The organism is Herbidospora sakaeratensis, assembly GCF_001570525.1.
In the GTDB taxonomy this organism is placed as follows: domain Bacteria; phylum Actinomycetota; class Actinomycetes; order Streptosporangiales; family Streptosporangiaceae; genus Herbidospora; species Herbidospora sakaeratensis.
Genome location: NZ_BBXC01000013.1, coordinates 339,554 through 397,224 on the forward strand (window position 1 = coordinate 339,554; position 57,671 = coordinate 397,224).

Sequence of the window (57,671 nt, forward strand, 5' to 3'; positions counted from 1 at the left end):
GCGAGCGCACCGCGCGCACCCACGTGAGCAACCTGCTGGGCAAACTCGGGCTGCGCTCGCGCACCCAGGCGGTGCTGGTGGCGATGCGCGAAGGACTGGTGGCCCCGCCGAGCTGACCTACGTCATTGGACGTAGCCGGGCCCCGTCATTAGGGCGATCCCCGGCCGATGCGGGCTGAGTAACGTCCGTGACATGAGCGAAACGCGGGCGTCACGCTCCATCGTCGCCGTCACCGCCCACTCGGGCGACTTCGTCTGGCGGGCCGGCGGCGCGCTGGCGGCGTCGGCCGCGCGGGGCGACGCGGTGAAGGTGATCTGCCTCAGTTTCGGCGAACGCGGCGAGTCGCAGGGCCTGTGGGCGCAGCCCGGCATGGACGTGGAGACGGTCAAACGGGTGCGCCGCGAGGAGGCCGAGGCCGCCGCGGCGGCCCTGGGCGTCGAGGTCGACTTCTACGACCTGGGCGACTACCCGCTGGTGGTGCCGCACGAGGCGACCGAGCGCATCGTCGCCGACCTGCGGGCGGCCCGGCCGGACGTGCTGCTCACCCACGTCGCCGACGATCCGTACAACCGCGACCACAACGTCGCGCACGAGACGACGCTGACCACCCGGATGATCGCGCAGGCCATGGGCCACGACCCGGCGACCCCGCCCATCGGGGCCGCCCAGGTGCTCATGTTCGAGCCGCACCAGCCGGAGATGTGCGGCTTCCGGCCGAACCTGCTGCTGGACGTCACCCCGGTCTTCGACCGCAAACGCAAGGCGATGGAGGCCATGTCCGCCCAGGCGCACCTCGTCGAGTACTACACCGAACTGGGCAGACGGCGCGGGACCCAGGCCCGCCGCAACGGCGCGCCCACGGACGTCGTGCAGGCCGAGGCCTACCAGCGCGTCTTCCCCGTGGTCGGCGGTGAGCTGGGGTGAACCGGCACGTCATCGTCCGCACGAAGGCGCGCCCCGACGCGGCGGCGGTCAAGGTGCTCGCCGAGGCCGGCGTGGCCACCACGCACGAGGCCATGGGCCGCCGCGGGCTGCTCGACCCCGTGCTGCGCCCGATCTATCCCGGTACGCGGATCGCCGGGCGGGCCGTCACCGTGCTCAGCCACCCGGGCGACAACCTGATGATCCACGCCGCGGTCGAGCAGTGCGGCGAGGGCGACATCCTGGCCGTGGCCACCACCTCGCTCTCCCACGACGGCATGTTCGGCGAGCTGTTCGCCACCGCGCTCCAGGCCAGGGGAGTGCTCGGCCTGGTCATCGACGCGGGCGTGCGGGACGTCGCCGAACTCACCGCGACGGCCTTCCCCGCCTGGTCGCGGGCCATCAGCGCGCAGGGCACCGTCAAGGCCAGCCCCGGCTCGGTCAACGTGCCCGTCGTGCTCGCCGGCGCCTGCGTCCGGCCCGGCGACGTGATCGTGGCCGACGACGACGGCGTGCTGGTCGTGCCCCGCGAGGAGGCGCCCGCCGTCGCCGGGGCCGCCACCGTCCGCATGGCGGGCGAGGAGGGCAGACGCGCCCAGTTCCGCGAGGGCGTGCTCGGCCTGGACCTGTACGGCCTGCGCGCCACCCTCGACCGCCTCGGGGTGCGATACATCGACGCCGAAGGAGACCCGCAGTGAGCAGCCTGGAAGACGTCCTGAACGGCGCCGGCACGAGCGTCGCCGAGCATCTCCGCAACCTGCCGACGGGGCCAAACGCCTACCCGGGCGTGCCGCCCGAGTTCACCAACTGGCGGGAGGAGCAGTGGGCCTGGCAGCACACGTGCGTGTTGTTCAACCAGTCGTTCCACATGGCGGAGCTGCTGGTGGAGGGCCCGGACGCGCTGCGGCTGCTGTCGCACCTGGGGGTGAACAGCTTCGCCCGCTTCCCCGTCGACACCGCCAAGCAGTTCGTGCCGTGCACCCCCGACGGCTACGTCATCGGCGACGTCATCCTGTTCCACCTGGCCGAGGACACCTTCAACCTGGTCGGCCGCATCCCCGCGCTCAACTGGGTGACCTTCCACGCCGAGACCGGCGGCTTCGACGTCACGGTCACCCTCGACGACCGCTCGGCGGCCCGGCCCGACCCGTTCGACCGGGTGCACTACCGCTACCAGATCCAGGGCCCCAACGCCGCCAAGGTGATCGAGAAGGCCACCGGCGCGCCCGCGCCCGAGCTGAAGTTCTTCCACATGACGTCCATGACCATCGCCGGCCGCCGGGTGCGGGCGCTGCGGCACGGCATGGCCGGTCAGCCCGGTTACGAGCTGTGGGGCCCGTGGGCGGAGGGCGAGGCCGTGCACGAGGCGCTGGTCGAGGCCGGTCGCGAGCACGGCATGCGCCTGGTCGGCGGCCGGACCTACAGCTCCAACACCCTCGAATCGGGCTGGATCCCCTCGCCCCTCCCGGCGATCTACACCGGCGAGGCGCTCAGGAGCTACCGCCGGTGGTTGCCCGCCACGAGCTACGAGGCCAACGCCAGCATCGGCGGCAGCTTCGTCTCCGCCGACGTCGAGGACTACTACCTCACCCCGTGGGACCTGGGCTACGGCCACATCGTCAAGTTCGACCACGACTTCGTCGGCCGCGAGGCCCTGGAGAAGCTGGCCTCCCGCGAGCACCGCGTCAAGGTCACCCTGGCTTTGGACACGGCCGCGTTCCTGCGCGCCATGGCCACCCAGCTGGAGCACGGCGACCCGGCCAAGTGGTTCGAGTTCCCCTCGGCGGTGTACGCGATGCACCCGTACGACCAGGTGCTCGTCGACGGCGAACCGGCCGGTCTGTCGACCTGGATCGGCTACTCGTGGAACGAGCGCACCATGCTCACCCTGGCCATGGTCGACCCCGCGCACGCCGCGCCCGGCACCGAGGTCACCCTCGTGTGGGGCGAGCCGGACGGCGGCACCCGCAAGCTCACCGTCGAGCCGCACGCCCAGATCGAGGTGGCCGGCGTGGTCAGCCCGGTGCCCTACTCGGAGGTCGCCCGCAGGGCCTACGCCGACGGCGGCTGGCGGCGGGCGCGATGACCGAGATCCCGGAGACCCCCATCCTCGACCGCGCCCACCAGTTGCGCGGCTACCGGATGAACAAGATGGCCATGGGCCTGGGCAACCCGGAGGGGCGGGCGGCGTTCCGCGCCGACGAACGCGCCTACCTCGACCGCTTCGGCCTCACCGAGGAGGAGATCACGGCCGTCATGTCCCGCGACTGGCGCACCATGATCGCCCTGGGCGGCAACCTGTTCCTCATCCTCAAGATCTCCGCGGTCGACCCGGTGCGCATCACCGAGATCGGCGCCCACCAGGTCGGCATGGACCACGAGTCGTTCCTGCGGGACCGGCTCGGGAAGAAGGTGTAGACGTTGGCCACGATCGTCGGCGGCCTGGGCACCTCGCACGTCCCCTCGATCGGCGCCGCCCTGGACAAGGGCCTGCGCGACGCCCCCGAGTGGAAGCCCTTCTTCGACGGCTACCTGCCGGCCCAGGAGTGGGTGCGGGAGCGGCGTCCCGACGTCGCCGTCGTCGTCTTCAACGACCACTTCAACGCCCTGTTCCTGGACCGGGTGCCGACCTTCGCGGTCGGCTGCGCGGCCGAGTACCATCCGGTCGACGAGGGCTGGGGCCCCCGCGCGATCCCGCCGTTCACCGGCGCGGCCGACTTCTCCTGGCACCTGGTCGACCACCTGGTGGAGAACAGGTTCGACCCGGAGATCATCCAGGAGATCCAGGTCGACCACGGCCTCCAGGTGCCGATGGAGCTGTTCTGGGGCCGCCCGTCCGACGCCTGGCCGGTGCGGGTCGTGCCGATCTTCGTGAACGTGCTCCAGTACCCGATCCCGCTCCCGATCCGCCTGTACGAGCTGGGCCGGGCCCTCGGCCGCGCCATCGAGACCTACGACAGCGAGGAGAGGTTCGTCGTGCTGGGCACCGGCGGCCTGTCCCACCAGCTCCAGGGCAGCCGGGCCGGCTTCCTCAACCCGGCCGCCGACCGGCGCTTCCTGGTCGACATCGCCGAGAACCCGGACGAGCTCGCGAACTGGAGCCGCCAGAAGTACGTGGAGACCTTCGGCGGCGAAGGGGCGGAGGTCATCATGTGGCTCGTCATGCGGGGCGCGCTCGACCCCGAGGTGGTGGTCCGGCACCGGCACTACTTCTCCCCGGCGTCGATGACCGGGGCAGGGATGATCGTGCTGGAGAACGCGTGAGCGCCTTCGTGCTCGTCCACGGGGCCTGGCACGGCGGCTGGGTCTGGCAGCGGGTCGCCCCGCTCCTGCGCGCCGCCGGTCACGAGACGCACACCCCGACCCTGACGGGCGTCAGCGACCGCGCCCACCTGCTGAACCCCTCGGTCGGCCTGGGCACCCACGTCGAGGACGTCGTCGCGCTGATCGAGGCCTACGACCTGCGCGACGTCGTGCTCGTCGGCCACAGCTACGCCGGGCAGGTCGTCACCGGCGTGGCCGACCGCGTCGCCGACCGGCTGGCCCGCCGCGTGCACCTCGACGCGTTCGTCGGCGGCGACGGCGAGGCCGCGATCGACCTGCTGCCCGGCACGATCGCCCACCACTACCGCGAGTCGGTGGCCGGTCCCGGCTTCGGCTGGCTCATCCCGGTCCGCGACCTGAGCGTGCTCGGCGTGACCGAGGAGAACGACGTCGGCTGGCTCACCCCCCGGCTCACCCCGCACCCGTGGCTGACCTACACCGAGCCGCTGCGCCTGACCAGAAAGGGCGACCGGGTGCCGGCGACCTTCATCGAGTGCGTCGGCTGGATGCGCGTCTTCACCCCGCAGGCCGAACGGGCCGCCGCACGGGGCTGGCCGGTGTTCGAACTGCCGACCGGCCACGAGGCCATGGTCACCGCCCCAGCGGAGCTGGCCGAACTCCTCCTCCGCGTCGCCGCCGCCTGAACCGGCGGCGACAGGCCCCCCGCGCCAACCGGCGGCGCGGCGCGGGGGGCCGCCCTTCCCCGGGTTCAGCGGCCGAGGCTCCAGGCGCGGAGCGTGCGGTCGCCGGCCGCGCCCGCGACGACGGGGCGGCCGGCGAGTTCGGCGACGGCCACGCCGGCGGTCGGGCCGCCGGGGCCTGAACCGAGTTCGCCGACGACCGCGCCGCTGTCGAGATTCCAGATCCGTACGGTGATCTCGTCGCCGACCGGGTTGTGGGCGACCACCGCGACGGGCACGTCGCCGCGCCGGCCGACGGCGAGGGCGGCGGCGCCTCGGTCATCGGGGCTGCGGTCGCTGAACGCCCACGTCCCTCGGCTTTTCCCGGTGGCCAGGTCGTGGACGCGAAGCGTGGCGTCCAGGTGGGTGGAGACCAGGATGGGGCCGCCGTCCGACGCGCCGCAGGCGAGCAGCTCGATGCCGCCGACGTCGCCGGTGCGGAACGAGTGCGTCAGTTTGCCCGTCGCGAGGCTCCGCACGCGGATGCGTTCCGTGCCGTCACCCGTGACGAGCACGTCATCCTGGCCGAGCCGGCCGAACGCCAGGCCGCTGACGCCCTGGAAGTGGTCGGTGATCGTGGCGCCGATCTGCCTGCCGGTGGCGACGTCGGTGAGGCGTACGACACTGTGCAGGTCACGCAGGCTGTCGTACTTCTCCGAGACGGCCACCGTCCGGCGCCCGGCCCAGACGGCGATCACGGGATCGCCGGCGCGGTGCGCGGCGAGCCGCGTGCCCGCCAGGCTCCACGACCGCATCCCGCCGTCGGCGTGTCCCGTGGTCACGACCGGCGTGCCGCCACTGACGCCGATCGCCACCGAGGTCACCGCGGGGCCCCGGTCGCCGAGCCGGGTGAGCGTGGTGGTGCCGGCGTCCCAGACCAAGGCGATCCCCGTGGAGGTGCCGCAGACGACGGTGGCCCCGGCGGCGGCGACGGCCGTCGGAACACCGTCTCCCTCGGCCAGCGGAACCGGCTCCGTGACCTCCGCGCCGAAGGGAACCGGAGAGGGAGACGCGGATGGGGATGGGGATGGAGACGGGGCCGGGGAGACCTCGCGGACGGGATCTGCGCCTGAGTCACGGAAGACGGCCAGAGCGGAGATCGCCGCCGCGCCCACGGCGGCCACGCCGCCGATCAGGACCCGGCGGCTCAGCTTCCGGGCCGCCTGCGGCACGGTCTCCGCGTCGTCCACCGGGATGCGCGCGGGTTCGGCGGGCCTGATCAGCCGCCGCATCAGATCGGCCGCGGACGGGCGGGCCGCGGGATCCTTGGCGAAGCACGGCCTGAGGGAGTCGGCCAGGTGGGCGGGCACTCCGGAGAGGTCGGGATCCTCGCTGAGGACGGCGTTCACGATGCCGGGAACGGTCTGCCCCCCGAACGCCTGGCGGCCGGTCGCGGCGAACACCATCGTGCCCGCCCAGCTGAAGACGTCGGACGCCGGTGTCACGCGCTCGCCCCTGAACTGTTCGGGCGACATGTAGGCGGGCGTGCCGATCGGCCCCGACACCATCGTGGTCGAGTCCAGCGCCTTCGCGATGCCGAAGTCGATCACGATGGGGCCCTCCGGACCGACCAGCACGTTGCCGGGCTTGAAATCGCGGTGCACGATCCCGGCTTCGTGGATGGCGGCCAGCGCCGTCAGGGTGGAGATGGCGAGCCGATCGAGCGCGCCTCCCGTGCGTGGACCGGCGTCGCGGACGAGCGCCTGGAGGGTGTCCCCGGCGACGTACTCGCTCACGATGTACGGCTGCTCGTCCTGGAGCCCGACGTCGAGCACCGCCGCCGTGCAGAACGCGGCCACCCGGCGCGCCGCCGCCACCTCGCGCAGGAAACCCCTGGCGGCGTCCTTGTCGTGGCTCAGGTGACGGTGCAGCAGCTTGACGGCGACCTGGTGCCCGGCCTCGTCGATCCCCTGGTAGACCACTCCCTGCCCCCCGGAACCGAGCACCCCGACCAGCCGGTAGGCGCCGATTCGCCGGGGGTCTCCCGAGCGGAGCGGGCGGACGTCCGGCATCCCGCTCCCTTCTCGGAATGACTCGGGCGACCCCCACCCTACGACGAGCGTGAACCACCGCCCACCTGACGTTCGAGCACACCGCGGCCGCCCGTCGCAGCCGCTAGGGTCACGCTGGAACGGAGGAAGGCGGGGACAGTATGGCGCGGGTGGGCGCGGTGGTCCTGGGCGTCGTCTCTCCGGTGCTGGTCGCCGTGGCGATGGTGATCTTCGCGGGGCTTCCCCAGGAATGGCGGCTGCCGGTGACGGTCACACCGCTGACCGCGGCGGGACTGACCTTTCCCGCCATCGGCGCGTTCCTGATCGTCCGGCGGCCCGGGCTCAAGCTCGCGTGGCTGATGATCGTGGGCGGGCTCGGCGGCGCGCTCTACGACTTCGGCCAGGCGACGGCGCTGGCGTCGGCGGCGGGCGGCGACCTGGCGACGGCGGGCCGGCTGAGGTTCCTGGCGCTGCTGGGCTGGACGGCGTCCACACTCGCGCTGGAGATCCTGCTGCCGCTCTACTCGCCCGACGGGAGGCTGCCGTCACGGCGCTGGCGGGCCGTGGTGTGGCTGGGTGTGCTGGCGGTCGCCGTCGAGGACGTCCGCGTGGTCGTCCGGCCCGATCCGCCCCTTGCGGGCCATCACCTTCCCGCCGTCATCCCCAACCCGTTCCAGGTTGCCGCGATGGGGCCCTACGACGGGCTGCTCCTGACGGTGGCGTGGACGGGGATATTCGTGGCGATCCCGCTGGCGGCGCTGTCGCTGCTGCTGCGGTTCCGCCGGGCCGATCCGGAGGGGCGGCGGCAGATCGGCTGGCCGCTGTTCGCCTTCGGCGTCTACATCGTGTTCATGCTCCTGTCCGTGGTCGTGCCGGGGCTGTACTGGGTGTCGGTCGTGTGGGCGACGCTGATCCCCGTCGCGCTGGTGTTCTCGGTGCTGCGCCACCGGTTGTACGGCATCGACACCATCGTCAGCCGGACCTTCGTCGCCGGTGGACTGCTGGCCGTGGTCGGCGCGGTCTATTTCGGCGTGGCCGCGGTGTCGAGCCTGCTGGTGTCGGGCGTCGGCGAGACGGCCGGGCTCGTCGCCGCCCTGTTGACGGGGGCGTTCTACCAGCCGTTGCGGCGGGCGCTGCAACGGGCCGTCGACCGCCTGCTCTACGGGCCCGTCGGCGATCCGGGCGTGCTCGCCGAACGGGTGATCCAGGAGGTGCGCCTCGCCGACCCGGCGCAGGCGCTGGCCTCGGTGATCGGCGTGCTGCGCGAAGGGCTCGCCGTCCAGGGGGTGGCGGCGGAGGTGACCGGCACGGCCGGTGTGGTCGTCGGGCAGGTCGGTGACACGCCGCGCGAGGTGCCCCTGATCTGGCACCGTGAACAGGTGGGTCGGCTGCTGGTGGGGCCGCCCACCCCGCGCCGGTTCCCGGCCGCGCACGACGAACGGGTGCTGGCCACCCTGGTTCCGTACGCGGCCGACGTGGCGCACGCGGTGCGGATGTCGGCCGACCTGCAGCGCTCCCGGGAACGCATCCTGGCCACCCAGGAGGAGGAGCGGCGGCGGCTGCGCCGCGACTTGCACGACGGTTTGGGCCAGACGCTCAGCGGGATGGCCATGACCATCTCCATCGCCCGGCACAGCCTGAAGAACTCGCCGGAGGAGACGGACGCGCTGCTCCGCGACCTGCGTTCCGGCATGGACTCCGTGGCCGGCGACATCCGCCAGCTCGTCCACGGGCTGCGCCCGCCGGTCTTGGACGACCTCGGCCTCCTCGCCGCCGTGACGGCGCTCGCCGGGGAGGGCGGCGCCGAAGGCGCGGCCGTGGAGGTGACGGCCGAGGGAGAGCTGACCGGCCTGCCCGCCGCCGTCGAGGTGGCCGTCTACCGGATCACGCAGGAGGCGCTGACCAACGTCCGACGGCACGCGGGGGCCACGCGCGTGCGGGTCGAACTGCGCCGTGAGCCCGGGACGCTGCGCCTGGTCATCGCCGACGACGGCGCGGGGCTCGCGCCGGACCGGCGTCCGGGCGTCGGCCTGCTGTCCATGCGCGAACGGGCCGCGGAGCTGGGCGGCTTCTGCGGCGTCACCGGCAGGCCGGGGGAGGGCACCACCGTGGTGGTCGAGCTGCCCCTTGCCGCGACCGAGGTCACGTAGCCGGGTCAGGCCGTCGTTTCGCGGACGTCCTTCCCCTGCTCGGCGAACGCCTTGAAGTCCTCCATGTGCTGTCGCGACTGCTTGCGGAAGGCGCCGGGCATCAGCAGCGCCACCAGCTTCATCAGGAAGCCGTCGAACCGGTATTCGTTCTCGCACTCCCAGAGCGTCGTCTCCGGGCCGGCCACGGTCAGCCGGTCGCGCACGGCGCTCCACATGCCCGCGCCGACGATCTCGCGCTCGAAGTGGACGACGCCCGGTTCCGGGATCTCCCGCAGGTCCGCCGGTTCCCGGCGGGTGATGGTCTCGACGCACTCCATCGTCCGCCCGCCCATCTGCAACACGACCCGCGACCTGGTGCCAAGTTGCCCGTGCTCCCCGCTCAGCGGTTCGTGCAGCACCAGACCCCGCAACCACATCGGCAGGTGCGCCGGGTCGGCGAGCGACTGTGCCACTCTCTCCCGGGGCAGGGCGATCTCGATGGAGACGGTGTATCGCATGGGCGCATCACTCTCTGTCGGGCGCGTAGAACGCGGTGGTGGCCGCGACCGCGGCGGCGACGTGTTCCGGTTCGCCACCGGCGGCCAGGTGGGCCCGGCCCCAGGCCGCGGCGCTGCGGCGGCTGAACTCGCGTCCTTCGGGCGACTTCCCGAACTCGTCGTGGCCGGCGATCTCACCGTCGGCCAGGAGCCGGGCCAGGGCCAGCAGGGCCAGGTCCCAGCCGACGCCCCCGGCGCCCGGGCCGTAGGTGGGGAAGGAGGGCTCCCCGATGACCGCCGCGTGGATCAGCTCGAGCTCCGTGTCGCCGTCGGGGCCGGGGACCAGCCGCACTTCGACCTCGCTCGTGCCGGGCCAGGCGTCGGCGTCCGGTCCGTAGAGCCAGGACACCTTGAGCAGGCGCGGCGGCTCGCACCGGAGGATGTCGCCGTGCTCGCCGCTGTCCAGCGCGAACGTTCCGCCGGGCCGGAGGTCCCCGGTGACCGTGTTCAGCCAGCGGCGCAGCCGCTCGGGGTCGGTGATGGCGTCCCAGACGTCGTCGATCCCGGCGTCGTACCGACGCCGCAGCTCCACGGTGTACGCCTCGCCGGCGGGCACGCTGCCGGTGCCCATCGCCCGGTGCACGGCGGCCAGTTCGTCGAGCAGGTCTTTCATGTCACGCCTCTGTCGGTGGTTTTCCACGTGTACGCCTGCCCCGGGCCAGCTCGGTCCCCAGCGCGTCGAGGCGGTGGTCCCAGGACCGGCGGAACCGGTCGAGCCACGCGTCGACCTCGCTCAGCGGCGCGGTCTCGACGGCGTAGAACCGCCGAGTGCCCTCAGCCCGCACCGACGCGAACCCGCTGTCGCGCAGCACCCGAAGATGCTGGGACACCGCCGGCTGGGAGATGGCGAACTCGGCCCTGATGACCTCCGTGATCGCCCCGGAGGTCTGCTCGCCGTCGGCGAGCAGTTCCAGAATGCGCCGGCGCACGGGGTCGCCGAGGATGTCGAACGCGTGCACGACGCAGACCATACCGGCCCGTACTTATATAAGTCAATGCTGATACGTTTGGCTTGCATAATGCAAGTCATGAGCGTAACGTCCCAGACGGTTGGACTTTTGATTCACAAGTCAGGTGGAGGAGGATCGCCATGCCGACGCATCCCCTGGACAACGCGATCCACGCCGCGCTGTCCGGACCACACGCCCACCTCGCGGAACGCCGGGGCAACGCACTGCGCTACCCATCCGACATGTCCCCGTTCATGGCGCTGCCGGACATCCCCGCCGCCGCTGACTGGGCGGACCTCGCCGCCCTGGCGGCCCCCGGGACGAAGGTCACGTTGAGCGGACCCGCCGCCGAACCCCCGGCGGGGTGGCGGGTGGAGGCGCGCGTCCCCCTGCTGCAGTTCGTCGACGACGGCATCGCCGCCGCACCGTACGACGAGGCGGTCCACCTGACCGAGACCGACGTGCCGGACATGCTCGCACTCGCCGAGCTGACCGAACCGGGCCCGTTCCTGAAACGCACCATCGAGATGGGCGCCTACCTGGGCGTCCGCCGGGGCGACCGCCTGGTCGCGATGGCCGGTGAACGCCTGCGCGTCCCGGGGTGGACGGAGATCAGCGCGGTCTGCACCGACCCCGGATGGCGCGGGCGACGGCTGGGCACCCGGCTGCTGCTCGCCGTCGCCGACGGCATCCGGGCACGCGGCGAGACGCCGTTCCTGCACGTGCTGGAGTCCAACGTGAACGCCGTCCGCCTCTACGAGTCCCTGGGCTTCCGGCTCCGCGTCCGCACCGAGAACCGAGTCCTCGCGAGGACCTGAGGAGAACCCCCGTGTCATCCGTGCTCATCACCGGCGCGTCCAGGGGCATCGGCCGCGCCATCGCCCTCGAACTCGCCGGCCGGGGCCACCGCGTCATCGCCACCGCCCGCCGGCCCGAGACCCTGGCCGACCTTCCCGTCGACGAGCGCCTGCGCCTCGACGTCACCGACCAGGACAGCGTCGACGCGGCCGTCGCGGCGGCCGGGGAGATCGACGTGCTGGTGAGCAACGCCGGCGCGACCGTGCGCGCACCCTTGGAGAGCGTGCCGCTCACGGAGGTCGAACGGCTCCTCCGGCTCAACACCCTGGGCGCGCTGCGCGTCACGCAGGCCGTCCTGCCCGCGATGCGGACCCGGGGATCGGGCCGCCTGGTCTTCGTCTCCAGCATCCAGGGGCGCATGGTGCTGCCGATCATCGGCCCGTACGGGGCGAGCAAGTGGGCGCTGGAGGCGATCGCCGAGACCCTGGCCATCGAGGCGGGCCACTTCGGCGTCAAGGTGAGCATCGTCCAGCCGGGCGCGGTCGCCACGGACGGCTCCCAGGGCGGGGCCGCGGCGTTCTTCGCGGAGGACGACCCGTACCTCCCGCTTTACCGCCAGCTCGGCGCGCTGCGCGGTGAGGTGATCACCGCAGGGGAGGTGGCCGCCGTCGTCGCCCACACGATCGAGCGTCCCGACCCGCCGTTGCGGGTGCCCGCGGGCGCCCCCGCCGAACGAGTCCTGAAGGCGCGCAAGGAGGCGCCCGAGAGCGAGCCGTTCCGGCCGGCCGTGCTCGACTGGTAGCCGTGACGTGATCAGAGCTCTCGTGGCGTGAGGAGGCGGCAGCGGCCGGACCGGCAGTCGTCCAGGGCGTGAGCCGCGGCTTCCCGGACTCTCGTCAGGTCGGCGATCCTCCTGTCGATGCGGTCGACCACGTTCTCCAGCCGCCACCGCTCGCTGTCGCAGGTCGCCCCGCCGGTGTCGTGGGCGGTCAGGGCGTCGGCGACCTCGTCGAGGGTGAAGCCGAGTTCCTGGAGCGTCTTGGCCTGCCTGATGCGGTCGACGGCGTCGGGCCCGAAGGCGCGGTATCCCGAGGGCCGGCGGTCGGCCCGGGGGAGCACACCGCGTCGTTCGTAGAACCGGACCGTGTCCACGGTGACGCCCGCCGCACGGGCGACTTCGCCGATCTTCATGGCAGGTGACCTCTTGACTCTGGACTCTGGTCCAGACTTTAGAGTCCGACGGGAGAGCGGACAACCGGCCCAGAAGGAGTTCTCGTGGACGTCCCCCCTGCCGGCACACCCGTGGTGTGCGACATGACCACCGCCCCCGACACCGCGCGGCAGCGGCTGGAGGAGTACCGGCTGCTGTTCGACCGGTCACTCGTCGGCCGTGAACGGATCGGCGCGGCCGTCCGGTTCCGCTTCCGCGCCGAGCCGGGCCTGCGGGAGCGGATCGAGGACCTCGCGGCCCGCGAGAAGGCCTGCTGCGCCTTCTTCGCCTTCGAGGTGACCACCGACGGCGGGCAGATCGTCTGGGACTGCGCGGTCAGCGACGACCCGGCCGCCCGCGCCGTCCTCGACGACCTCTACGACGGCGATCCCGGCAGCCTCCTCCGGCGCCAAGCCGATTGAGCAGGGGGCTACTCAGGCGCGGGACGGGCGGGCGTGCCTACCGTTCGCCACATGCGCACCCTTCTCCGAGTGTTCCTGGTCGCGGTGTTCGGCGCGGGGCTGCTCACGCTGCTCCAGGCGCCGGCCGCCGCCGACCCGTTCGTGACCGTGACCGTCACGATCAAACGCATCACTCTCCTGGCGGGCGACGACTGCGGCGAACCCGACTTCTACAACCGCGTCTGGATCAACGGCGTCTACCACGACAACGAGGACAGCGACTCCCAGGACGAGCTTGAGGGCAACCCCGACATCGCGCCGGACTGGGAGTTCTCCAAGCCCGTCGACGTGGCGACGCTCGCGACCCCCGGCCGCGTCCCGATCAGGATCGAGGTCCACGACGAGGACGGCGGCCTCTGCTTCGGCGGCGAGCACTACGACTCCTCGCCCACCGCCGACCGGTTCTTCGACGGGTACATCGACCTCGCCGGCTGCTCCGTCCACGACCCCAGGCAGACCGCCCAGCCCTATCTCGGCGGCTGCCGCACCCCGATCGTCCAGGCCGGCACCGCCGACGAGCGGGTCAGGCTGACCTTCGAACTGGACGCCAGGGAGCCGGCGAGCGCGCCCGGCCTGAACGTCCGCTGCACCCACACCCCCGTCTGGCCGAAGCCGGGCGAGCCCGTCACGATCGTCGCCACGGCCCTCGACGGGGAGCTCCAGCCGACGATCGTCGCCGACAAGCTGGAGATCTGGGTCAACCTCCAGGCGAACGCCGCGAGCCTCGCCGGAGACCCGCTCCAGTCGAGACACGGCGTCGGCACGCTCACCGAGACCTTCACCCCCAGGGCCGAGATGGCCCCCTTCGCCTACGGCTGCCGCCTGGCCGAGAACGGGGTGACGCTCTTCTCGTCGTGGCACACGGTGGCCGTCGGCGATCCCTTCCCGAACTTCAGCTTCCCCAAGCCCGCCGTGCCGATCAGCTACACCGGCCCCCGGTCCAGCCGCATCGACATCGTCTTCGTGGCCGACAAGGACGAGTACACCGGCCCCGCCGACCCCCGGTTCGTCGCCGACGTGGCGGCCACGATCGAACGGTCGTACTGGGGACTGAAGGAGTATCTGACCCGGCAGGACATGTTCAACTTCTGGTTGCTGCCCGACAACACCGGCTACGCCAGCGACGCCACCGGCGACAAGGACTGCGACCACGAGCTGCCGGTCCTGTGGGACGACGCCTTCGGCTGGGCCGAGGCCGCCGCGATCCTGCACCGCCGCGGCGCCCAGCAGGACTGCGCGCAGCGCTCCGACCGGATCTTCTCCGTGCTCGTCGACCCCGGCAAGCCCCGGATCGCCGCCCACGAGACGGCCCACCAGCCCTTCGGCCTGTCCGACGAATACCCCGAGGGCGGGGCCTTCCCGCAGGACGTCTACCCCAACGTCTACGAGGACTTCGAAGCCTGCGAGGACGACGCCCCGCTGCTTCAGCGGACCGCCGCCGCCTGCCGCAGTTGGGAGAAGGAGCACTGGTACGGCGACCAGGACTGGTGGACGTCCGAACCCAAGCCCGATGACCTGATGTTCGACAACGGCCGGGCCCGCGAGGCCGACATCCGCCGCTTCACATACGTCTTCGAAGGTTGCGAGGCCGCGAAATGCTGAAACGAGCCCACTGGGTCATCGCCGCCGCGGCCGCGCTGATCGTCCTGGTCCCGCTGCGCGCCCAGGGCGAGCCGGACGACCCGTCCACGATCCCGATCCCGCAACTCGACTTCGGCGACCCCGCCAAATCCGTGGTCGCCCGGGTGAGGTTCACCTCCCGGACCGCCGCGACCCTGGAGCGGGTCAAGGTCTCCACGTCGCGGGCGCACACCCACATCGGCGACCCGCCCATACTCCGGCTCGGCCTGACCGACGTGGACGGCCAGGTCGTCGACCGGATCAACACCTGGAGCCCGTTGTGGACGTACCAGGAGGGCGGAGACCACGTCGGCCTGCGGCCGAGCGGCTCGGGCAGCTTCATCGTGCCGTTCTCGCCGGCCCTCTCGACCATGACGGTCACCGACGTCGCGCTGGGCCGGGACGTCCTGACGGTCGACCTCAAGCCGCCGCTCAGGGAGTTCTGCCTGGCCACCCCCGACGACCCCGACTGCCTGGAGGCCGACCTGTCGGTCACCTCGGTGACCCCGGCCGCGCCGCTGTTCGCCGTCATGGGCGAGCCGGTGACGGTGACGGTCGCCTCCGTGGTCGCCAACGCGGGCCCGGACGGGCCGGTCACCGCCGTGGTCCGGCAGGACCTGGCCGTCGGCGCGGGCCTCACCGCCACCGGCGGGACCACCGTGGAGACCGACCTCGCGGCCGGCGCCACCCGGACCCTGACCCGCGGCTACACCGTCACCTGCGACCAGGCGGGCGCCAGGACGATCGACTTCACCACGTCGATCACACCGAAGCGCGCGACGGTCGTCGACCGCGACCCGAGCGCCGACACCAGAACCACCCGGCTGACCGTCGACTGCGCGATCCCGGTGACGATCAACATCAAGCCCGGCAGCGCCGACAACAAGGTCAACCTGAACGGCAACGGGGTCGTGCCGGTCGCCGTCCTGACGACCAGGGCCGGCGAGTACGGCAACCCGATCGCCTTCGACGCCACCCGCATCGAGGCGGCCACCCTGCGGTTCGGGCCACCCGCGACGATCCTGGCCTCCGCGGGGACGCCGGAGGCGCACGGCAGGATCCACGTCGAGAAGTCGGTCGAACCCGACGAGCGCACCGTGGACGCCGACCGGGACGCCGTCACCCACTACCGCTACGACGTCCTGTCGGCCGGCGACACGAGGGCCTGCGTGACCGGCCGCGCCGCCGGGCTCACCTTCCACGGCTGCGACCACGTCGACACGCGGTGAGTGCCGCGCGGATCCTGCTCACGAGGTGCGGCGGCCGGCCAGGCGTACGGCCTCCTCCACCGGTCCGCAGACGTCGCACCGCCAGACCCGCACGGCGCCGTCACCGTGGGCCGTCACGATCTGGCGGCCGTCCGGCCGGAAGGCGGCGCTCTCGACCGTCGCCCCGGCGCCCTCAAACACCACCGGGTCGCCCTGCCCGTCGGCGCGCCACACGCGGGTGGTGCCGTCCTGGCCGGTGCTGACCAGGAGACGCCCGTCGGAGCTGAAGGCGACCGACCAGGCGAAACCGTGGTGCCCGCGCAGCACCAGAGGGTCGCCGCCCCCGAGCGGCCAGACCCGCACGGTGCCGTCGTCGCCGGAGCTGGCCAGGCGGCGGCCGTCGGGACTGAAGGCGACCGACCACACGAGCCCCTCGTGGCCGCGCAGCAGACGGGGCGGGCCGCCGTTCTCCGGCCAGAGGCGGATCACCCCGTCGCGGCCTCCCGTGGCGATCCGGCCGGCGGCGTAGGCGACCGAGCGCAGGTAGTCGCGGTCGGCGTGGCGGGACCAGACGGCTGTGCCGGTCGTCGTGTCCCACAGGCGCACCGTCCCGTCGGTGCCCACGCTGGCCAGGCGGCGGCCGTCGGGGCTGAACGCGACCGACCACACCTCCCGGAGGTGGCCGCGCAACACCATCGGAGGGCCGCCCGCGAGCGGCCGGACGCGGACCGTGCCGTCCTCCTTGGCGCCCGCGACGCGGTCGGCGGTGACGGCCACGTCGAGGGTCTCGCCGCCGTCCTCGCGGAACACCACAGGACCGGGATGGACCCGCACCGCCCCGTCGGCTCCCGCCGTGACCAGGCGTCGGCCGTCGGGCGTGAAGGCGGCCTCCCACACCGCTCCCCGGTGGCCGGGCAGGGTGTGCGGGCCGGTGACGTCCCACAGGCGCAGGCTGCCGTCCTCGCCCGCGCTGGCCACCTGGCCGCCGACCATCGCGACCTGCCACACGGCCCCCCGGTGGCCCCGCAGGACGAGTGGCTCGCCGCCGCCGCCGGGGTTCCAGAGGCGGACCGTGCCGTCGTCGCCCGCGGTGACGAGACGGCCGTCGCCGGTGAAGGCGACGTCCTCGACGGTGCCCCGGTGACCGCGCAGCACGATCGGATCCGCTGACCCCGTCAGCCGCCAGACGCGGGCCGTGCCGTCGATGCCGCCGCTGGCCAGGCGCTCACCCGCAGGGTCGAAGGCCAGGCCCTTCGTCGCCGCCTCGTGGCCGCGGAGGATCTCGGGCTCGCCACCTGCCACCGGCCAGATCCGTACCGTGGCGTCGTGGCCCGAGCTGGCCAGCCGGGTTCCGTCGGGGCTGAAGGCGACGTCGACCGTGGTGCCCTTGTGGCCGCGCAACACCCGCAGTCCGCCGGTACGCAGGTCCCACAGCCGGACCGCGCCGTCGTCGCCGGTGGCCGCCAGGTGGGTGGCGCTCATGGCGATGTTCCACACCCCGCTCGGGTCTCCCTTGAGGACGCGGGCGCCGGTGGGGGCGTACAGATGGATGCTGCCGTCGGCGCGGGCCACGGCCAGGCCGGGCGGACCGAAGACCGGGCTGCGGGCCTCGCCCGGCGGGCCGTCCAGCAGGCGCGGGGGAGTGGGCTCGACCCCGTCTCCCCTCCGGGTCCACAACCGGACGTGGCCGTCGGAGGAGGTGGCGGCGATCGTGTCGTCGTTCACCGCCAGCCCCATCAGCCGGGCGGGGGCGCGCAGGACCAGCGTGCGCCGGTCGTCCACCAGTGCCTGGCGCAGGACGGACTCGGCCTCCGTCGTGGCGGCCGTGGCCATCGCCCGCCGGGCCATTTTCAGCCCTTCGCGCGGGTCGACCCGGAGCTCACTGCGCGCCTCCGCGGCCAGGGCGCGGGAGATCGCCAGGTCTCGCTGCGCCCCGGCCTCGGCGGCCTGGACGAGCGCGCTGGTGGCCAGCAGCACGAGCCCGGCGGCCACACTGAGGACGACGGTCAGCACGCTGCGGCGCCGGCTCTTCTCGCGGTCCCTGGCCGCGGTCAGGAACGCGCGCTCGCGGTCGTTGAGGTCGGCGGTCTCCTCCTGCCAGGCCGCCAGGCGGCCGCCTCGGTAGAGCAGGGCCGGGTCGCGGTCATACCGCTCCCACTCACCGGCGGCCTCGGTCAGCCTGCGGTGCCGCAGCAGGGCCTCCCGGTCGGCCATCAACCAGGAGCGCAGTCTCGGCCAGTGGCTCAGCAGCGCCTCGTGGGCGATCGTCATCGTCTCGGCGTGCGAGGTGACCAGCCGGGCCGCGATCAGCCGGTCGAGCACGTCGCCCGAGCCGGCGAGCTCCGCGCGGGAGGCGTGCCTGCGGGTGTCCTCGGTGCCCTCTCCCAGGGCGGTCAGCCGGAGGAACAACGTTCGCACTTTCGGGCGGTCCCGGAGGGGGAGCGCCTGGTAGATCTGCTCGGCGCTCTGGCCCACGGAGCCGCGCATGCCTCCGGCCGCCTGGTAGCCGGCGAAGGTGAGCAGGTCGCCGCGGCGGCGTCGCCACGTCTCGCGCAGGGCGTGGGAGACGAGCGGGAGCGCTCCGGGCTGGTTCCTGGCGTCCCCGACGACGGCCTCGACGAGCTGGGCCTCCACCCGGCCGCCCGCGGCCTTCGCCGGGCCGACGACGGTCCGGCGCAGCTCGTCGTCGTCCATGGGGCCGATGAGCACCTGCCGGTCCTTCAGCGCGGCGACGAGAGGGGCGTGGTCGGAGATGCGCGCGTAGAAGTCGGCCCGTACGGCCAGCACGACCTTCGGCGCGGCCAGGAGCACGTCGATGAAGCGGCGGCGTTCGTCCTCGTCGGCGCAGAGCGTGAAGATCTCCTCGAACTGGTCGACCACGATCAGGGTGTCCCCGGCGAGCTGGCGTGACGTCAGCCGTACGGAACCGGGGTCGCCCAGCGCGGAGCGCACCGTGCCGGCGGCGAGCCCATGCCGGTCGGCCAGCACGAGCGCGATCGTGTCGAGCGGGTGGGCGCCCGGTGTCAGCACGACGGCGGGCCGCTCCAGGGCCGGCAGCAGGCCCGCGCGCAGCAGCGACGACTTGCCCGAACCCGAGGCGCCGAACACGGCCAGCAGGGGAGCCTCCGCGAGCCGGGCGACCAGCTCGGCCACCAGTCTCTCCCGGCCGAAGAAGAACGCCGCGTGCTCCCGGTCGAAGGGCATCAGGCCCGGATAGGGCGGATCGCCGTCCTCCGAGGGGCCGGGGTCGGCCAGGTCGCGCCAGCGCTCCTCCCACTCGCCGGGGTCGCCGCCGCAGGCGGTGACGTACGCCAGCGTGACCGGCAGGCTCGGCAGCCGGTCACCCGAGGCCGCCGCGGCCAGCGCCGTCACCGAGAAGTGGGCCCGCGCCGACAACGTCCGGTAGCTCGGCCGCCCCGCCTTCTCACGGAGTTTCCGCAGGTCGTCGGCGAACCTGTGTAACGGGGACGCGTCCGGGTCGAGGTCGCGCTCTGGCCGTCCCATCGTGTCCCCCGTTCGTCGGCTACTCGCGCGGGGCCCTCCTCGCACAACCGACGGCCATGACGGCCAGCAGGGCGGTCCCCAGCGCCACACGTGTGGCCGCGAACGCCCCGTCCACGGAGACCACCGCCGCCGGCGGTTCCGCACCGACCAGCGGAGGCCCCCACACGCCCGCTCCCTCGGCCAGCAACGAGGTGCCGGACACCGACAGCGCCGCCGCCGGGAGCTGGTTGGTCGCGTCGAGGACGACCAGCAGCACGACGACGGCGAAACGGGCCGCCGGTGTCGACAACCACATCGCCGCAAGCTGCCCAGAAGCGAGCACCAGGAAACCGCCCGCCAACGGGCCGGCCGCCGTCACGACGGCCACCGTCCCCACCGACGGAGCGTCGAGGCCCATTCTGACCAGCGCGTATCCGGCCAGGACCAGCACCACGGCGGCGTAGACGGCGTATCCGGCCAGGAAGCCGGCCAGCCCGTCGACGGCGGCCCGGCCGCCGCCGAGCTGGGCCAGCCGCCAGGTCCGCCGCAGGCCGGTGACGCCCCAGACCCGTTCCAGCAGCGGGGTCAGCACGAACAGCAGGACCGGCACGCAGACGGCGTACAGGCGGGCCAGGCCCCACGTGCCGAAGTCGGCGCCGATCTCGGTGGCGCCCCCGCCGCCGAAGCCGATCCAGAGGGCCAGGCCGAGGACCGCGCCCGTGAACACCAGCCAGCCGGGGTGCATCCCCCGCAGGTGGAAGGCGAACATCAGCGGCCCCCGGTGATCGCGAGGTAGGCGTCGGTGAGGCTCGGCTCCGCGGGTTCGGCCCGGGGAGTGGCGCGGTCGCCCGTCCACCGGGCCCGGAGCCCGTCGGCGGTGCGGCGCACGGAGGTGACGAGGGGCAGCCCCGACAGGTCGGGCACCTCCGCCGTCCACACGGCCGGGGCGCGCTTGAGCAGCTCGGCGGGTGAGCCGTCGTGGACGACCCGGCCGTCGTCGAGCACCACGACCCGGTCGGCCAGCGCCTCCACGTCGGAGATCACGTGGGTGGAGTAGACGATCAGCTTTCCGCCGGCCGACGTCGCCAGGTGATCGGCGAACCGCAGCCGCTCCCACGGGTCCAGGCCCTGGGTCGGCTCGTCGAGCAGCAGGACCGGGGTGTCGGCGGCGAAGGCGTACACCAGGCCGACCCGCTGCCGGGTGCCGCCGCTCAGCGTGCCCAGCGGCGCGTCGGCGACCGAGGTGAGGCCGAACACCTCCAGCAGCTCCTCGATCGCGGCCTTCCTGCGGCGCAGCCGCAGCAGGTGGCGGATCAGCGTCCGGGCGGAGACGGCCGGGTCGAACCGGGGGTCCTGGGGCAGCAGGGTGGCGGCCTCACGCAGCGCACGCCGCGAACGGCCCAGCTCACGGCCGTTCAGCGCGAGCCCGCCACCGGTCTGGACGGCCAGTCCGGCCAGGATCGACAACAACGTCGACTTGCCCGCGCCGTTCCGGCCGAGCAGGGCCACCACCCCCTCGTGCAGGCCCAGGCTCACCTTCGACAGGGCGGGCCGGGAGTAGATCTTGTCGAGTTCACGCAATTCGATCATCGTTGGCGGCCTCCCGTGAGATCCAGGACAGATGGGCGCAGTCCGCCGGCCGGAATCGGGCCAGCACCGCCGAGGCCACCCCGGCGGCGGCCCACACCATCGGGACGACCGCCCGGTCGTGCGTCCAGCCGGTGAGGGTGGCGTCCACCCCCAGAAAGGCCGCCTCCGGCAGCAGGTACGGCACCGCCACCACCGCGCCGGTGATCCCGGTCGTCACGGCCATCGCGGCCGACGGCGCCGGCGCGAACCGGGTCACGACCACGTTGGCGGCGCAGACCGCGAACACCCCGCCGTTCAGCGCCGGCAGGAACAACGACGGGAACGGCTCCCCGGACACCCCGCCCAGCCCGTACGCCGCCGAGGCGACGGCCGTCAGGCAACCGAGGAGCGGGACCGCCTGGTCCCGCCACCAGCGACCCCGGACGTCGGCCACCGAGGCCAGCCGGTGGTCCACGCCGGCATGGGCGGAGCCGTACGACATGACCATCGCCACGCACACCGGCGCCAGCCAGGCCATGATCCAGTGCGCGCCGAGCGCGGCCGTGGAGACGCCGGGAGGCGGGGAGCCGTACCCGCCGAGTGCCCAGCCGACCGCGAGCGGCAGGACGGAGACGGGGAGGGCGAGCGCGCCCGCGCGGAAACTCCGCACGGGGCGCCCTCCCGTTCGGGACGAGATCATCAGGTGATGACGCAGTGCCGGATGAGCTGGTTCGCCGAGCTGTTCGCGCTCTCCCAGCCGTACGCGTCGACCGTCCACCGGCGGCTGCCGGTGACCCCGCCGTTGTGCGCCTTCTTGGCCACGACGCCTGCCGCGGCCTGGGAGGCCACCACGTAGTTCCGCTGGGCGCCGTCGTACTTCAGGTACCCGTGGATCTTCATGTAGGCGTACCGGTACTGGTTGCCGAACCTGGCCCGGTTCGCGCCGCTTCCACCGAAGTCGACGTTCTCCGAGCCCCAGAGCCGGGTGCAGATGGTGTTCAGGTAGGAGCTGGACCCCCACGCGAGCACGGACGGGGCGCTTCCGAAGAAGACCCCGACCCCCACCATCACCGCGACCAGCTTGGCCGCGCGTCTGACGTGCATCGTGCTGTTCCTCCTCCGCTTGGGTGGCGTACGGAGGACTGGTCTAGCCGGGGCGGGAATTGTCCAGTAAGCACGTGGCCGCGTGGACAAACAAATCCCGGTTCACCTGATCTCGTAGGCCCTGATGACGGTCTCGCTGAAGGCGTTGCCGCCGGTGTCGGCGACCTTCACCCGCAGGGAGGCGAAGCGCCCGCGCGCGGCGGCCGGGTGCCGGGTCTCGGCGGCCCAGGCGTCCTTGCCCGCGGCGTGCACCCGCGTCGACTGCCAGGTGCGGCCGTCGTCATAGGAGATCTCGACGCTCGGTGTGCGCACCTTCAGGGCGGGGGAGCCGTTCTGGCGCTGGAGCCGCAGCGGGATGCGCATCCGGCCGGCCTCGGCGCGGTTGCGGTCGTCCAGCTCTGGGCTGATCTTGACCGACAGCAGCGGCAGCACCTGCCGGGTGCCCGGCTCGGGGGTCTTCGAGCGGAACGTCCACTCGGCGTCCACCCGGGTGGAGAAGCGGGTCATGGCGGCGGCCCGGTCGGCCGTCATGGTGATCCGGTACTGGCTCTCCCCGGCGTCCGCGGGCACCTCGACGGTGCCGGGCAGGTGGTTGGCGGTGAAGATCTCCTTGCCGTCGCGGTGGAGCGTGGCCCGGGGGTTCTGGTACTCGCCGAAGGAGTACCGGCCCGGTACGGCGTCCTCGAACTGGCCGGTGGCGAACTGGAGCAGGTCGCCCTCACGCCACGAGTCGGCGGTGGGGCTCAGCGAGGCGGCGAAGACGCCGGAGTTCCAGCGGTCGGAGCTCTTCTGGCCGGCCCGGAAGGACGTCATCTGGCCGAAGAAGAACTGGTCGATGTTGTCCCAGGCGTCCAGCGCCTTGTACTGGATGAACGACGGGTACCAGGTGGTCTCGCCCGGCGTGTAGTACTCGGTGCGGCGGAACGGCAGCGGGAACGTGGACAACGAGCCGTAGGGCATCCACGCCAGCTCCTTGCCGTACAGGACGGGAAGGGCGAAGTGCTCGCCGTGCTTGCCGTCCTGCTGGGTGGCGTACGTCGAGGTGACCTCGGCGAGGTCCTGGCGGCGCGGCCGGTACCCCGGGTCGGCCGGGATGCCCGGCTCGGCCTTCATCAGGTGGTACCAGTACGGACTGGCGTCATAGCCGTCGCCGTTCGGCTTGGCCCACTGGGTCCACCGGTAGTAGGCGAACTTCTTGCTCGCCATGCGTCCCGACGGGATGGCCTTGACGCCCTCGACGCGGTCGGCGTCGCGGGCGAGGTCGACGTCCACGCCGAAGGGCTGTTTGCCCTCGACGAGCTGGAGCATGCCGACCATGCCCATGGCGAGCCGGGCCGTCGGTTCCTGGGTACGCACGTCCACCGGCCGGGCCGCGCGGGCGTCGGCGGCGATGACGCGGTCGGCGTTCAGGGTGAACTCGGGGTCGGCGGCCATCACGAGCGTGCCGTCGTGGTCGAGCATGAGCGTGACGACCGTGTAGCGGTGCCCCTTGGGCAGCTTGAGCTCCAGGCTGCCGCCGGAGACGTCGAGGTTGGTCTGCTCCTCGGTGTCCAGATCGATCACGCCGGCGAAGGCGACCGAAGCGGGCTTCCGGTCAGAGCCGGTGAAGGTCAGCCTGACCCGCCGCTTCTCCGGTTCGACCCGCATGCCGATGCCGGTACGCACCGACACCCCGTCGCCGGTGGCGATGACGGTGCCGCTGTAGCGCCCGATCGCGGACGCCTTCGAGGTCACCGCCACCTGCGCGGCGCCGTGCGCGGGCACCTCCACCGAGGTGGCGCTGAGCGTGAACGGCGTCGCCGTCGCGCCCTGGCCGTCCTTGGCGACAACGCTCAGGTTCAGCCGCACGGCGGCGTCGCCGTCGTTGCGGTAGGTGAGCGTGCGCTCGGCGGGCGGTACGGGCAGCTCGAAGTCGCCCATGGTCAGCGCCGCAGGCTCGGAGGTGACCTGCTGGGTCACCGCGCGGGCGACGTCCACCCGGCCGGAGCCCTGGACGTAGGCGCCCAGTTCCTCGCCGGGCGCGGTGGAGGCCATGAGGGCGGCCTTGATGTGGTCGGCCTTCCAGTCGGGGTGCAGACCGGCCAGGATCGCCGCCGCGCCCGTCACGTGCGGGGTGGCCATGGACGTGCCGTTCATGGCGGTGTACGAGTCGCTCCCGGCCAGCGCCGCCACGATGCCCACGCCGGGGGCGATCAGGTCGGGCTTGACCGCGCCGTCGTCGACGCGCGGGCCGGTGCTGCTGAAGTCGGCGACGACGTCGGCGTCACGATAGGACGCGCCGACCGACAGGGCCCGGTCGGCGCTGCTCGGCGAGCTGAGCGTCTGCGGTCCCGAGTTCCCGGAGGCGACGACGAACAGCGTGCCGTACTTCTCGGTCAGCGTCTCCACGGCCTGTTCGAGCGGGTCGTCGCCGGGCGCGTCGGGGCTGCCGAGGCTGAGGTTGGCGACCTTCGCGCCGTTCTCCGCCGCCCACGTCATGGCCTCGATGACGCCGGAGTCCGGGCAGTCGCCGCTCTGCCCGCAGACCTTGCCGATCATCAGCTTCGCGCCGGGGGCCACGCCCTTGTGCGTGCCGCCCGAGGCGGCGCCGGAGCCCGCGATGGTCGAGGCGACGTGGGTGCCGTGCCCGTTCAGGTCGCGGACGTCCGGCTCGGAGGTGAAGTTGGCGGTCTTGACGACCAGGCCCTTGAGGTCGGGGTGGTCGGGGTCGTAGCCGCTGTCGAGCACGGCCACGCTGACGTCCTTGCCGGTGTGCCCGGCCGCCCACGCCTGGGGCGCGCCGATGTGCGGCACGCTGACGTCGAGCGACAGCTTGGCCTTGCCGTCCAGCCAGATCTTCTCGGGCGCGGCGGCGGCCCTGGCCTCGGCGGTCAGCGACTTCCACAGGGTGCCCGCCGAGGCGCGGGGCTCACGCTGAGCCATCGCGTTGATCGCGGTCAGCGGGCGTCCGCCGGCGACGCGCAGACCGGAGACGTCGGCGCCGTAGCTGACGATCAGCGGGAGTGCGGGGCTGGCGGCGTCGTCGTACCCGAACGCGGTGAGCTGGGTGACGTTGAACAGCCGGGGGTCGAGCCTGCCCTCGGCCAGCGGGCGCATCGCGTCGACGGGGACGACGCTGAGGCCGTCCTCGCCGCGCCGGTGCACAAAGGTGATCTTCTCCCGGCCGGGGCCGGGCTTGACGTCCAGCCGGGTCTGCTTGTCGGGGAGCGGGCGGAGGGTGACCGTGTCCCCGGTGATGAGGGTGATCGTCTTCGGGGGTACGGGGGCCGCGGCGGGGGTCGCCTGAGCAGGGGCGGCGGCCGCTACCAGCGCTGATAACACAGCGCCGGTGATGAGGGTTCGCTGTAGCACGACCAGATTTCTAACTGTCTGTTAACACTGCTGCCAATGGTGCTCATGTGGCCTATTGCGGCAGCCGCCGGAAGTGGCCAAGATCTTCCCATGCTTGAGGTGCTGGGCATCAGCGTGTTCGACGAGCGGATCTACCGGGCGGTGCTGGCCTCTCCCGGCATCACGGTGCAGGAGCTCGTCGCCAGGAGCGGCGAGAGTTCGGGCCGCATCCAGTCGTCGCTGACGAGACTCCAGGCCAAGGGCCTGATCAACCGGCTGTGGGGCCGCTCGCCCCGCTGGACGGCGACCAGCCCGGGGAGCGCGATCCGTTCTCTCGTCCGCGACCTGCAGGGCGAACTGGACCGGATCACCGACACGGCCGAGGAGCTGGAGACCGCCTTCCGCGCCGTCGGCCAGGATCCCGACGACATCGGCCAGTTCGAGGTGCTGGCCGGCCCCGAGGTGCTCGCCCGGTGGTACCGCCAGGTGCAGCAGGAGGCCAAGGACGAGGTGCTCACCTTCGACCGCCCGCCCTACGTGCTGGACTACCGCAACCCCGTCCAGAGCGACCGCCTGCGCGACGGCGTCCGCTACCGGACCATCTACGCGCCGGAGGCCTTCCAGCACGAGGGCGCGCTCGACCAGCTGGACGACATGCTCAAGGTGGGCGAGGAGGCGCGGGTGCTGCCCGGCCTGCCGTTCAAGATGGTGCTCGCCGACCAGCGGGTGGCGATCATGCCGCTGCACCTCCACCTGCACCAGCCGTTGAGCCGCAGTGTGCTGATCAGGGGATCCACCATGGTCGTCGCCCTGGTCGAGCTGTTCGAGCGCATGTGGAGCGAAGCGGTGCCGATGTACCCGCAGGCCGCCCCGCCCGCCACCCCGCCCGACTCCGTGCCCGAGCCGACCGGCGACCGCGCGCCGGAGGAGGACGGGGAGCACCCGGACCTCGACCTTGAGGACCGCCGCCTGCTGGCCCTGCTGGCCGCCGGCCTCAAGGACGACGCCATCGCCCGCCAGTTCGGCACCAGCCCGCGCAGCCTCCGCCGCCGGCTGCGCCACCTCTTCGACGAGCTCAACGCCGAGACCCGGTTCCAGGCAGGCGTCCAGGCCCGCCGGCGCGGCCTGGTCTGAGCGGTCGCTCAGGCCGGCCGCGCGATCTCGTCGATGAGAGCGGCCACCGAGGACGCCGTCTTCAGAGGCGGCCGGTTCGACTTCGGCGAGCGGGCCCAGGAGTCGCTGCTCGACGCGCTGCCACCGGTGATCCACGTGCCCGGCGGCACGTCCGCCGCCGGGCCGCCGGCGGCTCCGTCCATTCCCGATCCGCGCCCTGATCGAGCTTCATGTAGCCGCGTTCGGTGTCTGCCTGGACTAGCAATAGGCATCCTGCCCGTGGGCTGGGACCGGGCTTCGCGAGGACATCGACTCTGCGTCTTGCAGAACGCCGAACTTCTCTCACTCGTGCCGATCACGGGCCCACGAGATGCCTGACGTTTCGATCCCACCACGTACACGACAGAAGACCTCACCGTGCTCGGCATGCCGGGGTCTGCTTCTTCGCACGTCAACCCCCGATAACGACAACGATCGACACATCCGACAAAGAATGCCACCAAACCACATTAAAAAGCTTCCAATACCCCGGAATGGTTTGTTTTGCGGCAAATGGGATCAATTTGGATAAATCTGGAAGAACTATGTGTCTAGATTGAGTGGAGATAAGCCGTGAGGGAAGGGCGAGATGGTCAATAGCGCTGGCGAAGACGGCATCGCCGCTCTCACCGTTGCCTTCGAGCGCTTCCTGGCCGGCGAGCCCGTCGAGAGCGCCGTTCGCGACGGCGTGCTGGCGTCATGGCGGCGGTGCCTGCGCGGGGGCATCACGCCCGACCACATATCCATCGTGTTCCACCCGGACATCGACACGGACGGCGAGTTCGTCTTTGCCGCCGTACCTGTGCTCGATCAGCTGGAATCCCAGGTCTCCGGTATCAAGGTGGCGGCGGCTCTCGCCGACGAGCGGGCGAGGATCCTGCGGCTGCGGGCCGGGGAACCGGCGGTCCGCACGTGGCTGGACCGGCTGCCGATCCAGCCCGGCCTCGGGTTCACAGAGGAGGCCGGTGGCACCAACGCGCTCGGCACCGCACTGGCCGAGCGACGTCCGGCGCTCATCCGCGGCAGGGAACACTTCGCCGACGCGCTGCGCACGCTCGCCTGCGCGGCCGCTCCCATCCGCGACCCGATCAGCGGCCGCATCCGCGGCGTCCTCGATCTGGCCTGCCCGGACCGGTACGCCGATCCGGCGATGCTCGCCCTGGTCACGACCGCGGCCAGAAGCATCGAACAACGTCTGCTCGAGCAGAACTCCGAACGGGAACAGGCGTCGCTCCGGGCCTTCCTCCACGCCAGGCGCCGGGCCCGGGGGGCGGGGGTCACGCTGGTGGACAGCGGCTGGCCGGACGACGCTTCCGCCGCCTCAACCGTGTCCGCGGACGACCGGCTTCGTATCCTGGAGAAGGCCGCGGAACTGAGCTCGGCCGAGCACGTGGGCGTCGCGATGGTGCCGCTGTCGCAGGGCCGCACCGCCCTGCTGCTCAGCCGCCCGGATGGCACGCACCGCACCGCGGTCGAGGCCATCGTGGACTGCGGCGCGTCCCGGCACGTGACATCGGTCTCGTGGCCCGGTCACCGGCCACCCGTCCCACCCGTCCCGGCCGCCCCGGACACCGCGACCGACGGGTGGCTGCTCGCCGTGAGCGAGCCCGCCATCGGCCGGCTCGCCCTGCAGGCACGCGCACGACTCAGCCTGCTGTGCGAGGCGGGTTGCCGGATAGGCACCACTCTCGACGTGACCCAGACCGCGAAGGAACTGGCCGAGGTCGCCGTCCCGCGGTTCGCCGACTACGTCGGCGTCGATCTCTCCGACCGCGTGCTGCGCGGAGAGGAGCCCGCCCCCATCTACGCGGGGCTACGCCGGGTCGCCCTCAGGGGCGTCACGAAAGGGTCCTGCCTGTATCAGGCCGGGGCGCTCATCCACCCGCTCCCGTCCACGCCGCAGGCCCGCAGCGTAGCCGCCGAGCAGCCGATACTCGAACTGGTGCTGGCCACCAACCTCGGCTGGATGGCACAGGATCCCGAACGCTGCCAGCGGGTCTGCGCGCACGGCATCCACTCCCTCATCGCGGCGCCGATGCGGACCCGCGGCATCACCCTCGGAATAGTGAACTTCTATCGCTCCGAGGTCAGTGACGCGTTCGAGGAGGACGACCTCTCCCTGGCCGAGGAACTGGTCAACCGCGCGGCGGTGTGCGTCGACAACGCCCGCCGCTACACCCACGAGCACACGATATCCACCGAGCTGGAACAGGCCACCACGTCACTGAGACAGTCGCTCGATCGTCAGCGGCGCTTCACCACCGACGCCTCTCACGAACTGCGCACTCCTCTGGCCGGGCTGCGAGTCCAACTGGAGGAAGCAGGACTCCACCCCGACGAGACCGACCTCGCCGACCTGCTCCGGCACGCGCTGAGCGATGTCGACCGGCTGCAGGCCATCCTCACCGACCTCCTCCTGCTGGCCCGGATCGGCGACGCCCCGTCCACCACCCTGGAGCACGTCGACCTCGTCGAACTCGCCGAAACCGAAACCTCGCGCCGGATCGGCGACCCCCACCCGACCCGACTCGATCTCACCCCCGGTGTGCTGGCCAACGGCGTCCCCATCCAGATCTACCGGGTGCTGAACAACCTGCTCGACAACGCGCAGCGGCACGCCGCCCACGCCGTCGTGGTAGGGGTGCGACGCAGCGACGGCATGGCCGAACTCAGCGTCACCGACGACGGTCCGGGGGTTCCCCCAGCGGAGCGCGAGCACATCTTCCAGCCCTTCACCCGGCTGGACACCGCGCGCAGCCGTGACATCGGCGGCACCGGGCTCGGCCTGGCCATCGCCCGCGACATCGCCCATGCCCACCACGGCACCCTGCGTGTCGAGGACGCGCCTCCGAACGGAGCGCGCTTCGTCCTTCGCCTCCCACTCGCCGACCCATGAAACGGCCGTGGAAAATTGATTACCCTTTGACCGTCAATGAGAATAATGATGCCATTTGTCAATATTATTGAGATACGTGCTTAGTCGGAGGGAGCTTTGGGAGCGAGTCGAATGACAGGCGTCGTGGACTTGGAGCGGTTCCTGGACGGAAAGCTCACAGCGAGCGAAGTACGCACTCCGATCTTGAATTCGTGGCAGCGGTGTCAGGCCGCGGGGCTCACTCCCGACACCGCCCGCCCACGCCAGTTCAACGATCTGGACTTCGACTGCGAGCTGGTGCGCGCGGCCCGGCCCGTGTTCGCGCGGCTGCAGACCGCAGTCGCGGGCACCCCGACGGGCATGTTCCTGGGCGATGCGACGGGCGTGATGTTCCTGCGCAACGTGGGCGAGAAAGCCCAGGCCAGGAACCTGGACGCGGTCGGCGCCGCCCCCGGCTTCAGCTACGCCGAGCCGGACATCGGCACCACCGCCTTCGGCTCGGCGCTGGTGGAACGGCGAACCTGCCGGGTCGTGGGCAACGAACACTTCTCGGCGAACCTCCACGGGCTCACCGCCGTGGCCACACCGATCCGGAACCCGCTCAGCGGGCGCATGGCCGGCGTCATCAGCATCACCTGCCCGGCCGCCAGGGCGAGCAGGGCGATGACGGCCCTGGCCCGGCAGTCGGCCACCGGTGTCGAGCAGCGGCTGCTCGAACTGAGCAGCGAACACGAGCGTGCCCTGATGGAGGAGTTCCTCCGGGCGAAGAGGCTCAGAGCCGGAACCCCCGTACCGGGTTCCGCGCCCGGGGACCTGTGCCACCACGATCGGCTCACCCTGGAGGACGCCGCCGTGCGGCTGGTCGCGCAGGGCAGGGGAGCGGTGGTGGACGTCACCCTCTCCGATGGCCGCATCGCCACGCTCGTGGCCCAGCCGATGAGCGATTCCCCCGGCATCGCGGTAGAGGTCTGGTTCACCGCCGGCTAGCGCCGGGTTCACCGGAACACATCGAAGCGCCGGATCTCCGCCCGATGGCGACGGGCGAGGCCGATCCACGGCCCGTTTCCGCCGTATTCCGGTGGCACGTAGGAGATTCGGTCCGTTCTCCCTGCTTTTCGTCGCTCGCGCCATCGACGCCGCGCAGATCGCATCCCGATCACGCGGATTACGATTGCCTCCCGATCAGAGGAAACAGAATGGCCCGGGAAGGCGATCTTCGTAAAGCACTCGTCTCGCGACGTGTGCTGTTGTTCTGCGGCGCGGGAATCAGCATGGATCCGCCCTCGACCCTTCCCGACTGGCACACGCTCCGGGACGAGACCCTCCGCGCGATCGCGGGTCGTGACCCCTTTCTGGCGCCTCACCTGGAGACTCTCCTCGGCCTCGAAATGCTGGCCGACCCCGCGAAGCACGGGTTGCCACCGGAGGTCGTGGCCTCGGTGCTGAGCGCGGCGACCCCTCGGTATTTCCAGTCGCTCCGATCGCTCGACCACGGATTCGTCAACCACAATCACCGCCTGACGGCCGCCGCGGCGGCGCACGGTCTGGTCCGCCATGTGGTGACCACCAATTTCGACCGGCTGCTGGAGCTCGCCCTCGAAGAAGGGGGCGTGCCGTTCCGGGTATACCGGACCGACGAGGAATTCGGCGCGTACCGCGACGACCCCGGCTTCGTTCACGTATTCAAGATTCACGGTTCTCTCGACATCCCCGAATCGATCATCGCCCGAGTGGAGGACGAGGGACGTGGCCTGGCCGGTCCGAAGGCGGTGGTCCTCCGAGAACTGTTACGGGATTTCCTCTTCGCCTTCTGGGGATACAGCGGAGCCGATCTGAAGGTCGACCTGGACTACCTGCAGATGGTCACGATGGCGCCGCAGGCGCGCGGCTTCGTGTGGAACCAGCACGCGGCCGACGGCTTCCGCGAGCCGGTCAACCCGCACGTCCAGCGACTGGCCGCCCTCTACCGCCGCCGGGGCGTCGTCGGCTGGGGAGTGGTCCCGGCCGCCCTGAACGCGGCGCTCCCCCCGCACGACCGGGTCGACCTCCGGCCGGGCACGGCCGATGAGATCGCCGCGCACCGCCAGGCCCGGACCGCTGAGCTCACGACGTCGCTGGCGGCGTGGGCGTCGGAGTCGCTGTCCGCCGAAGTCGCGCTGCTCGTCTTCGGCCGTCTGCTGCGCAAGGCCGGGGAGGTCCAGTCGTCGGCGAGCTGCTTCCTGAAGCTGTACGAGAGAGGGACGCCAGCCGACGACCTGAGCATCACCACCCGAGCCCTGACCGAACTGGGCGAGCTGTACGCGGAGGCCGGAGAAGGGCTCGTGGCGGACGACTACCTGCAACGCGCCAACGAACTCGCCCGTTCGGCGGGCGACATCGTCACGACCCTCCAGACCGCCGTAACCCGGGGGATCCGGACCGCGCGCAGGGGGCAGCCGATCCCCGCGCTGCTGCGCTACGGGTTCGCCGAGCACCTCACCCGATGGGAAGGCTCCGACACCAGCCGGCGCCAGATCAGCATCGGCCTCGCCGACGTGCTGGTCCAGCTCCAGGCCCCTGAGGCAGCCCTGGAGCGCTACCAGTCAGCCGCCGGAGAGGCGCACGCGGCGGGCGCGAAGGAGGAACTCGCGGAGATCCTCTACCGCATCGGCGTCTTCTACGAGGAGAACGGCGACCCGGCGGCGGCTGCCGTCCACCTCGAAGAGGCGGTGGAGCTGGCGACGTGGCTCGGGTCGCGGTGGAGCCGCGACACCTACCGGCTCCGGCTGGAGTCCCTCACCGGCGCGGCCGGACGCGGCGAGACACTCGACCGCGTGGTGGCCGATTCACTGCGGGTCGGCAACGTCCACATGGAACAGCACGCGCTGGTGGACGCGGTCGCCCTGCGACCCGACGGAGAACACGCTGAGGAGATCCTCGCCGCCGCCGGGGATTACGCCGCCAAATTCGGCGACGCCACTCTCACCGCCAAGGTCCTGATCGCCCGCACGCGCGTCCACACCGGCGGCGAGGCCTCCGCCGATCTCGTGGACGCGATCGAAGGCGCCCTCCTCGGCCACTATGGCCTCGGCTCACCGGAATCGGTGGCCCGGCTGTCCGGGTGGCTGGTCGACACGCAGTGGCCCGACCTGGGTTCGGAAGCCCTCACCTGGCTCGAACGCGCGGTCGCGATCGGCCTCAGGGCGCAGCGGGTCGACCCCGCCCTCATCGACAAACGCGAAGTCGCGAAGGGGCGGCTGGGCAGGGCCGGCTATCCCGCAGACTGGGCTGCCTTCACCGCGGCCCTCACCTCCGCGTGGCCGGGCATGACCGGCGAGCTCGCCGCCGTCGCCCGCGAGTGGAGGGTGTCCACCCGCCGGCTCGGAAAGGCGGGACGACGATTCGCGGGCACCTTCGGGCGCTGCGTCGCGGTCATGCGGAAGATCGCCGTCCGGGCGAAGAAGAGGCGGGAGGCGGGCGACGCGGAAGGAGCTCTCACCGTCCTGCGCGCGCTGCGGGACACCGCGGTGAAGTTCGGCGACCCCCAGCTCGCCGCCACGTTGTCCAACGAGATCGGCCACTGTCTCCTCGACCTGGACCGGCCCGCGGAGGCGGTGGGCGCCTACCTGCACGCCGCCCAGTCCGCCGCGGACGCCTCGGACCTGGCCGAGTCGGTCGACGGTCTCTACAACGCGGGACGCGCCCACGAGGAACTGGCCCGATGGCCGGAGGCGGAGCTGAACTACCAGCTGGCGCACGACCAGCTGCTGGTCCGCCCGGACCTGCGTACTCTGCTGAAGATCACATTGGGCTTGGGTGAGGCGCGCAGACATCTGGGCGACAACGTCCGCGCGAAGGACGCCTTCGGCCAGGCCGAGATCTACGCCCGCGCCCTGCGCGACGAGCAGCTCATCGAGCAGGTCGTGACGCGCCTGGGCAAGGTCTGCTGGGACCTCGGAGAGTTCGAGATCTCGATCCGCTACCGCGAGGAGAGGCGTGGCCTGTGCGAACGCCGTGGCGAGAACGGCGCGGCGACCCTCATCTCCCTCCTGATCGCGAACACCTACCACGAGAAGCTGCGGCGGCCCGGCGATGCCCTGCCGTTCTACCGCCGCGCCCTCGAAGGGACCCCGGATCCAGACGGCACGGTGCGGGAGCGGATGCTGCGCTGCGAGCGCGACCTCGCCGAACGGCCGCCTGAGACGCGGCTCCTCGACCTCCTGCGCCGCCACGACGGCCGGCCCGCCGCGCTGGCCGTCAGGTTGGCGCTCGCCACCGACTTCAACGTCTGGCACTTCGAGCTACGCAGTTTCTGCGCCTGGTACGAACGTGTCTGGGACGGCCGGATCCCGCCGATCGTCGGCGGCGAGCCCCGGATCCCGGTATGGGCCCTGATGGCGATCAAGCAGCTCATCGCCTTCGCACGCGCGGACCGGCTGCGTGGAGAACCATCCGCCGCGATCGCGCTGCTGGACCTGGCGCAGACCTTCGCCGACGCGTTCGACATCCCTCAGGGCGCGTACGCCGTACTGACCGAACGGGCCCGGCAGAGCGGGCCGGAAGACGCCGCCGACCACCTCAGGGAAGCCCGGACGATCAGGTCGGACTTCCGGAAGTGGGCGCGCGATCAGCGGGCCGACGTGGTCGTCACCGGAAACGGCCATGTCATACCGGCGTGGTCCCAGCTCGGCGTTCTCCTGGTGGAACACGGTAAGGGGATCGTCTCGCAGCCGCGGCTGCGTGTGGTGACGACCTTGGTGGAGGCGGCGCAGCTGTACTCGTTCGAGCATCCGCTGTGGCGCGGGCCCAGGCGTTTCCGGCGTACGCGGGGCAAGAGCCGGTGGAAGTCACCCTGACCGCGGTCGCCCTCGCAGGATGGCCCGTTCGGCCGGAGGTCGCATCGTCCGGCCTGGGCCTGACCAGCGAGGCGCGGATGGGGAACGTCTTTCGTCCTGCGTGGACCGCTGATGAGCAGCCGGCGGCGAGCTTTCCGTCGATCTGCCCGGCCATCGTCCGCACCCTAGCCTGAGGCCATGACGAAGAACTGGCCCGACGTCCGCCGATACTTCCTGAGCGACACGGTCGCCCATGTCGCGACCCTCCTGCCCGACGGTGCGCCCCACAGCGTTCCCGTGTGGGTGGGGGTGGAGGGCGACCTGATCGCCTTCTTCTCGCTTGCAGGCTCGCGGAAGGCGCAGAACCTCGAAGCCGACCCCCGCATCGCCCTCTCGGTGACCGGCTCGGACAACCCCCTCGACATGGCCACCGTGCGCGGCCGCGTCGTGCGGCGCATCGAGGGGGACGCGGCGCTGCCGATCGTCGACCGGATCGCCGAGCGATACACCGGTGAGCCGTATGACATCCGCGAGGGTCTGGTGGCCTTTCTCGTACAGCCGGAGGTCTGCTGGGCCCGCGACTACAGCGCCGAGTAGAAGGGACCTCCCGGGGCGAAGGCGTGGTCGGTGAACCGGCGGCCGATGAGCTGATGCGTGGCGGTGTCGGGGTGGAGCGCGTCGGGGAGGGGGTGCTCGGCGGCGTCCGCCTCTCCGTAGAGCGCGGTCCCGTCGAGGTAGTGGAGGTTCGGGTCGTCACCACGCCGCTCGACCAGGGAGGCGAGCGCGTCGCGGATCACGCGGAGCGTGAGACGTCCCAGCTCACGGTCTCCGGGCCGGCCGGTCGCGGTGAAGCGGACCTGGTCGGTGCCCAGCGTCGCCGGGTCCACGGCTCCCGGTCCCGGGGTGTCCTCGTGGATGGGACACAGGATGGGGGAGATCACCAGAAGCGGTGTGTCGGGGTGTCCGTCGCGGATGGTGTCGAGGAAGCCGTGGACGGCGGGGACGAAGGCCCGCAGCCGCATGGCGTCGAGGTTCACGACGTTGATTCCGAGCTTGACGCTGATCAGGTCTGCCGCGGAGTCACGGATGACGCGGGCGGTGAACGGGTCGACCAGCGCGCTGCCGCCGAGGCCGAGGTTGCGCAGTTCGACGCCGGCGCGTCGGGCCGCGACGACGGGCCAGATCTGAGTGGGTCCGCTCGCGTTCGAGCCGTGGCTGATCGAGCTGCCATGGTGAACCCACAACGGGCCCTTCGCGTCGACGGGACGGACGGGCTCGTCCGTCCGCAACTCGACGAGCTCAAGCCCCTCGTTGTGCGGCAGCCAGATCTCGATGTCCTTGTCACCTGGGCCCAGACGCTGGAACGACACCGTCTGGGAGGGACCCGGCCGGAACCGCGTCGCCCCCGTTTCGAGGTCGACCTCCACGAGATCGCCGTCGGCCAGTCGCACCTCCGCGACCAGTTCTCCGTCGACGACGAGATCGATCCCTCCGCGCGGCCGATCCGCGCCCCGATAGGCGACCCGGGTGGGATGCACGACCAGCTCGATCGTCCGCGCCGCGGTCGTGAACACGAGACGGGCGCCGGAGGGCTGCGCCTCCATCATCGACAGCTGCGGATCCGGGAACTGATCGCGCACCCGGCCGGGCAGCCGGTGGAGTCGGACGCCTCGCGGGGTGCGTTCAAGCTCGGCGACGCCCCGGACGAGCCGGTCGTCCACGGCGGTAATGATCATGGTCGTGCTCCTTCGGAGGGCGCGGGCCAGGCCCGCAGAGCGGCGTCGAGGGCGTCGATGATCCGATGCCAGGAGACGGCGGCGGACGGCCGGCTGTGCGCGAAGCCGCCGTTGCGCTCGATGCGGAGATAGCCGTTGACGGTGCTGCCGATGAACCGCACGGCGTGGACGTGCTCGCTCTCCGGCAGCGGATAGCCACGCAGGACCGCGGCGGTGAGGGCGACGATGTCGCGCGCGCCCGCCGACCGGGCCGCTTCCTCACCCACAGGGCGCTGCAACGCGTCCCAACGGCCCGGCGATTCGCGCGCGTAGTCGCGATGCGCGTCGGCCAGCGCCTCAAGGGCTGACCGTCCGGCCCGCCCCGCCACGGCGACCGACACCCGGCTCGCCAGTTCGGTGAGGGCCAGGACCGTCACACCCTCCAGCAACGCGTCGCGGTCCTGCACGTGTGAATACAGGCTGGGGCTCCGCACTCCGAGCCGGCGGGCGACGGCGGACAACGTGACCGAGTCGAATCCCGTCGCGTCCGCAAGGTCGGCGGCCGCCTCGACGATCGAGGCCGCCGTCAAAGGGATTGCCTTCATGTCGTCATGATATGCCTAACACCATTAGGCTATGACCTAAACCCAGTAGGCATCGCCCCACGGTGAAGTTCTTGGTCCACACCCTCGCGGCCGCCTGCCTGGGAGACGTACACCAGAAACTTGGATCAGCCGGGGACGTAGTTGTGGACCTTGACGACCCGGTCGTGGGACATGGTGAAGACACAGGCGGAGTCGGCGCCCGCGCAGGCGCCGGTGATCCAGTCGACTTGGCCGTCGGGGACGGTGATGGTCACTTGGGCGCCGTCGGGGATCGCGAAAGAGCAGGCCACGGCTTCGCCCTGACTCTGCGCGCAGCCGCCCGCGTCGGTTCCGTCGTGGCTGACGGTGACGGCGCCGTAGACCCCGACGACGCGGACGGTGAGCTCGTGGTCGGGCCGGACCATGACCGCTTCCTCCGGGGGTGCGACGGGCGTGTCGACCGGGGTGTCCTCAGATGGGGGCTGCTCGGGCTCCGGCGCCTCGACCGGGGGCTCGACCACGGGCGGCTCCGCCCCGTCCTCGTTCGTCACATCCTCGTCCGCCACGTCGACGTCCGTCGTGTCCTCGATCGGCTCGTTCTGTGCGGGCTCCTCGTTCGGGCGGTCGTCGTGGGGTGGTTCCGCCAGCTGGTCGGGCTGCTCGTCCGGGCCTTCCTCGCGAGGTCGGTGAGCGGTCTGCTTCGTGCCACGGGAGGCGGCGGCCGTGGGCCGGGTCTCCGGGGCGGCGCGAGGCGGAACAGGCCCCGGAGCCGCGCTCTCCGAGGTTGAGGGGAAGGCCGCCTCGTAGATCTGCTGCGGGTGCCCGGTGGCGAAGAGAAAGCCCAGCAGCGCGAGCATCACGAGCCCGGCGGGGAGCTTGGGAACCGGCCGGCGCGGGTCCCGCGAACGGGGGCGGGTGCGGCCTGTCTTCGGAGCAGGCGGTCTGTTCTTGTACGTCGTCCTCGCCGGCATACGCGTTTCCGCCGAGACCAGCCGGAGCCGTTCCTGGATCCGGCGCAGCCCCTCCGGCGTCAGCAGGAAAGGGGAGGCGCGCAGCGCCTGTCGTACCCGCTGGGGTTCGGTCTCCCTGCAGGCGGAGCAGGAGAACATGTGTTTCACCACGAGCTTGAGGTCCGTGGGCGGAATCCGGCCGCCGGCGCTCCGCTCGGCGGCTCGGCCGACGAGGATCGTGAGATCCGGGCACGATCGGGTCGCCAAGTGATCGTGGAAATACACCCTCAGCGCGGCATAGAGCTGTCTGCGCCCTTCGCTGCGTGCCTGGTAGTCGGAGTCGCGGGTCCCGATGACGGTCGTGGCCGTGCCTCCGGGGTGCCAGGAGTCCATGAAGGTCGCCCAGGTGACCATTCTGTTCTTGGCCGGGAGCTCCCGCAGCGCCTTGACCACGATCTCGATCGCGTCGTGGTCGAGCAGGGATTCGACCGGGTCGTGTTCGGGATTCCGGTCCAGGAATTCACCTCGCTCGCCGAGCGGCTCCTGGGTCAGCCGTATTTTGATGCGTTCGGCCAGCAGGGTGTTGCAGATGTTTCTCGCGGCTTCACCGGCGTATGCCGGGAAACTGGCGATGGTCGCGGCTTTTCCGGGCTTCCGGATTGTCCGATAAATGCGCAGCGCGGTCTCGCTCACGGCGTCGTCGACGAGGTCCGTGTCGGATTTCAGAATGATCCGGCACGTCCGGCGGACCACCGCTTCGTGCCGCCGCCAGAGCGTTTCGAATGCCTCCTCGTGCCCCTCGCCGGAGGCGATGATCTCCAGTAGATCGCGATCAGACATGGGCGCCGTCCCTCTCCTCCTCGGCGGGACGAACCCGTCGGCAGGCCGTCATGACCCGGTCAGCCGCCCGCTTGAGCAGCCACCACACGAGCGCGATCACCACCTCCGCCACCAGGGCGGACAGGATCGACCACAGAATCGACGCGATGCCGTTGGCGTCCATCGGCGGTTTCGTCTCCCCTCGGAACCGTGGGGCGTTCTCGCCCCGACGATTCAGACCGGGCGGACTGACGAAATCTAAGGATGGCCGGACAGGGGGGTTCGGTACGAGACGGCAGAACGTACACATCAACATGTTTGTCACATACGGCTAGAGCTGTCGCACGGAAGTGCGGCCGGACACGCTCAGCACGACGTACCCCGAAGAACCCGTACATTCACCCAGAAAACATGGAGTGAAGGGCGGGCAGTTCCTTGCCGGAGGTGCACATCGCACCACCGACGACCACTGGCGATCCGTTTTGTCGAATGGTGATCACTCGACGAGCTCTGGAGAATGGCAGGGTGCTGACCGAAACAGCCTCGGAGGTGGCCGTTCTTCGTATGTCTCGTGCTCCTGACTTCGATCGTCGCCCACACCCTGGTGTTCGACGTTCCGCACTGGCGCAACGCCGAGAAGCCGGCCCGGCTACACGAACGGGTGAGCATGTTGGCGATCGCCGCGACACGCCGAACAGCTTCCCCCTCAGAACTGAATGTGGTCACAGAGAGTTGAGCCGCCCGAGAGGACACTCGTGGTTCACTACCAAGATCAGTTCGGTTGAGCAGCTGTGCTCGTGAACGCAGCCGGTGCGGTAGGCGCGACCGCAGTCGCCAAGGCGACGCGCCGACGTTCGAAGTGGCCGAGGAACTCCTCCCATTCTGGATCGGTAGGTGTGCGGTATTCCTCGCTGTGGCGGGTTGCGCGGCGGCGGGGCGGCGTCAAGGCCTGGTACAACAACGGAACCGGCTCCACCGGTGGGACCAATCCCATGGCCGACGACCCCCAGTCGCCCCCGCCCGACGGGCTGCCCCTGTGTGTCGCCAACCGCTGCTGGTGACCCGGACACCTGAGCGGCTGAGGAGCGTCAAGATGGCCGCTTCTCTGTCACTCGCGCCGATCATGGGCTCGTCCCAGCGCGCCAAGGGCGGCGTTGACCAGAACGGCGGCAGCGCAGAGAGCACCGTCTTGCCCCCGGGAGTGGTGCTCTTGAACGCGCACGTGGATGCCACTGGTTGCCGAAGAACCGGGATTCGGCGGCGCCAAATCCCAAGAAAAAACCATTTCACGATTTTCTTCTAAATCATGGAATGGCGTCGCGGATGAATAACTCTTCAAATCGGCCGATGGCGTGGCGGCAATTCCTCCCGTATGTATACGTTCGGGGATCGTCTCTGAACTGAATACTTCCGTGGGGGAGTCCATGGTGGCTTCGGACGTGAGATCACCACTTTCCGCGGCGCTGACGGTCGTCGTGCCGCTCGCCCTGCTGGCGGTGACACCCGGCCCGGCGACCGCGGCCGCACCGACCAGTGAATCCCTCCCCGCGACCATCGTGGGCACCGAGGGGACGTCACTGTGAGCGGCCTCGGCGGCGATGGAAACGCCGGCCCGGATGGTGACACCGGGTCCGGCGGCGGTGGAAACCGGTGTCAGCAGGTCACCCGGCACAGCGGATGCCGCGCGGTGCCCGACGGAGCGCAAGCCCTGCTCCGCGGCCCGGTTCATCGACCTTGCCGGAGAGTTCGCGGCCGAGCGGGAGACCTTCGCAGGCGGCGACCTGGTCGTGCCGCTGTCGCCGCACATGTTCGAGGACATCGGCCTGTACGTCCGCTACGGGCCGGCCGACTGGGGCCAGGTCGTCCACGACGGGACCATGCTCCGCATCCCGGACCTGCCCGCCGAGGAGCCGACGTTCACCGTCGACGGCGACCGCGAGGCCCTGACCCACGTCGGCCTGATCCTGACGTTCCGCGCGATCCAATCGGAGGCCGGCCTTGAGTTTCAAGCGGAAGCAGAAAAAGGCGAAGGCGAAGCCGAAGAAAGACACACCAACCACGGGAAAGAGCACCACGGAGTCCACGGCCGGTATTCCGAAGAAGTCGGTCACGACGACGACACCCGACAAGAACTCGAAGGGATCGGCCTCGTCGGGCGTGGGTCTGAAGCGGAAGGCGATCGAAGGTACCGGGAAATCATCGGAAGGGGCTCGCAAGAAACGCACGCCCCCTCCGATCGCCACTCCCATCGTGCCCCGGGAACCGAGCGTGGTCGGCCTGACGGTCGGCTACCGCGGGGTCCTCCCGGCCATGAGGGGATCCGGGCGAGGTCCCTTCATCGATGACCTGATCAAGCGACTGACCGGCGTCGAGGACAGGCGCGGCCGCGGGTTCGCGGGCGAGCACTACCTGAAAGATCGCGACGCCGTCGAGTGGCTCATGCGCGCGGTGTGCGTCTACGCGGAGAACGCCGATCTGATGAGAACCGGCGGCCTGAAGATCGACACGGTCGTGCCTCGCCTCATCAAGGCGGCCACGAGCCCGGCCAGGAAGAAGTTCGACGATTCCCGCGACTCGTTCGAGCTGCAGGTCATCCGGGTCGGCGGGTGGGCCGAGGTGCGGTTCCGCGGCCGTCTGGCGGCACCGTCGCCGGAATCGGTGGCGAAGCTTCGTGAGATCTACTTCACGGATCCCATCCCGTCGTCCACGACCACGACCACGACCACATCTACGACCACGACCGTCGCGACCGTCTCCCATATCGGGTCTTTCCATAGGGACGTGCTCGCCGCGCGGTTGCGGATCGATCTCTCCACGCTCGTGGCCGACCATGTCGCACGCTACAAGGACGTCGAGCCACGTTCCATGGTGAACATCAAGGGTGTCGCGGATCTGATCCAGACGTGGATGGCGTCCGACTTCGGCGGCGTCTTCCTGGCGAACCCCGATAGCCCCTACCACACCGGTGTCAGATACTCCGAAAGGCTCGTCAGCAGCGAGAGCAGGGACGTGAGCACGAAAGGGCTGACGGACTGGCTGAGGAACCGCTCGGACATCGTCGGCACCAGGAAGGGCGAGCACGGCGCGTACAAGCTGGCGGGCTACAAGCCCAGCCGGAAGGCCGACCTGCAAGCCCGCGAGGAGATCCTCGCGGACCTTCTCCAGCCCGGAAAGTTCAGAGACGACGTGACCCGGGCGGTCCAGACGACCGGCTGCCACTCGCCCGGCAAGGGGCAGGTCTCGATCACGCCTTTCATCCCGAAGCGCGGGAAATCCAGCTACCTCTGGAGACAGTCCCGCACGTTGATCCACGAGTTCCTGCACTTACTGACACACGAGGAGTTCAGGGCCGTCGCGCACGGCACCGACCACGGGCAGGTCATGATCGAGGGCATCACCGAGGTGCTCACCGCCGAGGTGTTCCGCAGGTTCGCCGATCACGTCAGCAAGGACCCGACTGCCAGACGCATAGTCCTGGGCGACGAACCCTACTCGGCCCCACCGAGCCGTCTGTTCGAGATCGGCTACGAGGACGCGGGAGAGCAGGCAGACGTGATCAGGAAAGAGGTCGGTCTGGACAACATCGAGGCGGCCTACTTCCTCGGGATGACGACTTTCATCGGCGTCACCAGGGAAGGCAAGAGGGGGGAGACCCGATGAGCCTCAGGAAGACCAAACGCGACGCCACGCTGGACGACCGGCTCGCCGGTGAGGACGTCGAGCACGTGTTCCGCACGCTTGAGTCGCAGGTCCGTGGGGGCGACGTCGACCACCCGTCCCGCTGGGTCGACGTGGCGGACGCCGACCCGGCCGAACAGCGGTGGATCCTGCACGGCCTCGACCTGCTGGCCCGCAACGCCGACGGCGCCGGTCCCGAGTTCTCCGGACTGCGGGCGGCCTCCCTGCTCGTCGATCGGGCCCGGGGGCGACGCCACGAGCCGGGTGGGCAGCGCTTCGAGCAGGAGGTCATGTCGGCCAGCGGCTGGCTGGAGGCGGCGCTGCCATCTTCCCTCCCCCTGCCCGGCCCCACCGCGTCGGCCCGGCTGGCAGAGATCTATGGGCGTCCCCCGGTGGTGTTCGACGCGGGCACGTTGGCGGCGTCGGTGTTGCCCGTGCTGAAGGCGGGGCTCGCCGAGGAGGCGCTCTGGTGGGGTTCCCCGGCCGAGCCGGAGGACCTGTCGTGGATGGAGAAGGTGGCCGCGTCCATCCAGCGGTTCGTCCACGAGGAGGGGTCGTCGTTCCCGGCCGCCCACGCGGCCGGTCCGCTGCACGACGGATTCGACTACGCGGCGAGCGTCATCGACGCCGGAGCGGCCGACGACGACGCCGATGCCCGGCTGGCCTTCCTGCGGCGGCGGATCCACCTGGTCGGCCGTGACGCGTCCTCCGGGTACGCGCTGTCCGCGGCCGGATACGACCACGCCCAACCCGGCCATCGGGACCTGCTCGACGACCTGCTCGACGAGTGGCTCGCCGCCGATCGCGAGCTGGACGATCTGATCGGCCTTCTGCTCAGGCATTCCCCGGCCCACGTGGCCGGGGAGCGGGCCCGCGTCCACCTGCCGGCCCACCTTCCCGCCGGGTCGTGGGGGCCGAAGGAGCTGTGGCGTCCCCACCTCTACGCGGTGATGGTCCACGAGTTCGTCCACGTCCTGGCCCACCCCGACTTCACCGAGGCGGTGGAGTCCGTGGCCGACGGCCAGATCCTGGCGGAGGGCGTCGTCGACCTGCTCACCGCCGAGCTCCTGGACGCCTCCCGCACCGACCCCGACCTGGGCGGCCTCGTCCCCGGGGACTACGCGGTCGGCTACGGCGCCTCCGGCCGGGCCGCGATCGAGATCCGGGACCTGGCGGGGGCCGACCAGGTGAAGGCGGCCTTCTACCTCGGTCGCGTCGAGTTCATCGGTCTGGGACCAGAAGAAGGCTGGACATAGCTGTTCCGCAAGAAGAAGACGAATCCGAAGCCGGTGGTCTGTTTGCGGTACGGTCGGCCATGGCCGGTCCCCAGGCCGGGTCACCCTCCATCGCACGTGCCAGAGCATCCGGCCGGCCGCACTGACCCCAGGAAGCGGAGAATGCAGGGATTCACCGTGCGGGCCGCGGCCGATGCCGACATGCCCGCCGTGCGACACGTGGCCGAGAGCTTCGGCCTGCTGACCGGGTGGCCCGCGGCGGGCGACTTCCTCGACGCCGAGCGCGCTTTCGGCACGCTGCTCATCGCGTCGGCCGATGCCCGCGAAACCCACGGCTTCGGCGGCACCCTGCGACGGGGCGCCGTCACCCACCTGGGGGACCTGTTCGTCCTGCGCGGGCACCAGTCCGCCGGGGCAGGGCGGGCGCTGCTGTCGCAGTTGCTCGCCGGTGACGGTCCGAAGGTGACGTTCGCCTCGTCCGACCCCCGTGCGGTAAGTCTCTACGTCCAGTACGGGTTGCGCCCCTGGTGCCCGCTGCTGTATCTGACCGGGCCGGCCGCCGGACTACCCGCGCCACCGGTGGGGGAGACGCGGCCGGAGGACGTCGCCCCGTTGGACGCTCGCGCCGCGGGAGGCGCCCGGCCGGGCACACTCGCCTGGTACGCCGCCATCCCGGGCGTCACACCGTACGCGACCGACCGGGGATACGCCTTCGCGCGCGTGACCGACGGTCAGATCGTGATCGGCCCCGCCGGTGGCGAGACGCCGCAGGACTGCGCGCGAGCCGTGCTCGGCGCCCTCGCCGCGACCACCGGAGGAACGTTCCCCCACGTGGCCCGCATCGCGGTGCCGGGAGTGCATCCGCTCGTACCGGTGCTGATCGGGGCCGGCTGGCGGATCAGCGACATGGACACGTTCATGGCCGACGACGCCGCTCTCGCCATGATCGACCCCGGCCGCTACATCCCCCACCCCGATCTGGGCTGACCCGTTCCGCGCGCTGTCCTGACATACGGCGATCACCTACGATCGCCGTATGTCCACTGTCGACCAGTCGGCGATCGGGAACATCATCGAGCGGTTGTCGTCGTCAGCCGCCGCCCTGAACCGGACCCGGGCTGGTGCGACTCACATTCTGTCCGCGGCCGAACAGATCGTCCGAACCTTTCGGGCGAACGGCAAGCTGATCACCGTCGGCAACGGCGGCAGCGCCGTACAGGCCCAGCATCTCGCGGCGGAATGCGTCGGCCGCTACTCGGCCGAACGAAACGGCCTGCCGGCGATCGCGCTCTCTGCCGACTCGGCCGCGGTCACCGCCATCAGCAACGACTTCGGTTTCGACCTGGTCTTCGCGCGCCAGGTGGAGACCCTGGGCGAGTCCGTGGACACGCTGGTCGCCTTCAGCACGAGTGGCAGGTCGCCCAACGTCATCCGGAGTGTCGAAGCGGCGAAGAAGCGCGGGATGGCGACCATTCTGCTGACCGGCCCCAACCCGGAGGCCGGGCCGGCCGCCGACGTCGTCATCGCGATTCCCGCGGCATCGACCGCCCTGGTCCAGGAGTGTCATCTCGCCGTCGTCCATCTTCTGGTGGAGCTGGTCGAGTCGACGATGTTCGGCCGGGAGAAGCCCCACGTCACACCCAAGATCGCGACCATGGCGGAGCTCCTGCCGCTACGCGAAGGATGGCGGCGGGCGGCACTCACGCTCGTCTGGACCAACGGCTGCTTCGACCTGCTGCACGCCGGTCATGTACGCAGCCTGGCGGAGGCCAGGGCACACGGCGACATCCTGGTCGTCGGCCTGAACAGTGACGAGAGCGTGCGGCGGCTGAAGGGGAGTTCCCGGCCGATCTACCCGCTCGAACACCGGCAGGAGATCCTGGCGGCTCTTTCCAGCGTGGATCACGTGGTCACGATGGACGGGGACGACCCGCGAACCGCTCTGGAGAGCCTGCGGCCAGACGTGCATTTCAAGGGTGGCGACTACCACGACGCGTCCGGCCTCGTCGAGAAGCCGACGACCGACCGGATCGGCGCCCGTGTCGTGTTGGGCCGCCACTGGGCTGAACACGCCACCTCAGGGACGATCGACACCATCGTGGGACGTCACGCTCTGATGTGACCGCGAACGGCGGCCGTGTTCACGTCGGCGACGGCTTCGGCGGCGGCCCGCAGCGCCAGGTCCACCCCCTCGGCCACGTCCATGCCCGCCGCACAGGCCAGCGCCAGGCAGGCGGCCACCGTGTCGCCCGCGCCGATGACCGACCTGACCGCATCGGGCCGGGGCGGGGCGGCCCGATGAGAGCCGCCGTCGGGATCCACCCGCAGAATGCCGTGTTCCCCCTCCGTCACGACCACCGTGGCCCCGCCCAGGATCCCGGACACCCACCTCGCGGCCGCGATGCGCTCGTCCGTGCTCATCAGCCTGCGCCGGATCACCGACTCGAGTTCGCCGAGGTTCGACTTGAACACGGTGCAGCCTTCGAAGTGGCGCAGGTCCGCTGACTTGCTGTCGACGATCGCCGGGATGCCGAGCGCGTGTGCCCGCTTCAGGAGGTTCTTCGCCAGCGACGCGGTCACCACGCCCTTGCGGTAGTCGGAGACGACCAAGGCCGACGCGTCGTCCAGCTCGGCGAGACATGCCAGCAGCAGGTCCCGCTCCACCTGGTCTCCGATCGGCTCCGTCGATTCCGTGTCGACGCGGACGACCGCCGAGTCGCCGTCGTAGACGCGGAGTTTCGTCGTCGTCGGCCGCAGGGGGTCGACGACCAGAACCGGTCGAACGTCGCCCCGCTCCAGGGCGGCGTGCAGGTTCGCGGACGCCTCGTCGTCCCCCACGACGCCGAGATGAACGGCCTGGCCGCCCAGCGAACCGATGTTGGCCGCCACGTTCGCGGCTCCGCCGGGGAAATGCGTCGCCGCGTAGGCCGAGATCACCGTCTGGCCTTCGGTCTCGTGATGGTACGACCGGCGGGATCGGAGGTAGGTGTCGACCATGGCGTCGCCCACGACCACGACACGCTGGAGCCGGAACTCCGCCGGCACGCGAACCATGGCGCCGGCCTTCATCGGGTCTCCCTCATCAGGCCGACGAACGCGTGCAGGACCGCGTCGCGAACGGTGGTGCGCGGCCCCGATCGGCGGAACTCGGCCTTGGTCGTGCACACCGGCCGGTACGGGCTGGTCAGATAGCCGTCCGGGTAGGGGAAGAAGTCGCCGAAACGGTCGCCTTCCTCCGGTTCGGCCGGCCGCAGGAGGATCGTCACCGTGGGCGTGCCCAGATGCACGGCCAGGTGTGACGTGCCGGTGTCCGGGCCGATGTAGCACGCCGCCCCGGCGAACAGCTCGATCAGCTCGCCGAACGACGTGTCGCCCACCAGTGTCCTGAAGCCGGACTCGGCGGGGCTCGTGGCGCGGATCGCGTCCCTGACCTCACCGAGTCTGCCGCGCTCGGCCGGACCACCGACGAAGCAGGGCTCGAAGCCCAGCTCGGCGATCCGGACGGCCAGCGCGGCCCATTCCGCGATCGGCCACTGCCGCGCGGGATCCTTCGCGCCGAAGTTCAGCAGCACGGTCCTGCCGCGAGCTCCGCGTACCGGCCGGTGCCGGTGCACCAGCTCCAGCCCGAGGGCGGCGGCGAAGGCCCGCTGACGTTCGAGGACGTGGGGGACCCGCCGAGGATGATCGCAGCCGGGCGGGGGAAGCTGCTCGCCCGCCCCCAGGTAGGGCGGGCCGGGCTCCACGATGCGCGACATCCGGCCGAGGTAGTGGTCGAAGAGCCAGGGATACCAGCGGAGGTGGCCGAAGGGCAGGCTGCTCACGATCGTGTCGGTCGCGCCGGAGACGTAGACCAGCGCGTCGTCGCGCATCTCCAGCCGATGGTGCATGAAGCAGACGGCCCGCTCGAACCGCATCGTGCGGACGCGGTAACCGACGGCCAGCCGGTATCTCAGGCTGCGGGTGTAGCGGCCCTCGTCGATGAAGAAGGTGGGGATGTCCGCGTAGAGGTTGTCGGAGAGGCAGCGCCAGCTCTCGTCTCCGAGAACCAGGAAGGGGCCCTGGCTCCCGTAGTGCGCCTGAAGCTCGCGCACGAGCGGCAGGCTGACGATGGCGTCACCCAGCCGGTTCACCAGCACGACGAGCGTGCCCGCCCGTCGGCCCCTGACCGGCATGGCCCGGATCAGCGCGTCGACCAGCACGAACACGCACCATCGCCACGGGTGACGGGAAGGCGCCCGGTGGTCCCGCTTGATGATGTTCAGGAGCGCGAACCTCATCGGAACCTGCAGAACCTTCCTTGGTAGACGAAGGCGTCGACGCCGTAGCGCTTGCAGTACTCGTACAGATCGCTGGTCCGGTTGATGAAGCCGCTGCCGTGGTAGTTGAGGGAGGTGTTGCAGAGAACACCCGTCCCCGTCCGGTCGCGGAACCGGGTCAGCAGGCCATGGATCAGGGGGTTCTGGTCGGCCCGCACGGTCTGAACCCGGGTCGTGCCGTCGACGTGCGTGACGGCTTCCAGACCCGGGTCTCGCACGGCCTGGAAATAGAGCATGTGCGGAGACGGCCCTCTCCACACGAAGTGCCGCTCGACGTCCTCCTCCAGGCAGATCGGCGCGATGGGCCGGAAGTCCTCCCGGTTCTTGATCTTGTTGAGCCGCGTCGTCATGTCCCGGCTGAACGGCGCCGCCAGGAGCGACCGGTTACCCAGCGCCCTGGGGCCGATCTCGCATCGGCCGTTCGCCCAGGCCACCACATGGTCACGGGCCAGGAAGTCGGCGACCTCGGCGAGGTCCAGGTCGTGAACCACGACGTCAGGCATGTCGGGTGTGTCGTCGACGAACTCCTGGCCGCGATAGACATCCCACGAGATCTTCGCCTTGCCGGTGAAGTGCCGCATGGCGTCGACCGCCGTGCCGATCGCCGATCCGGTGTCATTGACGCACGGCGGTACGAATACGTCCTCGAAGAGGCCACTGGACCGCCAGGCCGAGTTCCAGTCGCAGTTCAGGCCGCAACCACCGGAGACCAGAAGCGGATATCCCTTGGTGAGATTCGCGCGCGCGAAACGCTCGAACCGGTGGAACAACTCGTCGGAGAAACGCCTCGCCAGCCGCGTGAAGGCCGGCGAACGCAGGCCGATGTCGTGATATCGGGAGTCACGCAGGTCGTCCTTGGCCAGATCGAGGAAGCTCGGATGTTCGAGAAGGGCATCGATGAGATCCCATTCCTCGGCCGTGGGCGTGCCCGATTCCCCATAGCCGCACAGCGCCATGAGCTTTCCCGGGTCGGAGTAGCGAACATGCCCCCGGGGGAGGGCGGATGCGGGGTCCGCCAAGGAGTAGAGAAAGGAGTACTTGTTTCCCGGCGCCTTCATCACCTGGCCGAGATGATGAACATCAAGTTGCGAATCGATTTCATAGAAGTCCCCCAACGCGCCTTCCCAGACCAGCGCATAACAAGGTTCGCCCTGTTCGTACGGCGACATGCCATACGAACTCCAGATGTGCGATAGGGCATGGGTCGACGAGAAGACCCGGATACGCTGACCGAACACCGAGGCCCAGCGGCTCTCGCGATGGTCGCCGCTCACGCCGTCGTAGCCTGCGCCGATCGAATTGTTCGGCGCCAAGGTGGGCTTTCCCCATCCGCTGACGGCGAAGACGTCGGGCATGCGGTCGAGCCGGCCGGCCGCCTCCAGCATGTTGACCGGATTGAAGACCGAGTAGCGCGGAAAACTGTCTTTCTCGGCCTCGTAGGCGAGGACCAGCTCCTGTGAATCGCTGTCAACGATCGCGACCCCACCGTCGTGGTCGGGCTTCATCGAATAGATAAGCATGCTGACCCGCGCACCCATTCCGTCGTCATGAGGAGCTTCGGATGGACGGTCGAACATGTCAAGCCGCGTGGCAGAAGGCGTCGATGCCGGAGTGGGCGGTGACGGTCGCGGGCAGACGACACTACGAACGCCGAATTTCTGTCACTCGCGCCGACACTTCGTGAGCGGAAGCGATGTGCTGTCCATCTGCAATAACGCGCACGACTTGGGCCCCGGAGGTTTCCGGAGCCCAAGTGCGTGTGTCCTACGAGAACGGCGCGCTCATCGGCGACCCGCGTGCAACTGCGTCACCTGCTCCGCACTGAGCTCGTAACCGTACAAACGGAAGTCGTCGATCAGGCCGTCGAACCTTGAGTCACCCCAGCTCGTCCCGCCGATGAAGTTGGCCGTGGTGCTACCGCCCACGCCCACGTCACCGATGCTGATGGTGAAATCAGTACGGGTGGCCTGAAGGACACCATTGAAGTAGATCCTCCCGGTCGAGCCGTTCTGCGTGAACGTCACGTGCGTCCACGCGTTGAGCGGCAGATCTTTGCCCGCTCCTAGCAGGAGCCGTTCCTGTGTGGCCACCCCAGGTGCTTTGAAGGTGGCCCCGAACCCGGTGGTCCCGCCGCTGGTGGCTGACTGAAGCAGGAAGAACGTGTCCGTGCTGCTGCCGATCTGGACCAGCGGCACCCAGTTCGGCAGCGTGTCCGGGCGTGCCCAGAAGGACACGGTGAACTGATTGGTCAGTCCTGCCTCGATGTTGTCGGGCAGCCGGACCTCGTTGCCTGAGGTCGCCGCACCGCCCGGCAGGTTCACCGCGGGACCGTGACGGCCGGCCGTGCTCCACGACGTCGTACCCAGCAACGTCGCCGCCCCGATCGACGACTTCGCGCCGGTGTTCCCGGCGGCGGTGCCCGCGCCCTCGTCGAAGGTGTACCGGACCGAGACACCTTCGTTGTACATCCCCGCGACGTCTGCCGCGGTCAATGTGGAGGTGTACAACCGGACGTCGTCGATCAGACCGTCGAACGCCGCATCGGGATATCCGTTGCGGCCCAGCCAGTTGTCGGCCGTCGGGCCGACTTCGGTCATTCCGACGGTCAGGTCGGTACGCGTCGCGATGACCTGACCGTTGAGGTACAGCGTGCCGATCGGGCCCTGGCGGGTGAAGGCGACGTGGTTCCACTGGTTGGCGACCACGTCCTGCGCCGGGCTGGCGTAGACCCTTTCCTCGGGGCCGGTTTTGCCCTTGAAGGTGACGGCGAGCCCGGTGCTCCCGCTCGCCTGGGTCTGCATCTGGATCTGGTAGTAGCTTCCGGCCGAGCCGAGCCCGTCACCGATGTGGAACAAGCCGGTCCAGTTGTTCTTCACATCGGGGCGCACCCAGAGCGCTGTGGAGAAGTTCGCCGCGCCCTGGAGCAGGTTGTCGGGCAGATCCACGGCGTTGGCAGTGCTGCCACCGGGCAGGTTGACCGCCTTGCCGAGCACACCGTTGGTGGACCAGCCGGTGGTTCCTGTCAGGACGGCGGCCCCGGCCGAGCCCGCCGTACCGGTGTTGGCGACGGTCGTGCCCGTGCCCTCTTCGAACTCGTACCGGATCGGGATACCGGTGGCCGGTGGTGGTGGGTTGTCGCCCACGATCACCAGATCGTCGATCATCAGGCCGCCGGCGGTCCCTCTCAGGGTGAGCACCTGGGAAGCCGTCGCGGCGGTGAAGGTGCCGACGTACGTGCCATGGGCGGCCGTCGACGGCAGGGCTGTCGTGGCGGTCAGTGTCGCGTTCAGGCTGCCGATCGACAGTGTTCCCGTCGCCGCGGCGCTCCCGGACGTTCGGGCGTCGCGGGCGTAACGCAGCGAGATCCGGTAGGTGCTTCCAGGGGTGAGATCGCTGACCGTGCGGCTGATGTTGCCCGAGCCGCCCAGAGCCAGCTGGTATCCCGTGTAGCCGAGGCCACCCTGACCGGTGGCGTTGCCGCGCACCAGCTGGACCTGGCTCGCCACTGCCCAGGGAACCATCCGGGAGTTGCCGGGGGCGACGTCAACGGTGGCTGGGGGGTTGTTGGTACGCCACTCGGCGGGCAGGCGCGGGTACTCGAACTGGTCGACCACCCGCGGGTTCAGCTGGGTCATGATCACCGAGGGGTCGATTTTCACGATCTTCGCGACCGACGGGGTGCCGGTGTTGTCCCAGATGAACAGCATGTAAGAGCCGGGCGGTGCGTAGTTGCCGTTGAGCGGCGCGGTGATGTTCACCGTGCCACCGGACTGGCTGAAGGCGAGGTCCTGGAAATTCTGGTCGTTGTTGAACCCGTGCGTCACGGAACCGTTGCGGACCAGCGTGACCCGGGAGACGGTGCCGGTCGCCGTGATCGGGAAGGTGCCGTTGTAGCCGATCTTCTGTGGTGCGGTGCTGATCACCGGTCGCGGGGCGGCCTGGTTACCGTTGAACAGGTATCCCGGCGAGTAGTACTCCACGTCGGTGTAGTTGCGCGGACCGGGCGTACCGCCGCCGCCGACCATCACGCGGCCGTCGGGCAGAAGCAAGGCCGTGGAGTGATACAGCCGGGCCCGCTCCTGTGGGATGACGACCTCGGTCCAGTTGCCGGTGACCGGGTCCCAGATTTCGGGGTTGGTGACGTATCCGCCATTGCCGTTGTTCTCACGGCCGCCGCCGGTGACCAGCACCCTGCCATCGGGCAGGAGTGTCGAGGTCGCCCAGTGGCGCTGGTACTTCATCGGCTGGGTCGGGGTGACGACCGGGTTGGCCGTGCCGCCGGTGATGTCGACGACGAAGCCGGCGCGAGCGCCATCCGGGCCGCCGCCATTGGCCCACCAGCCGCCGCCGACCTGGAGGATCTTGCCGGGGCGGAACATCGTGGCGGTGGAGGTGGCGCCGACCGGGTTGCCGTTGGCGCCCTGGTTGGCGATGCCCGCCGGCAGGGTGCCACGGAGGGTCAGCTGGCCGGTGCCGTTGTTGCCGGCTGGGTTCAGCTCGTACATCTGCGTGCCAGTGATGTTGAACAACGTTCCGGTCGTCGGGGCGACGAACGCGCGCGGGTACCACCAGCGGTTCTCGTCCGCGCCCGCGTGGTCGGCGCCGCCGTCACCGTAGGCGGCCGGGCTTCTGGCACCGTCGAGCTTCTTCCAGCCCGAGCCCTGTTCCGGGGTGTAGATCTCCGGAGTGAGGACCCCGCGCCCGCCGGGCCCGCCGGTGAGGCTTCCCCCCTGAACGACGACGTCGCCGTTGGGCATCGTGGTGCCCGTCGGGTACCACCGGGGGAAGTTCATGGGCGCCTCGTTCTGCAGCCCGTTGTTGGTGGAGTAGCTCGTGACGCCGATCGCGCCGTCGTTGGGCGCGTTTCCGCCCATGCCGTCGTCGCCGCCGACCGTCATGGTGGAGTGGTCGTGCGGGCTCTGCACCTGCATGGCGCAGAACAGATCGGTGTATGTGGTGTTCGGGAGGATGCCGCTGCGCAGGTTCGCCAGCGTGCGTGGGGTGGCCGGGTCCCAGATGTCGACCTCCATCTGGCCGCCCTGGGTGACCGCGTCGTTGCCGGTCCAGTCGTAAGGCGTGGTGTCGTTCCCCCAGCCGCCGACGCTCCCGAAGGACTGCACCCTGCCGTCGGAGGTCAGCGCCATGTTGATCGGGACCAGCGGCCAAGGCGTCACGCCGCTCCAGGCGCCGGCCTGGTCCTTGACCGGCGGCGAGCAGTCTGCGGCCAGCAGTTTGGCGGCATAGGCCAGACCGTTCTTCATCTGAGCGCGCATGTACGCCTCGGAGTAGGCGGTGCCCTCGTGCCCCATGGAGGTGTACCAGGACCGGCCGGCGTCGATCTGTTGGCACCAGGTGACCGGGTGCATGCTGCCCTGCCGGCCCATGCCGTATGAGGTTTCGTCAGCCTCGATCAGGGTGCGCACCCAAGGAGCCGGGTTGACGACCCAGTCGTACCACTCGTCGCTGCGGGTGATGCTGGCCGTCACGCCCTGCGTGAGCGGATGGCTGGTGTCCTTCACGAACACGCGGCCCGGCCGGACCCCGGGATTCTCCGGGTGACCTTCGGAAACAGCGCCGACGAGGCGGGCGTAGAACGGGTTGACGTCGTGCTCGCTCTCACCGACCGACCATCCGGTGTAGTGCAGGCCCATGAAGCCGCCGCCACCACGGATGTAGCTCTCGAGCGCGGCGCGCTGGGCCGCGTTGAACAGCACACCACCGGTTTGCGCGAAGACCACGGTGTCACGAACCGCGAGGTTGGCGGTGTTGAAAGCCGCCGGGTCCTCGGTCTCCTGGATGTCGACCGGCTGCCCGTACTGGGTGCCGAGCTGGGCGGCCAGGTCGCGCACGGCCTGCCGCGCCTGCACATGGGAGGCGTGGAAATTGGGCTTGTAGAACAGCAGGACGCTGAGCCGCCCGTCATCGTCGGGGGCGGCGAGGGCCGGGGCCGCGGGGGCCACCAGCCCGGCGACGGCCACCAGCACTGCGACGAACGCCGCGGTGGCCCGGCCGGACAGTCGGCCGAAACGAGGGGAGAGGTGGGAGCGGGCAGACCTGAGGGGCACTTTCATAGGGATCCCTTGAGGCTGGCTGGGGGGTGGGGGAGGAGAACGAACCACCCACGGCGCCCTGACGGTATGCCGCATGTAATGCATCGTCAAGAACTACGTCCACCTATATGAATCAGACTTCCTGTCTGTTCGCATATGTGAAACACGTCTATGACGCAAACGGGCCCCAGCCTCGGCCTTGTATGGAGTTCGGGCCTGCCAGGCCCCGCCATCGCTTGATCTGGTTGATGCAGCGTTCGACGCGAGCGGCGATCGGCAGGCTGCCAGATGGCTGATCGCTTCGATGCGCCGACGCAGCCATGGGGAAAAGGCGGAGCGGGTGCGGGTTCGTCTTGGCGGGAGGGCCGGATCAGCCGCTGACCGGGGTGGTTCGTGCCAGGTCGGCGCCCGGCGGGCCAAGGTCCCGCGGCTGGTGGTTGTAGACCGGCTGGGACGGCGAACGCGGAAAGCCACGGGGCAGGTGGCCGTTCCGCGCCGCCGCCGTCCGTGACCGGTAGCGCTCCTGATCGCATCGCGGCGCTAATGGTCCGCCCCGACGCCGCGGGCGTTCCATCACATGATCGTCTGGATGGACGTCGGCCCGCGGGATCGATTCCGGGGGCCTACCTCGCCGGCGACCGGGTTCTCATCGCAGCTCGGCGATGACGGTCTTCAGCTGGGTGTAGTCGTCCAGGCCGAAGGACCCGAGCTCGCGTCCCCACCCCGACTGCTTGAAGCCGCCGCGAGGCAGCGTGACATCATCCGCGTGCCACGTGTTGAGCCACACCGTGCCGGCCCGCAGACGGGCGCCGACGCGGTGCGCCGTGCCGATGTCCCTCGACCAGACACCAGCGGCGAGCCCGTAGACCGTGTTGTTCGCCGCCGCGACCACCTCGTCCTCGGTGTCGAAGGGAAGCGCCGTCACGACTGGGCCGAAGATCTCGTCGGTCTGCACCGCCATCTGCTCGTTCACCGAGGTGATGAGCGTCGGCGACACGAAGAAGCCGCGGTCGCCGACAGCGTCGGCGCTTCCCGCGTTCAAGACGGCGCCTTCCTTGAGCGCGCCACGGACGTAGCCCAGCACCTTCTCGTGCTGCTCCCGGGAGACGAGCGGCCCCATCTGCGAGGCCGAGTCGAAGCCGTCGCCCACTCTGATCGCGCGCGCGGCCGCGGCCACTCCTTCGACGACCTGGTCGAAGACACCACGCTGGACGTAAAGGCGCGACCCGTTGACGCAGCACTGCCCCTCGTTGAAGTAACCACCGAGCACGGCGCCGGCGATGGCGGCGTCGACGTCCGCGTCGTTGAAAACGATGTTGGGAGCCTTGCCGCCGAGCTCAAGGGAGACCTTCTTGAGGTTGCCCGAAGCCGCGGCCGCGATCTTCTTGCCGACTTCGGTGCTGCCGGTGAACGCGACCTTGTCGACACCATGGTGGTCGACCAGCGCGGCCCCGGTGTCCCCGAAGCCGGGCAGGATGTTCACGACACCGGCGGGCACGCCTGCCTCGAGCAGGAGCTCACCGAGGCGCAGCGCCGTCAGCGGCGTCTGCTCGGCCGGCTTGAGGATGACGGTGTTGCCCGCCGTGATGGCCGGGACGATCTTGAAGCAGGCCATCAGCAGGGGGAAGTTCCACGGCACGATGCCCGCGACGACGCCGACCGCCTCGCGGCGGGTGTACGCGTGGAATTCGCGCCCTGGCACGGACATGGGGATGGTCGTGCCCTCCATCTTGGTCGCCCAGCCCGCGAAGTAACGGAAGAGTTCGGCGGAGATGGCCACGTCACCGTCACGGGCCGCTTCGACGCGCTTACCGTTGTCGAGCGCCTCCAGCTGGGCGAACTCGTCGCGATGGGCATCGATGAGATCGCCGATGCGCCACAGCAGATGGGAGCGGTCACGCGGGGTCATTCTCGACCACGGGGACGGGGACTCGAACGCCGTGCGAGCGGCCACCACCGCACGATCCACGTCCGCGGCAGACGCCTGCGCGACCTCGACAAGCAACTCCTCGGTCGACGGGTTGATGGTGGCGAACGTTCTACCGTCCTTCGCGTCCACCCATTCGCCGCCGATGAGCAACTGCTTGGGCGAGGAGAGGAACGATCGGACGGCGGGCAGGAGCAGGGAGTTCTCGTGGGACATGACGGCCTTCCATGAACAGGCTGGACTACTTGATGATCGACACTTTCGACCAGTCGAGAGTGAGGGTGACGGCGATGACGATGACGACGCCGTAGAGGATCTGTTCGTAGGCGGACGGCACCCCGACGATCGGCAGCCCGACCCGGAGCAGCGTCACGACCAACGCGCCGGCCAGGCTTCGCCACACGCTGCCGTGACCACCGGTGATGGCGGTGCCGCCGACGACGATTGCCGCGACCGCAGGCAGCAGAAGGTTGTCAGCCATCGTGGGACCGCCGCTGAACTGGCGGGAGACCAGCATGATCGCGGCGAACCCGGCGCCGGCGCCGGAGACGACGAACGCGCCGATCTTGACCAGGTCGACCGGCGTGCCGGCCAGCCGCGCGGCTGATTCGGAGTACCCCGTAGCCGAGATCCAGCTTCGCAGCGGGGTGAGCTTCAGCATCAAGGCGATGAGAGCGACCACGACGAGGGCCATCACGAAGGACATCGGCACGTAGCCGCCGACGTAGAGCTCAAGCCACTTGACCGTCGAGTCGTCCACCACCCGCACGGTGCCGGCGCCGGACACGACGAGGGCGATGGCGGACAGGATGCTCATCCCGCCCAGAGTGACGATGAAGGACGGTATTCGGAGCAGTACGTGCGCCACCCCTTGCACCGCGCCGATGGACGCCGCGGCGAGGATGACCGCGGGTGTGGCCAAGCCACCGAGATGCGGCAGCCAGAGGGCCAGCAGGACGGTCGAAAGCGAGGCCACCGCCGCGATCGACAGATCGATCCCTCCGCAGAGGACGATCAGCGTCGCCGCCGCGGCGAGCACGATGAGAGGCGCGGCGGTACGCGCCACCGCGGTCAGGCTCCGCTGCGTCAGGAAGCCCGGATCGGCGATGGCCAAGGCGACCACAAGCGCCAGCAGGGCGATGAGCGGCATGAATCCGGTGAGCCGCTGCCCCAGACGAGGGCCGCCATCACCGGTTGCGGGCTCTGCGGCCGGCTTCAAGGCAACGGGAGTGCTCATACCATCTCTTTCACAAGGTCCAGAGGGCTCGGCTTGCCGCCGGCCGGGCAGCCGACCTCGGAGACGACCCGTCCGTCATTCATGACAAGGATCCGGTCGGCCATGCCGATGGCCTCCTCGAGGCTGTCGGCCAGCAGCACGGTGGCGACCCCGCTCGCCGCGAGCTCACGCATCAGCCGGTACACCTCCGAGCGGGCACCGATGTCCAGGCCGCGCGTCGGGTGGTCCAGCAGAAGCAGGCGGATATCGCCGCCGACCAGCCAACGGGCCAGGACGACCTTCTGCTGGTTACCGCCGGACAGCCGCTGAATGGGGGTGTCACGACCTGGTGTCCGAATGGACAGCCGGTCAATCCAGCGGTCCACCACGGTGGCCTGTTTCCCGGGTGCCACGAAGGGGCCGGCGCACCGGGCCCGCTGCTTGGCCAGGGTCATGTTCTCGGCCACTGACATCGGACCGACCATGCCTTCCGTCTTGCGTTCGGCCGGAACGTAGCCGATGCCGGCGGCGCATGCGGCGCGCGTACCGGAAATATCGATCTTCTTGCCGTCCATCCAGATCTCGCCGGCGGTGACCGGCTCGGCGCCGAACAGGGCGCGGCAGACGTCCTCCCGGCCGGATCCGTGCACACCCACGATCGCCACGATCTCCCCTGCGGCGACGTCCAGGTTGACGTCCTGAAACGACGTGCCGGACAGCCCGCGTACGGCCAGCCGAGGTTGCCCGGACTCGACGACGGCCGCGGCGTTCTCGTGGTAGTGATCGTCCGACCCGGTAGACCCGATCATCATCCGGTGCAGCTCGCGGGGGACGGCTCCGGCCGCGGCGACCTCGCCGACCGACTGGCCGTTGCGCAGCACCGCCACGCGGTCGCACACCTCCAGCACCTCGTCGAGGCGATGGGAGACGAAGACGACCGAGGCGAATTCGCGCAGACGGCGGATCTGCGCGAACAGGGTCTCGATCTCCTTGGACTCCAATACC

At 70.5% G+C, this 57,671-nt stretch carries 48 protein-coding genes (2 of these 48 running past the window's edge); 23 read left to right on the forward strand and 25 right to left on the reverse strand.

The window, feature by feature from the left end; genetic code table 11:
- From AW271_RS22680 to AW271_RS22710, 7 genes are all read left to right on the forward strand, one after another.
- Positions 1-116 carry the end of a response regulator gene (locus tag AW271_RS22680; protein ID WP_062339397.1) on the forward strand. The gene continues 547 nt to the left of window position 1, outside the view, so 116 of the gene's 663 nt are visible here — the last part of the coding sequence; its start codon lies beyond the left edge, outside the window; it ends in the stop codon at positions 114-116.
- A gap of 76 nt (positions 117-192) precedes the next feature.
- On the forward strand, positions 193-924 hold the full coding sequence (locus AW271_RS22685; protein WP_062339398.1) for a PIG-L deacetylase family protein: 732 nt from the start codon (positions 193-195) through the stop codon (positions 922-924).
- Entirely contained in the window at positions 921-1,619 is a 699-nt protein-coding gene (locus AW271_RS22690) for a 4-carboxy-4-hydroxy-2-oxoadipate aldolase/oxaloacetate decarboxylase (protein ID WP_083977056.1), read from the forward strand. The genes AW271_RS22685 and AW271_RS22690 overlap by 4 nt, the downstream gene beginning before the upstream one ends.
- A complete protein-coding gene (gene desA / locus AW271_RS22695; protein WP_062339399.1) occupies positions 1,616-3,007 on the forward strand; it encodes a syringate O-demethylase in 1,392 nt (463 codons plus the stop codon). Before AW271_RS22690 ends, desA begins: the two co-directional genes overlap by 4 nt.
- On the forward strand, positions 3,004-3,339 hold the full coding sequence (locus tag AW271_RS22700; RefSeq protein WP_062339400.1) for an extradiol ring-cleavage dioxygenase: 336 nt from the start codon (positions 3,004-3,006) through the stop codon (positions 3,337-3,339). The genes desA and AW271_RS22700 overlap by 4 nt, the downstream gene beginning before the upstream one ends.
- Before the next feature lie 3 nt (positions 3,340-3,342).
- Positions 3,343-4,185, forward strand: coding sequence for a class III extradiol dioxygenase family protein (locus tag AW271_RS22705; protein WP_062339401.1), 843 nt, complete (start codon positions 3,343-3,345; stop codon positions 4,183-4,185).
- Complete coding sequence (locus AW271_RS22710) at positions 4,182-4,889, forward strand: alpha/beta fold hydrolase (RefSeq protein ID WP_062339402.1); 708 nt, start codon at positions 4,182-4,184, stop codon at positions 4,887-4,889. Before AW271_RS22705 ends, AW271_RS22710 begins: the two co-directional genes overlap by 4 nt.
- Before the next feature lie 65 nt (positions 4,890-4,954).
- Here AW271_RS22710 and AW271_RS22715 read toward each other — a convergent pair whose 3' ends face one another.
- On the reverse strand, positions 4,955-6,937 hold the full coding sequence (locus tag AW271_RS22715; RefSeq protein ID WP_062339403.1) for a WD40 repeat domain-containing serine/threonine protein kinase: 1,983 nt from the start codon (positions 6,935-6,937) through the stop codon (positions 4,955-4,957).
- 140 nt (positions 6,938-7,077) lie between these two features.
- Here AW271_RS22715 and AW271_RS22720 point away from each other — a divergent pair, with 140 nt between their 5' ends.
- Entirely contained in the window at positions 7,078-9,066 is a 1,989-nt protein-coding gene (locus AW271_RS22720; protein ID WP_062339404.1) for a sensor histidine kinase, read from the forward strand.
- Between the two features lie 5 nt (positions 9,067-9,071).
- Here the strand turns inward: AW271_RS22720 and AW271_RS22725 are convergent, their stop codons facing one another.
- Genes AW271_RS22725 through AW271_RS22735 form a run of 3 tightly spaced genes read right to left on the reverse strand, consistent with a single transcriptional unit; the run spans position 9,072 to position 10,561 of the window.
- Positions 9,072-9,563: an SRPBCC family protein gene (locus AW271_RS22725; protein WP_062339405.1), complete on the reverse strand. Its 492-nt coding sequence runs from the start codon at positions 9,561-9,563 to the stop codon at positions 9,072-9,074.
- 7 nt (positions 9,564-9,570) lie between these two features.
- Complete coding sequence (locus AW271_RS22730; RefSeq protein ID WP_062339406.1) at positions 9,571-10,215, reverse strand: SRPBCC domain-containing protein; 645 nt, start codon at positions 10,213-10,215, stop codon at positions 9,571-9,573.
- 1 nt (position 10,216) lies between these two features.
- A complete protein-coding gene (locus AW271_RS22735; RefSeq protein ID WP_062339530.1) occupies positions 10,217-10,561 on the reverse strand; it encodes an ArsR/SmtB family transcription factor in 345 nt (114 codons plus the stop codon).
- Between the two features lie 131 nt (positions 10,562-10,692).
- Here AW271_RS22735 and AW271_RS22740 point away from each other — a divergent pair, with 131 nt between their 5' ends.
- Both AW271_RS22740 and AW271_RS22745 read left to right on the forward strand, forming a co-directional pair.
- Positions 10,693-11,370, forward strand: a complete 678-nt coding sequence (locus AW271_RS22740; protein WP_062339407.1) for a GNAT family N-acetyltransferase — start codon at positions 10,693-10,695, stop codon at positions 11,368-11,370.
- 11 nt (positions 11,371-11,381) lie between these two features.
- Entirely contained in the window at positions 11,382-12,152 is a 771-nt protein-coding gene (locus AW271_RS22745; RefSeq protein ID WP_062339408.1) for an SDR family oxidoreductase, read from the forward strand.
- Between the two features lie 11 nt (positions 12,153-12,163).
- On the opposite strand, the gene AW271_RS22750 is transcribed toward AW271_RS22745, so the two are convergent.
- Positions 12,164-12,541 (reverse strand): MerR family transcriptional regulator, encoded by a 378-nt coding sequence (locus AW271_RS22750; protein WP_062339409.1) that lies wholly within the window; start codon positions 12,539-12,541, stop codon positions 12,164-12,166.
- An 84-nt stretch (positions 12,542-12,625) separates the two neighbouring features.
- Between AW271_RS22750 and AW271_RS22755 the strand changes: the two genes are divergently transcribed.
- From AW271_RS22755 to AW271_RS22765, 3 genes are read left to right on the forward strand one after another with little or no spacing between them, the layout of a single operon-like run.
- On the forward strand, positions 12,626-12,982 hold the full coding sequence (locus tag AW271_RS22755; RefSeq protein WP_157554504.1) for a hypothetical protein: 357 nt from the start codon (positions 12,626-12,628) through the stop codon (positions 12,980-12,982).
- A gap of 51 nt (positions 12,983-13,033) precedes the next feature.
- Positions 13,034-14,623 (forward strand): hypothetical protein, encoded by a 1,590-nt coding sequence (locus tag AW271_RS22760; RefSeq protein ID WP_157554506.1) that lies wholly within the window; start codon positions 13,034-13,036, stop codon positions 14,621-14,623.
- Entirely contained in the window at positions 14,617-15,870 is a 1,254-nt protein-coding gene (locus tag AW271_RS22765) for a hypothetical protein (RefSeq protein WP_062339412.1), read from the forward strand. Before AW271_RS22760 ends, AW271_RS22765 begins: the two co-directional genes overlap by 7 nt.
- 18 nt (positions 15,871-15,888) lie before the next feature.
- Here AW271_RS22765 and AW271_RS22770 read toward each other — a convergent pair whose 3' ends face one another.
- From AW271_RS22770 to AW271_RS22795, 6 genes are all read right to left on the reverse strand, one after another.
- Entirely contained in the window at positions 15,889-19,353 is a 3,465-nt protein-coding gene (locus tag AW271_RS22770; RefSeq protein ID WP_062339413.1) for an nSTAND1 domain-containing NTPase, read from the reverse strand.
- A 19-nt stretch (positions 19,354-19,372) separates the two neighbouring features.
- Positions 19,373-20,101 carry a hypothetical protein gene (locus tag AW271_RS22775; RefSeq protein ID WP_062339414.1) on the reverse strand — a complete coding sequence of 243 codons (729 nt, stop codon included), beginning with the start codon at positions 20,099-20,101 and terminating at the stop codon, positions 19,373-19,375.
- On the reverse strand, positions 20,101-20,922 hold the full coding sequence (locus tag AW271_RS22780) for an ABC transporter ATP-binding protein (RefSeq protein ID WP_063818072.1): 822 nt from the start codon (positions 20,920-20,922) through the stop codon (positions 20,101-20,103). The genes AW271_RS22775 and AW271_RS22780 overlap by 1 nt, the downstream gene beginning before the upstream one ends.
- Positions 20,906-21,571 (reverse strand): hypothetical protein, encoded by a 666-nt coding sequence (locus AW271_RS22785; protein ID WP_062339416.1) that lies wholly within the window; start codon positions 21,569-21,571, stop codon positions 20,906-20,908. The genes AW271_RS22780 and AW271_RS22785 overlap by 17 nt, the downstream gene beginning before the upstream one ends.
- A 29-nt stretch (positions 21,572-21,600) precedes the next feature.
- Positions 21,601-22,005 carry a hypothetical protein gene (locus tag AW271_RS22790; RefSeq protein ID WP_062339417.1) on the reverse strand — a complete coding sequence of 135 codons (405 nt, stop codon included), beginning with the start codon at positions 22,003-22,005 and terminating at the stop codon, positions 21,601-21,603.
- Positions 22,006-22,107: 102 nt separating this feature from the next.
- Positions 22,108-25,326, reverse strand: coding sequence for a S8 family peptidase (locus tag AW271_RS22795; RefSeq protein WP_062339418.1), 3,219 nt, complete (start codon positions 25,324-25,326; stop codon positions 22,108-22,110).
- Between the two features lie 120 nt (positions 25,327-25,446).
- Here AW271_RS22795 and AW271_RS22800 point away from each other — a divergent pair, with 120 nt between their 5' ends.
- Positions 25,447-26,469, forward strand: a complete 1,023-nt coding sequence (locus AW271_RS22800; RefSeq protein ID WP_062339419.1) for a TrmB family transcriptional regulator — start codon at positions 25,447-25,449, stop codon at positions 26,467-26,469.
- Between the two features lie 8 nt (positions 26,470-26,477).
- Here AW271_RS22800 and AW271_RS41140 read toward each other — a convergent pair whose 3' ends face one another.
- A complete protein-coding gene (locus AW271_RS41140) occupies positions 26,478-26,651 on the reverse strand; it encodes a hypothetical protein (RefSeq protein ID WP_157554508.1) in 174 nt (57 codons plus the stop codon).
- A 425-nt stretch (positions 26,652-27,076) separates the two neighbouring features.
- On the opposite strand from AW271_RS41140, the gene AW271_RS22805 reads away from it, so the two are divergent.
- The 4 genes from AW271_RS22805 to AW271_RS22820 all read left to right on the forward strand — a co-directional run bounded on the left by AW271_RS22805 (position 27,077) and on the right by AW271_RS22820 (position 34,773).
- Complete coding sequence (locus tag AW271_RS22805) at positions 27,077-29,383, forward strand: ATP-binding protein (protein WP_062339420.1); 2,307 nt, start codon at positions 27,077-27,079, stop codon at positions 29,381-29,383.
- Between the two features lie 111 nt (positions 29,384-29,494).
- Positions 29,495-30,349 carry a GAF domain-containing protein gene (locus AW271_RS22810; protein ID WP_500784380.1) on the forward strand — a complete coding sequence of 285 codons (855 nt, stop codon included), beginning with the start codon at positions 29,495-29,497 and terminating at the stop codon, positions 30,347-30,349.
- Between the two features lie 284 nt (positions 30,350-30,633).
- Entirely contained in the window at positions 30,634-34,197 is a 3,564-nt protein-coding gene (locus AW271_RS22815; RefSeq protein ID WP_169806382.1) for an SIR2 family NAD-dependent protein deacylase, read from the forward strand.
- Positions 34,198-34,374: 177 nt separating this feature from the next.
- On the forward strand, positions 34,375-34,773 hold the full coding sequence (locus AW271_RS22820) for a TIGR03618 family F420-dependent PPOX class oxidoreductase (protein WP_062339423.1): 399 nt from the start codon (positions 34,375-34,377) through the stop codon (positions 34,771-34,773).
- Here AW271_RS22820 and AW271_RS22825 read toward each other — a convergent pair.
- The 4 genes from AW271_RS22825 to AW271_RS39955 form a co-directional block, all read right to left on the reverse strand.
- Positions 34,758-35,912: a GDSL-type esterase/lipase family protein gene (locus AW271_RS22825; protein WP_062339424.1), complete on the reverse strand. Its 1,155-nt coding sequence runs from the start codon at positions 35,910-35,912 to the stop codon at positions 34,758-34,760. The genes AW271_RS22820 and AW271_RS22825 overlap by 16 nt on opposite strands.
- Entirely contained in the window at positions 35,909-36,496 is a 588-nt protein-coding gene (locus AW271_RS22830) for a TetR/AcrR family transcriptional regulator (protein WP_062339425.1), read from the reverse strand. The genes AW271_RS22825 and AW271_RS22830 overlap by 4 nt, the downstream gene beginning before the upstream one ends.
- 125 nt (positions 36,497-36,621) lie before the next feature.
- Entirely contained in the window at positions 36,622-38,265 is a 1,644-nt protein-coding gene (locus AW271_RS22835; RefSeq protein WP_062339426.1) for an RNA polymerase sigma factor, read from the reverse strand.
- A complete protein-coding gene (locus AW271_RS39955; RefSeq protein ID WP_157554510.1) occupies positions 38,258-38,428 on the reverse strand; it encodes a hypothetical protein in 171 nt (56 codons plus the stop codon). Before AW271_RS39955 ends, AW271_RS22835 begins: the two co-directional genes overlap by 8 nt.
- Before the next feature lie 712 nt (positions 38,429-39,140).
- Between AW271_RS39955 and AW271_RS39960 the strand changes: the two genes are divergently transcribed.
- Positions 39,141-39,305: a hypothetical protein gene (locus tag AW271_RS39960; RefSeq protein ID WP_157554512.1), complete on the forward strand. Its 165-nt coding sequence runs from the start codon at positions 39,141-39,143 to the stop codon at positions 39,303-39,305.
- A gap of 47 nt (positions 39,306-39,352) precedes the next feature.
- On the opposite strand, the gene AW271_RS39965 is transcribed toward AW271_RS39960, so the two are convergent.
- Complete coding sequence (locus AW271_RS39965; protein WP_157554514.1) at positions 39,353-39,916, reverse strand: hypothetical protein; 564 nt, start codon at positions 39,914-39,916, stop codon at positions 39,353-39,355.
- Entirely contained in the window at positions 39,906-40,469 is a 564-nt protein-coding gene (locus tag AW271_RS22840) for a hypothetical protein (RefSeq protein WP_157554516.1), read from the reverse strand. The genes AW271_RS39965 and AW271_RS22840 overlap by 11 nt, the downstream gene beginning before the upstream one ends.
- A 43-nt stretch (positions 40,470-40,512) precedes the next feature.
- Here AW271_RS22840 and AW271_RS22845 point away from each other — a divergent pair, with 43 nt between their 5' ends.
- The 4 genes from AW271_RS22845 (at position 40,513) to AW271_RS22860 (ending at position 45,279) form a co-directional block, all read left to right on the forward strand.
- A complete protein-coding gene (locus tag AW271_RS22845) occupies positions 40,513-41,904 on the forward strand; it encodes a hypothetical protein (RefSeq protein WP_157554518.1) in 1,392 nt (463 codons plus the stop codon).
- Positions 41,901-43,178, forward strand: coding sequence for a hypothetical protein (locus tag AW271_RS22850; protein ID WP_062339429.1), 1,278 nt, complete (start codon positions 41,901-41,903; stop codon positions 43,176-43,178). Before AW271_RS22845 ends, AW271_RS22850 begins: the two co-directional genes overlap by 4 nt.
- Positions 43,179-43,319: 141 nt before the next feature.
- Positions 43,320-44,144, forward strand: a complete 825-nt coding sequence (locus AW271_RS22855; protein ID WP_157554520.1) for a GNAT family N-acetyltransferase — start codon at positions 43,320-43,322, stop codon at positions 44,142-44,144.
- A 49-nt stretch (positions 44,145-44,193) separates the two neighbouring features.
- On the forward strand, positions 44,194-45,279 hold the full coding sequence (locus AW271_RS22860) for an SIS domain-containing protein (RefSeq protein WP_062339431.1): 1,086 nt from the start codon (positions 44,194-44,196) through the stop codon (positions 45,277-45,279).
- Here the strand turns inward: AW271_RS22860 and AW271_RS22865 are convergent.
- From AW271_RS22865 to AW271_RS22895, 7 genes are all read right to left on the reverse strand, one after another.
- On the reverse strand, positions 45,264-46,226 hold the full coding sequence (locus AW271_RS22865) for a bifunctional heptose 7-phosphate kinase/heptose 1-phosphate adenyltransferase (RefSeq protein WP_062339432.1): 963 nt from the start codon (positions 46,224-46,226) through the stop codon (positions 45,264-45,266). The two genes, AW271_RS22860 and AW271_RS22865, sit on opposite strands and share 16 nt — an antisense overlap.
- On the reverse strand, positions 46,223-47,434 hold the full coding sequence (locus AW271_RS22870) for a glycosyltransferase family 9 protein (RefSeq protein ID WP_062339433.1): 1,212 nt from the start codon (positions 47,432-47,434) through the stop codon (positions 46,223-46,225). Before AW271_RS22870 ends, AW271_RS22865 begins: the two co-directional genes overlap by 4 nt.
- Entirely contained in the window at positions 47,431-49,011 is a 1,581-nt protein-coding gene (locus AW271_RS22875; protein WP_218008132.1) for a carbamoyltransferase C-terminal domain-containing protein, read from the reverse strand. The genes AW271_RS22870 and AW271_RS22875 overlap by 4 nt, the downstream gene beginning before the upstream one ends.
- 243 nt (positions 49,012-49,254) lie before the next feature.
- On the reverse strand, positions 49,255-53,457 hold the full coding sequence (locus AW271_RS22880; RefSeq protein ID WP_218008133.1) for a LamG-like jellyroll fold domain-containing protein: 4,203 nt from the start codon (positions 53,455-53,457) through the stop codon (positions 49,255-49,257).
- Positions 53,458-54,169: 712 nt separating this feature from the next.
- Complete coding sequence (locus AW271_RS22885) at positions 54,170-55,666, reverse strand: aldehyde dehydrogenase family protein (RefSeq protein WP_062339434.1); 1,497 nt, start codon at positions 55,664-55,666, stop codon at positions 54,170-54,172.
- A gap of 25 nt (positions 55,667-55,691) precedes the next feature.
- Positions 55,692-56,687, reverse strand: coding sequence for an ABC transporter permease (locus tag AW271_RS22890; RefSeq protein WP_062339435.1), 996 nt, complete (start codon positions 56,685-56,687; stop codon positions 55,692-55,694).
- A protein-coding gene (locus AW271_RS22895) for a sugar ABC transporter ATP-binding protein (protein WP_218008134.1) crosses the window boundary here: on the reverse strand, positions 56,684-57,671 show its 3' portion. 479 nt of this gene lie beyond the right edge of the window; only the last 988 of its 1,467 coding nucleotides appear in the window; its start codon lies beyond the right edge, outside the window — the gene reads right to left on this strand; the stop codon is at positions 56,684-56,686. The genes AW271_RS22890 and AW271_RS22895 overlap by 4 nt, the downstream gene beginning before the upstream one ends.

Excerpts from the sequence above, each read along its gene's own strand:
- AW271_RS22685 (WP_062339398.1), top strand. The coding sequence starts at position 193 with ATGAGCGAAACGCGGGCGTCACGCTCCATCGTCGCCGTCACCGCCCAC.
- AW271_RS22700 (WP_062339400.1), top strand. The coding sequence starts at position 3,004 with ATGACCGAGATCCCGGAGACCCCCATCCTCGACCGCGCCCACCAGTTG.
- AW271_RS22715 (WP_062339403.1), bottom strand. The coding sequence starts at position 6,937 with ATGCCGGACGTCCGCCCGCTCCGCTCGGGAGACCCCCGGCGAATCGGC.
- AW271_RS22720 (WP_062339404.1), top strand. The coding sequence starts at position 7,078 with ATGGCGCGGGTGGGCGCGGTGGTCCTGGGCGTCGTCTCTCCGGTGCTG.
- AW271_RS22725 (WP_062339405.1), bottom strand. The coding sequence starts at position 9,563 with ATGCGATACACCGTCTCCATCGAGATCGCCCTGCCCCGGGAGAGAGTG.
- AW271_RS22730 (WP_062339406.1), bottom strand. The coding sequence starts at position 10,215 with ATGAAAGACCTGCTCGACGAACTGGCCGCCGTGCACCGGGCGATGGGC.
- AW271_RS22740 (WP_062339407.1), top strand. The coding sequence starts at position 10,693 with ATGCCGACGCATCCCCTGGACAACGCGATCCACGCCGCGCTGTCCGGA.
- AW271_RS22750 (WP_062339409.1), bottom strand. The coding sequence starts at position 12,541 with ATGAAGATCGGCGAAGTCGCCCGTGCGGCGGGCGTCACCGTGGACACG.
- AW271_RS22760 (WP_157554506.1), top strand. The coding sequence starts at position 13,034 with ATGCGCACCCTTCTCCGAGTGTTCCTGGTCGCGGTGTTCGGCGCGGGG.
- AW271_RS22765 (WP_062339412.1), top strand. The coding sequence starts at position 14,617 with ATGCTGAAACGAGCCCACTGGGTCATCGCCGCCGCGGCCGCGCTGATC.
- AW271_RS22770 (WP_062339413.1), bottom strand. The coding sequence starts at position 19,353 with ATGGGACGGCCAGAGCGCGACCTCGACCCGGACGCGTCCCCGTTACAC.
- AW271_RS22775 (WP_062339414.1), bottom strand. The coding sequence starts at position 20,101 with ATGTTCGCCTTCCACCTGCGGGGGATGCACCCCGGCTGGCTGGTGTTC.
- AW271_RS22780 (WP_063818072.1), bottom strand. The coding sequence starts at position 20,922 with ATGATCGAATTGCGTGAACTCGACAAGATCTACTCCCGGCCCGCCCTG.
- AW271_RS22790 (WP_062339417.1), bottom strand. The coding sequence starts at position 22,005 with ATGCACGTCAGACGCGCGGCCAAGCTGGTCGCGGTGATGGTGGGGGTC.
- AW271_RS22800 (WP_062339419.1), top strand. The coding sequence starts at position 25,447 with ATGCTTGAGGTGCTGGGCATCAGCGTGTTCGACGAGCGGATCTACCGG.
- AW271_RS41140 (WP_157554508.1), bottom strand. The coding sequence starts at position 26,651 with ATGGACGGAGCCGCCGGCGGCCCGGCGGCGGACGTGCCGCCGGGCACG.
- AW271_RS22805 (WP_062339420.1), top strand. The coding sequence starts at position 27,077 with ATGGTCAATAGCGCTGGCGAAGACGGCATCGCCGCTCTCACCGTTGCC.
- AW271_RS22810 (WP_500784380.1), top strand. The coding sequence starts at position 29,495 with ATGACAGGCGTCGTGGACTTGGAGCGGTTCCTGGACGGAAAGCTCACA.
- AW271_RS22815 (WP_169806382.1), top strand. The coding sequence starts at position 30,634 with ATGGATCCGCCCTCGACCCTTCCCGACTGGCACACGCTCCGGGACGAG.
- AW271_RS22820 (WP_062339423.1), top strand. The coding sequence starts at position 34,375 with ATGACGAAGAACTGGCCCGACGTCCGCCGATACTTCCTGAGCGACACG.
- AW271_RS22825 (WP_062339424.1), bottom strand. The coding sequence starts at position 35,912 with ATGATCATTACCGCCGTGGACGACCGGCTCGTCCGGGGCGTCGCCGAG.
- AW271_RS22830 (WP_062339425.1), bottom strand. The coding sequence starts at position 36,496 with ATGAAGGCAATCCCTTTGACGGCGGCCTCGATCGTCGAGGCGGCCGCC.
- AW271_RS22835 (WP_062339426.1), bottom strand. The coding sequence starts at position 38,265 with ATGTCTGATCGCGATCTACTGGAGATCATCGCCTCCGGCGAGGGGCAC.
- AW271_RS39955 (WP_157554510.1), bottom strand. The coding sequence starts at position 38,428 with ATGGACGCCAACGGCATCGCGTCGATTCTGTGGTCGATCCTGTCCGCC.
- AW271_RS22850 (WP_062339429.1), top strand. The coding sequence starts at position 41,901 with ATGAGCCTCAGGAAGACCAAACGCGACGCCACGCTGGACGACCGGCTC.
- AW271_RS22855 (WP_157554520.1), top strand. The coding sequence starts at position 43,320 with ATGCAGGGATTCACCGTGCGGGCCGCGGCCGATGCCGACATGCCCGCC.
- AW271_RS22860 (WP_062339431.1), top strand. The coding sequence starts at position 44,194 with ATGTCCACTGTCGACCAGTCGGCGATCGGGAACATCATCGAGCGGTTG.
- AW271_RS22865 (WP_062339432.1), bottom strand. The coding sequence starts at position 46,226 with ATGAAGGCCGGCGCCATGGTTCGCGTGCCGGCGGAGTTCCGGCTCCAG.
- AW271_RS22870 (WP_062339433.1), bottom strand. The coding sequence starts at position 47,434 with ATGAGGTTCGCGCTCCTGAACATCATCAAGCGGGACCACCGGGCGCCT.
- AW271_RS22875 (WP_218008132.1), bottom strand. The coding sequence starts at position 49,011 with ATGGGTGCGCGGGTCAGCATGCTTATCTATTCGATGAAGCCCGACCAC.
- AW271_RS22885 (WP_062339434.1), bottom strand. The coding sequence starts at position 55,666 with ATGTCCCACGAGAACTCCCTGCTCCTGCCCGCCGTCCGATCGTTCCTC.
- AW271_RS22890 (WP_062339435.1), bottom strand. The coding sequence starts at position 56,687 with ATGAGCACTCCCGTTGCCTTGAAGCCGGCCGCAGAGCCCGCAACCGGT.